This is a genomic window from Bombella dulcis (genome assembly GCF_026385505.1).
Taxonomy (GTDB): Bacteria; Pseudomonadota; Alphaproteobacteria; order Acetobacterales; family Acetobacteraceae; genus Bombella; species Bombella dulcis.
This window is the reverse complement of record NZ_JANIDV010000004.1, coordinates 56,204-113,874: the sequence shown is the minus strand read 5'-3', so window position 1 is coordinate 113,874 and position 57,671 is coordinate 56,204. Positions and strand designations below refer to the sequence as shown.

Here is a 57,671-nt window from a genome sequence, read left to right as displayed (position 1 = left end):
CATGGAAGGAAATGTCCTGATCCGCCACCAGCCGCCCCATGATCATGCTCTCATCCTGCTGGGGAAAAAGCTCCTTGGGCAGAGTGGTAAAGAGCCAGCCTGCCAGAACCAGACTGAGCGGCAGGGAAAGCAGCACAGGCACCGGATGGCGCATCACGGCATGGAGTGACCGCATGTAACCCGCCGCCAGGTGCTGGAAGCCCCGGTCCAGCCTGTCACCGCACCAGCTCAGGCCACGCCGGAGAGGGCCTGAGCCGGACTGGGGCAGGCGTTCCTTCGTGGAGAAAAGCAGGGTACTGAGCATGGGGGTCAGGCTGAGGGACAGCATCATGGAGACACAGAGTGCCAGAATGATCGTCATGGCGAATTCATGGAAGAACAGGCCGGAGATGCCTTCCATGAGCAGGATGGGCACGAAGACCACGATCAGGGACAGCGTGATGGAAATGACGGTGAAGATGACTTCCCCTGTCCCGTCTATGGCGGCCTGTCGGGCGGGTTTGCCCATTTCCCGGTGGCGGGTGATGTTTTCCAGCACGACAATGGCGTCATCCACGACAAAGCCGGTCACGATGGTCAGGGCCATGAGCGACATGATGTCGAGCTGGTACCCCAGCAGCTGCATCAGGGCAAAGGTGGTGACGATGGAGGTGGGAACGACAACAGCCGGGATGAGGACGGAGACGGCATCCCTGAGGAAAAGCAGTACGACCAGCACGACCAGCATGACGGCCAGAATGAGGGTCCGCTGTGTATCGGCAAGAGAGGCCCGTATGGTGACGGAACGATCCAGCTGGAGGTCCAGCTGCGTGTTGCCCGGCAGGGCTGCCCGCAGGGTGGGCAGGCGGGCCTTCAGCTCATCGGTTGTCTGGATGACGTTGGCCCCGCTCTGGGGGTAGACGGTACAGATGATGTCCGGTTCGCCGTTGACGTAACCGGCCTGACGGAGGTCTTCGGCACTGTCCACCACGTCTGCCACGTCGGAGAGGCGGACAGGCTGGCCGTTGCGGTAGGCGACAACGAGTGACCGATAGGCACTGGCCTCGGTGGCCTGATCGTTGGTGGCCAGAATGAGGCGCGTGCCCTGAAGCTCGATGAAGCCCTTGGGCGTATGGGCGTTGGCGGAGGTCAGGGCCGCCCGGATGTCCTCGAAGCCGATGCCATAGCGGAAAAGACGCAGCGGGTTGATTTCCACCCGCACGGCAGGAAGGGCACTGCCATGAATGTCCACATTGCCCACGCCTTCCACCTGACTGAGACCGGGCATGATGACATTGTTGGCGAAATCATAGAGCTGCTGGGGGGTGCGTGTGGAGGAGGTGAGCGTCAGGACCATGATGGGTGGCCCGTTCGCATTGGCCTTCATGTAGCTGGGGTCGCTGCGCAAGGTTGTGGGCAGGTCCTGTCGGGCCGCCCGCAGGGAGGACTGGACGTCTCTTGCGGCACTGTCGATGTTCCGTGAGAGATCGAACTGGAGAAGAATCCGGGTCTGGTTCACGGTGGACTGGGAGGTGATCTCCCTTATTCCGGCAATGGCTCCCAGATGGCGTTCAAGCGGTTCGGCAATCGTGCTGGCGATTTCGGAAGGGGAGCCGCCCGGCTGGTTGGCAATGACCATGACAACCGGGAAATCGACATTCGGCAGGTCAGAGACGGGGAGATTCAGATAACCGATACAGCCGGCCAGAAACATGGCCAGCGTCATGAGGCCCGTGCCAACAGGCCGTGTGACGAAGAGACGTATCAGCGTCACTGTGTATCAGCAGGAAGACCATTCCCGCTGAAGCGTCTGCCGATGAGGCCCTTCACCGCCAGGCTGCACTGGTTCATGAAAAGATAGATGACCGGCGTGGTGAAGAGGGTGAGAAGCTGGGAGAGCATCAGCCCGAAGACGATGGCGACCCCCAGGGGACGGCGCAGTTCGGCCCCCGTGCCTTCACTGAGCAGCAGCGGCAGTGCCCCGAAGAGGGCGGCAAGGGTCGTCATGAGGATCGGACGGAACCGCAGCAGGGCGGCCTGACGGATGGCCTCAAGCGGGGGAAGGCCATCCTGACGCTCTGCCTGGAGGGCAAAGTCGATCATCATGATGGCGTTTTTCTTCACAATGCCGATCAGCAGCACGATTCCGATGATGCCCATGATGTCCAGCGGCATGCCGAACCCGTACAGCCCCAGCAGTGCCCCGATGGCTGCGGAGGGCAGGGTGGAGAGGATGGTCACCGGGTGAATGAAGCTCTCATACAGGACACCCAGTACGATATAGACAGCCACGAGAGCCGCCACGACCAGCCCCACCTCATTTCTCAGGGAGTTCTGGAAGGCGGCGGCCGTCCCCTGGAAGGCCGTCTGGAATGTGGCGGGCAGACCGATCTTCTCACGGATATGCTCGATGGCTGTCGTGGCTTCACCCAGAGCGTGATGCGGGGCTACGTTGAAGGAAATGGTCGTGGCGGGGAACTGGCCATAATGGGTGATGAGCAGTGGCGAGACGATGCGGGTCAGGTTTGTGACCTGAAGAAGGGGGACAAGCCCTGATGTGGGCTGGCGGCTGGGGCCGCTCGTGCTGCCACCGGCCTCGGAGGAAATGCCGGGGAGGTAAAGCTGGGACAGGCTGCTTTCATGCGTCTGGAAGCGGGGGTCGGTCTCCAGAATGACACGGTACTGGTTGGACTGCGTATAGATGGTGGAGACCTGCCGCTGGCCGAAACTGTCATAAAGCAGGTTGTCGACTGTCTGCGGCGTGATGGAATAGCGGGCACCGTTCGTGCGGTCCAGCGTGAGCATGGCCGTCAGCCCGTCCGCCTGAAGGTCGGAGGTGATGCCGCTCAGTGAGGGTTCATGTTTCACGGCATCGAGGAAGCGGGGTACCCAGAGGGCGAAATCACCATAATCGGGTGTCTCGAGCATGAACTGGTACTGCATGGCCGAGACGGAAGATTCCAGAGAGAGGTCCTGTACGGGCTGGGTATAGAGATGAACGCCGGGCAGGGTCACGGCCTCTTTCTCCAGCCGTGCCTGGATGGCAGCCAGTGAGCTGGTCCGCTTTTCCTGTGGCCTGAGATTGATGAGGAAGCGGCCGGAATTGAGCGTCATGTTCTGCCCGTCAATGCCGATGAAGGAGGACAGGCTGACGACATCCGGGTCATTGATGAGGCGTGCCCCCAGCTCGGCCTGTTTCTTTTTCATGCCTTCAAAGGAGATGTTGGCGGGCATGACGGAAATGCCCTGGATGACGCCGGTATCCTGCGGCGGGAAGAAGCCTTTGGGGATGGACCATGCCAGTACGCCCGTCAGGACGATGCTGGCCAGTGTGGTCAGCAGGGTCAGGGGCTGGTGGCGGAGGACCACATTCAGGGCACGGTCATAGTGGCTGATGCACCAGTCCATGAGCTGGTTGGTCTTCCGGGCAAATCCGGCCAGACGGCTGGGTTTCTTCCGCGGCTGGCCGTCTCTGTCGGTTCTGCGCTCGGTCAGCATGCGGGCGCACATCATGGGGACGAGCGTGATGGAGACAAGGGCCGAGATGCTGATGGTGATGGCCAGTGTCATAGCGAATTCATGGAAGAGACGCCCCACCACGTCACTCATGAAGAGCAGGGGAATGAGCACGGCAATCAGCGACACGGTCAGGGAGATGATGGTGAAGCCGATTTCCTTTGCCCCCTTCAGGGCCGCGCTGTAGCGATCCTCTCCGGCCTCCACGAAACGGGAAATGTTCTCGATGACCACGATCGCATCATCCACCACGAAGCCGGAGGCGATGGTCAGGGACATGAGGGACAGATTGTCCAGCGAGAAACCCAGCATGTACATGGCCGACAGGGTGCCGATCAGCGACAGGGGAACGGACAGGCCGGGGATGATGGTGGCCGGGACGTTGCAGAGGAAGACGAAAATGACCCCCACCACGAGCAGCATGGCCAGGACCAGCTCGAACCCCACATCCTTGACGGAAGCCCGGATGGTGGTTGTCCGGTCCGTCAGCGGAATGATGTCGATGCCCGGTGGCAGGTCCTGCTTCAGGCGGGGCAGGATGGCCCGTACGTTGTCCGCCACGGCAATGACATTGGCCCCCGGCTGACGCTGGATGTTGAGGATCAGGGCCGGTGTTTTGTTGGCCCATGCGGCAAGCTGGCTGTTCTCCGCCCCTTCCACGACACGTCCGACATCCCGCAGGCGGATCGGCCCGTTATTCTGGTAGGCGATGACCTGATTCATCAGCTGTCCGACGGACTGTATCTGCCCGTCAATCCGCAGGGAGGTGGCGTGCTGGGGGCCATCGAATGTTCCGGTCGGGGAATTGACGTTCACCGTGCCGATGATGGTCCGTACCGTATCCAGTGCAATGCCGTAGGATGTCAGCTTGGGCACGTTGATCTGCACCCGGTAGGCCTTGCGGTTGCCGCCGGAGAGCGTGACCAGCCCGACGCCGGAAATCTGGCTGATCTTCTGTTCCAGCCGCGTGTTGACGTAATCCTCCACCTCCGGCAGCGGCATGATGCGGGAGGTGATTCCCAGTGTCATGACGGGCGTGTCAGCCGGGTTGACCTTGGCGTAGATCGGTGGTGCCGGAAGATCGTTGGGCAGAAGGGAGCCGACATTGTTGATGGCTGCCTGCACTTCCTGCTCGGCAATGTCCATCTTCATGTTCAGCTTGAAACGCAGCGTGATGACGGAGGCCCCGCCGGAGGACTGGGATGTCATCTGGTCCAGCCCGGCCATCTGGCCCAGCTGTGTCTCCAGCGGGGCCGTGATGGAGGTGCTCATCACGTCCGGGCTGGCACCGGGATAGAAGGTGGAAACCGTGATGGTGGGGTATTCCACTTCCGGCAGGGCGGACAGGGGGAGGAAGAGATAGCCCAGCACGCCAGCCAGCATGATGGCCAGCATGAGCAGGCTGGTGGCAACGGGGCGTTCGATGAAGAGACGTGAGGGATTCACAGGCTCATGGTTCCGGTCAGCGTGCGGGCAGGAGGCGGGGGTGGAGAGTGTTGACCTTCATCAGTGGTGACGTGCCGGGGCGTCGGCCCCGCCCAGTGTGGAGCCGGGACCGGCCGCAATGACGATCTTGCTGCCGGGGCGGAGATGGTTGATGCCGTCCGTGACGACCCTGTCCCCTTCCTGGATGCCGGAATTGATGACGGTATAGTGGTCGTCATTATGGCCGACCTCCACGGGGCGGATGGCGACGGTCATGTCCTTCTGCACGACATAGACGAAGGCACCGTCAGGGCCTGTCTGTATGGCACTGCCGGGGACGACAAGCGCATTCTTCAGGGTCTGGACCAGCAGGCGGGCATTGACGAACTCGTTGGGGAAGAGGCGTTCATTCTCATTGGGGAAAATGCCACGCAGGCGCACGGTTCCCGTGGCGGTGTCGATCTGGCTGTCCAGCGCATTGACCGTTCCTGAGGCGAGCTTGCGGGTGTTGTCGCTGCTCCATGCTTCCACAGTCAGGTGGGGATGGGTGTTCAGCTGTTCCTGCACTTCAGGCAGGTTGTTCTGGGGCAGGGTGAAGATGACGGAGATGGGCTGCATCTGTGTCAGTGTCGTCAGGCCGCCGGACTGGCCGACAGTGACGTAGTTGCCGACGTCCAGCGCACGGATGCCGACCCTGCCATCCACCGGGGCGATGATGTGGCAGTACATGAGGTTCAGCTCCGCATTGAGGACATTGGCCTCATCAAAGGCGACCTGTCCTTCCAGCTGCTTGACGGTGAATTCCTGGTCCCGGGCCGTCATGGCGGAGGTGGAGTTCTGTTTTATCAGTTTCTGGTAACGGGCATTGTCCACCCGGGCCTTGGCCAGCTGGGCACGGTCCGCATCCAGCGTTCCCTGATACTGGTGCAGCGTGGCGACGTAGGGGCGGGGGTCGATCAGTTCCAGCTCGTCACCACGGTGGACATGCTGTCCTTCCTGATAATAGACGGCCAGGATATGCCCGCTGACACGGGGGGTGATGGTCACGTTGGTGACAGGTACAACCGTACCGAGTAGCTGCAGGACGACAGGCATGTCCGCCCGGTGGGCAGCCTCGACGGCCACGGCCTGTGGCACCTCGCCATGACTGCGGGTGATCGGTCTGTCACCGTTGTATGAGTGCAGGATGAAAAAGAGGCCGACCAGTAGCAGGATACCCCCGACGAACCACCATTTCTTCCCCTTTCTGGCAGGACCGGTTTCCATAGATGGGGCAGCACTCATGTGGTATGGTACTCCTGTGGTAGGGACGGTGAAAGTCTATATATAATACGAACACATTGCTAGGAAGCTCGGGGCATGGTAGAGGGAGTAGAGCAGAATTGCAGCTTAATATTCTGTATTTTTTGTAAAAATATATTTTTCTCTCCCCTCAGAAGAGGCTTAACTCCCCCCTTGAAGAGCGCGCATGTGGGGTGCATATTCCTTGGGCGGTACTCGTTCGTACAAGGTACGGAGTGGCCCGCGGGTAGGCTAACGTATAATGTACTGAGACGTTGATGGGAGAGATGGACATGGTTGATACAACTTCTATGAAAGCTGGAGGGTTTGTGCAGGAAGCCAAAGGCCGGGTCAAGGATGCTGTTGGTGCGATCTCCGGTGATGCGGCCATGCAGGCGGGTGGCAAGATCGACCAGTTTGGTGGCCGTGCGAAGCATGAATTCGCTGATCTCTATGACGCCCATGAGAGTCGTTTGGAGGCCGTGACAGCATTCATTCAGGAGCGTCCGCTTGTCTCGTTGGGGATTGTCGCCCTCGTTGGGCTGGTAATTGGTCGTCTCTTCTTCAGAAAGCGCGGTTAGGGAATGGGACGGGAGGCCAGAGAGGGATCATGCAGTGGTATTACGAGCGTGATGGTCAGCCGATCGGACCGGTGTCGCAAGCCGAGGTGATTCGGCTGATTGTTCGTCGTCGTATTTGCCCGCAGACTCTCGTCTGGCATCCGGGTCTCGGAGCGGAGTGGTGTCCTGCCGATAGGGCGGGATTGGTGCCTCCTTCCGCTGGTGTGAAGATATTGTTCACGAGGGGAGACCGGTGCGAGGGCATCTCTGACACCCTGAAGGAGCCGGGTAGCGTGTCGTCCGTCTGGGCGTGGCTCATGCTGTTGCCGGGGCTTGTTGATCTTCTCCTGCTCATGGCGGGGCAGCGGACACACTGGGCTGTCACACCGGGCCGCCCCGTGACGGGCCTCTGTATTTACGCCATCCTTTTCCTCACCCTGATAAAAGACCGGCAGACGCTGGATCGTGCAGGGGTGAAACCTCCTTCCTTCTGGTGGTGGCTGTTCCTGCCGGGGTATTTCTGGTGCCGCCGCAAGGTGCTGCGCCGGGGTGGCGGGCTGTTCGCTGCCTGCCTGATTCTGGGGTTTCTGGAGGCTGCCGTTCTGCTCTCCAATCCGCCGCCGGGTTTTGAGCCGCTGCTCATGAGCCAGAAGCAGACGGAGCGGCCTGCGGCCACGGCCCCGCAGAAGACACCGGAAACCGCACATGAGGGGCAGCAGGGAGCCGGAAAAGAAGATCAGCCTTCTGATGCGCCGTCTTCATCGGATGAACAGATACAGCTCTGATGGATGAAGCAGAATGCGGACCTGCCTGTCTTTCCCGGCATGGCAGGTGCATTTTTCTCTCTTGACTCATTTTATTTTTAAAAAGGGGCTTTTCTTTCGACTCGGAGTGATTCAGAATCGGCACGAATAAATGATGTGCCGTCTGAGGCGAGCGGAAGAGGAACCCCATGCCCGATTACAGCCTCGAAGAACAGTATGACGGGCTTGTAGCCGGTGTGGACGAGGTTGGTCGTGGCCCTCTGGCGGGGCCGGTCGTGGCTGCGGCGGTGGTGTTCCGTGTGCTGCCGTCTCCCCTCCTGTCCGGGATGCTGGATGATTCCAAGAAACTGACAGTCCGGCGACGTGAGAAAGCCTATGACGCCCTGCTGGCTGATGAGACGGTCTGTGCGGCTCTGGGGGCGGCTTCGGTTCCTGAAATTGACCGGCTGAATATCGGGCAGGCCTGTCATCTGGCGATGCAGAGGGCCATGTACCGTCTGGCTGAAGAGCTGGGGGAATGGCCGGTTGCTGCCCTGATTGATGGCAACCGTGCCCCGAAGCTGCCCTGCAGGGTGGAAACGGTCATCAAGGGGGATGGAAAAAGTCTGTCCATTGCGGCGGCGTCCATTCTGGCCAAGGTCGTGCGGGACAGGCTGATGACCCGTCTTGCCGTGCGGTATGGTGATTATGGCTGGGAGCGGAATGCTGGCTATGGCACGGCACATCATCTGACAGGCCTGAAAGAAGAGGGAATAACCCTCCATCACAGGCGCAGTTTCGCACCTGTGAAGCAGATGATCGCAGCAAAGGTTCACGCAGCATGAAGGCGGATATGCCCCTGAACAGGATTTTACGTGGGGAATGTGTGGAGGTGATGAGAACCCTCCCTGATGCAAGCGTGAACTGCGTGTTTGCAGACCCGCCCTACAATCTCCAGCTGCGGGGAGAGCTGCGCCGTCCTGATGAGAGCGTGGTGGATGGCGTGGATGATGACTGGGACAAGTTTACCGGTTATGAGGCCTATGACCAGTTTACCCGTGCCTGGCTGGGAGAGGCCCGCCGTCTGCTGCACAAGGATGGTACCATCTGGGTGATCGGGTCCTATCACAATATTTTCCGTCTCGGGACGATCATGCAGGACCTCGGCTTCTGGATACTCAATGACATCATCTGGCGGAAATCGAACCCGATGCCGAATTTCCGGGGACGCCGCTTTACGAATGCCCATGAGACGCTGATCTGGGCGGCCCGTGGCCCGGAAAGCAGATACCGTTTCAACTATCAGGCGATGAAGGCTCTGAATGAGGACCTTCAGATGCGCTCAGACTGGTATCTGCCGCTCTGCACGGGCAATGAGCGTCTGAAGAATGAACACGGGCTGAAGCTGCACCCAACGCAGAAGCCGGAGAGCCTGCTGCATCGCACCCTGCTGGCCTCGACCATTGCGGATGATGTGGTGCTGGACCCTTTCTGCGGGACAGGGACGACGCCTGCCGTGGCCAAGAAGCTGGGGCGGCGTTATCTCGCCATTGAGCGTCATCCCGATTACATCAGGGCAGCAGAGGCCCGTCTGGAGCGGGTGGAAGTCCTTTCGGCGGAGCAGCTGGAAATCACCCCGGCCAAGAGGGAGCTTCCCCGTATTCCTTTCGGTTCCTTCGTGGAGAATGGCAGCCTGCCAGCGGGTACCGTCGTGTATGACCGCCATCGACGCCTGAAGGCCCGTGTCTCGCCGGATGGAACACTTGTTTCCGGTCAGCATCGGGGGTCCATTCACAAGCTGGGTGCGCTGCTCACCAATGCGGCCTCCTGCAATGGCTGGACATTCTGGCATTTTGAGCGGGATGGTGAGTTCCTGCCCATTGACACGCTGCGGCAGGAGACGCACGAACTGCGCCGGACGGCCTGAGGACAGCTTTTTCAGAGGAAAGAGGGACGTATGTATCTGTTCGAGAAATATACCGGGCTGGTCATTGCTGCCATCGCCGTCGTGTTTGCCATCCTGTTTCACGTCATCATTATGCGCCCCCAGCAGCGGTCCGCTTTTGTCTGTTTCTGCTGGGACCTGCTGATTTTTCTTCTCTGTTTTGCAGGTATTTCGATCATCTATTACAGCGCACTGCCGATCATGGCAGCAGGCTGAAACGGTCGGGCCTGACAGTAAAAAGCCCTTCCCTGGCAAGGCCGGGGAAGGGCTTTTTCATGGAAGACCAGCGGGCCGTCAGGGCTGGGCAGGCTGATGTGCTGACCGGCGATGGGCTGCCCGGTGAACCACGGCGCGGCCCGTGTGGACGGGGTGATTGCCCTGCCGCTGGGATGCAGGCCCATTGAAGCCGAGGAAGCCAACGGAGGGAATGGGATGACCACGATCTTCCACGACGGGAGGGGCCTTGGCCGTGAGGGCTGCCCGACCGTTGATGGAAATATGCCCGCCTGATGCGTCTTCATGCTCGACATTGGTGACAAGCCTGCCGTCAGGATTATAGGTCCGCAGGGACAGAAGCTGGAACATGATGTCATTGCGGCCGAGATCAATGGCGAGGTCCAGAGGTGTCTGGTCCAGTATGTTGCGGGCATTGATGTCCGCACCCCGGCTCAATGCCTCTTTCGCACCAAGGAGAGACCCGCGGTTGATGGCATCGAAGAGGGCGGCTGTTGGGTTCACGTCCATGCGGGCATGGCTGTTGTCGCCATTGTCGCTGTCCGCACCGGGCAGGGCTGAAGGCGGGGCGGCACGGCGGGCATCCTTGCGGGCCTCGGCCTGTTTCTGTGCGTCCATGGCATCCTGCTCGGCCTCGGCCTCGTTGGCAGACTGTGCCTGTGCCCTGTGGGGCAGAGCCGCAACGGAAAGAGCTGAAAGACCGATGGCAAAAGCGAGACGGGGCAGGAATGAACTCAATGGACGCATGATCGGGAACAGTGCCTTCTCTTCTACCAGCTGTGGGGACGGAGCCGAGGATGTCATCATCTCAGGCATTGGCAGGGCCTGTCAATTTCCCAGAGGCACAGGCCACACCACAGGATTGTTGCTGTTCTACCGTCCTTCACGCCACCAGCCAAGGCCCATCAGTGCAAGAATGAGGACAAGAGCGATCCATCCCGGCAGAAATGCCGTGCTTGTGCTGTCAGTGGCAAGAGGTGCCTGATGGAGCGGCAGCCCGGCCCAGCCTGCCCCGTGCAGAGCATGGCCTTCCGCTACCTGTCTTATGTCCGGAGTTCCACCTGCACCAAGCCAGAAGATGCCACCACCTGATCTGGCAACCAGCGGGGCCAGTCTGGTGGCGGTGCTGCGGAGGTCCTGATTTTCCAGTGGGCTGGTGTCAGGCAGGGAGACGGTCGTGTTCAGCCCGCCCTGCTGGATGGTCCATATCTGGCCGGTCTGTTCCGGGAGGACGGGCAGGGTCATGCTTCCTGACCAGAGGCCCTGATGGTCCGGGCTGGGTGAAAGCGGGAGGGGCGTATGGTGGCCATCCGGGCCGATGATGTCAGCCTGCACGTCATGCAGCGGTGTCAGGCTGGTCCGGGTGACGGTCAGGCGGCCCTGTTCGATGCGGGCATCCAGCTGGTTTTCTTCCAGTTCCGGCTCTTTCATCAGCCAGTGGGAGAGGCGGCGGAGCAGTTCGGCCTGTGGGCCGCCGCCTTTTTCGCCACGGGACCAGAGCCATATCTGGTCAGACAGCAGCATGGCTACACGGCCCTGACCTCTCTGGTCCAGCACCAGCAGGGGGGACCCGGAGGGCGTGGCCAGCAGGGTGCGTCCCTGTGTCTGGTCGGTGCGCAGTGCCCTGTACCACGGCCCCCATTCCCTTCCCCACGGGCCATGTTCAGGCAGGGCCTGCGTGACGGGATGGGACAGCCCCAGGGCCGTGCGCTTCGGAGCGAATGGCTGCGTCATGATGGCGTTGTCTGCCGGAATATGGGCCGGCAGGACAGACCCCACAGGTGTATCCTGAAGGGTGCCTGTCTGCGTCATTTCCGGCCCGCCGACCACGAGCAGTCCGCCCCCCTTGCGGACATAGCGGGCGATGTTTTCCAGATAGCTCTCCGGCAGGATGTTCTGGTTGCGGAAGCCGTCAAGAATGATGAGATCGAAACTGTTGATTTTCTGGGAAAACAGTTCGTGTGTGGGGAAAGGGATCAGGGCGAGGTCGGAAAGTGGCGTGTCATCTTCCGTATCCGGGGAGCGCAGGATGGTGAAGTGAACCAGATCAACGGATGGATCAGCCTTCAGCAGGGTACGCCAGACACGGGCACCCTGGTTGGGCACGCCAGAGACCAGCAGAACCCGCAGCCTGTCCCGCACCCCCTGAAGTCGGATGATCGTGCTGTTGTTCCGCAGGGAGGCTTCGCCCGGCAGGGGGGAGGCTGTCAGTTCTTTCAGGGTGATCCCGGCATGGGTGACGGGTACGTCCAGTTCCACGGGCTGGCCACTGTGTGTGTGGGCCAGGACGTTCGTCTGGCCATCAGGGCGATGCTCCAGAATCTCCACCGGCTGTCCGTTGGACGTTCCCAGATCATCAACCTGCACGCGGATATGGGCTGTCTGTCCTATGATGACATAGGGTGGAGCATTGAGGACCCGCAGACGCCGGTCCGTTTCTTCCCCTCTGGCGGAAAGCAGGAGGTGCAGGGGAATGATACGGCCTGTCGCATCCTGGAGGGAGGGCGGGAGCTGGTCGGGAATGTTGTGGTCCATGCCATCCGTGAGCAGGAAGATACCGGTCGGACTGTTCAGCGAGAGGGCGGCATGGTCCATCGCCTCGAAGAGGCGTGTTCCCTGTCCGTGTCCGCCTGATACGTCCAGCTGATGCAGTGTCAGGCCGTGCAGCCTCTGGCCTTGCTGAAGCAGCTGGCTACGGGCCTGCTGGATGAGTTTCTGCCGCTCTCTGATGGTCATGGAAGGCGACATGTCCACCACGAGGAGGGCATCCTGCGGCTGGGTCTGCATGTGGGGGTGTGTCTGCCGGGGGTTGGCCAGCCAGAACAGCCCCAGAAGGATGGCTCCTGTCCGCCAGAGAACACCCCGGCTGCCACGTACAACCCCATAAAGGCCGGGTAGCAGGCAGATGACCGCCAGTGTCACGAGCAGCCAGAGCGGCAGGAACGGTGCCCAGATGATGGAAGGAAGTGACCCTGTCATGGTGCCTCGCTTTCATCAGTTCCGTCAGGGCTGCTGTCATCCCCATTTTTGAGGCGTTTCAGCATTTCCGGGTAATGACGCTGGTCATTCTTGTAGTTGCCTGTCAGGGCATAGATGATGGTGTTGAAGCCGAAACGGTAGGCCAGGGTACGCTGGTTTTCACCATCCGGGATGACGGCAAAAGGGTGCTCTCCGCTCTGGTCCACGGCCCAGGCATGTGCCCAGTCGGCATTGCCGATGATGACGGGACTGACATCCTCACTCTCGTCGCTGCCCTGTCGGGCCACATAGACAGGCTGGCCTGCGATGCGGCCGGGAAATTCATGCAGGAGATAGAAGGTATGGGACAGGGTATGCTGGTCATTCAGGGTCGTGAGAGGGGGAAAGGGCAGTCCTTCCGTTGCGGCCCTGAGGGCTGCCCGGGTGGCGTGGCCATCCGTGCCATCCATGTCGCTTCCAGCTCCCATCTCATCAATCAGGATCATGCCATTATGCTGGATGTAGGTTTTCAGGGCTGCCCGTCCGGCATCATCCAGATGGGTGCCAGGCGTGACGGGCCAGTAGAGCAGGGGATAGAACGCCAGATCATCCTGCCCCGGTACGACCCCCACGGGGCTGTCCAGATGCGTGGTGCTGCGCTGGTTGAGAAAACGGGTCAGTCCTTCCAGCCCCTGCTGGACAGCATCATCCGTGGCACTGTCACCGGTCTGAATGTGAGCCAGCCGGATGGCCAGAGCTGCTGGCGGCACGGCCTGCGGGGCTGATGCCGTCTGGTCCGCCGTGGCGGCGTGCAGGGAGGCCGTGCCCAGCAGCCCGAGGCACAGAACAAGGGCCGCCCGCCGGGCAATGCGGAACAGGCCGGAACGGGCCAGTGACAGGAAGACATCCAGCAGGATAAGCCCCAGTGCCAGCAGCATGAGGGCTGGCCATAGCGGGCGTTCCGGTACGGCCTGGCCAGCCGGTCTGATCTGGCCGAGAGCCACCTCATCAGCCAGAGGGGGCTGGTGGTCTGCCAGATTGAGCGGATAACGCTGTGCGGCTCCCCCATAGAGTCCGGTGGGATGGAGTGCGTCGACGGACTCCTCAGAAGCTTTGAGAATGGGACGGACGGCAGGAGAGGGGGCAATGAGTGTCCTATCGCTGTTCAGGATACGCCACGGGGCAAGACTATCAGACGACGTGCGGGCCGTATCGTTCCTGTTCTGCATGACGGGCGTGCGGGTGATGAGACGTTCCATCATCTGGGGGAACAGGCCGGACAGGGCCAGGCTGGACCAGTCTGCCGTTGGCGTGATGTGGAAAAGAACGATCAGGCCTCTGCCTTCCTGACGGACCGTCACGAGTGGTGTCCCGTCCGTCAGTGTGGCCCAGACATGGTGGGACAGGTCATCCGTGGGCTGTGCCAGGAGCTGACGGGAGATGGTGGCATCGTCCGGGATGGTCAGTCCGGCAAAGGGGGTATTTGCCGGGAAAGGAGCCAGTTTCTGGGGATTGCCCCACGACATCGGCCCTCCCAGCTGTCTCATGCCGGAGAGAAGCGGCACGGGCAGGAGGGCGGCGTCATCGCCTTTCATGTCCTGCTGGCTCTGACGGGCCAGTTCAGGGCCGGCAAAACGGATCAGGATGCCACCCTTGCGGACCCAGCCCAGCATGTCTCCCAGTGAGGAACCGGACAGGCTGCCATCCGTGGCGATGATGATGTCCGGGTGGCGGGGGAGCAGGCTGTCCAGAGTGCCTTCCTGGTAGGGGGTGGTGGCCTGCATGGCCCGGGCCAGATAGAAGCTGCTGCCTGTCAGGGGGGTATCGTCGCCACTGGTGCGCAGCAGGCCAACCCGGTGCTGTCCTGTCCTGCCGGGCAGGAGGATCATGCCTGCCGGACCGGGAACGGAGGGAAGGCTGAAAGCATCAAGGGAGTCCGGGTCTGGCAGAAGGTCTTTCAGGGCATGTCGTGTTCCGGTGGGAAGTGGCGCACTGGTCTGAGGGAGGAAGTGGCCGTTCTTTTCCAGTGTCATGCCGGACAGTCGGAGTGTCTGTTCCGGGCAGTTGGGGAGTGTTTCTGCCTGAGCTGTCAGCTGACGGTCCTGCCGGATGGCAAGGCGGATGAGGTCGCAGCGGGGCCAGCGTATGTCATCGATGCGGCGGGCGGAGCGCAGGGCCGTCCGCAGGGCATCATCGTCTGTCTGGGCCAGGCCGTCAGACAGGCTGACAATGGTGGTATCATGCAGGTCTGGCGTCAGTTCCTGAATCTGGCGGGCAAGAGCCTGCCGGTCGCCCGGCCACGGGCGGGGGGACAGGCCGGAAAGAAACTGTTGCAGGGCTACACGGTCGGATGGCTGGAAGGGGTGCGGCATGTGGCCATCTGAATCTGGTGCATTCAGCAGCAGGGTGACATGACCGCCGGAGCGGAGAGTGGCCTCTCCGAGGGCAAGAGCATTCTGCTGCCGTTCTGCCCAGTGGGGTATGGCGGCCCAGTCATCATCCAGAATGAGGATCAGTTTTTGTGGTGCCTGAGTGTCCTGTCGAGGAATGTAGAGCGGACGGCTGAAAGCCAGGATGAGCAGGGACAGGGCCACCATGCGCAGAAGGAGCAGCCAGAGGGGTGTACGGGCTGCATTCTGTCGGACAGGTGCGAGCGTACGGAGCAGGATGAGGGAAGGGAAACGCTGCTGCCGTGGCTGTGGCGGAATGGCCCGGACCAGCCACCATAAGGCGGGCAGGACAAGCAGGAACAGTAGCAGATAAGGGGAAAGAAGGGTCATGTCCGCCCCCGCAGGAAGTGGTGGCAGTCTGCCAGAACAGGCAGGGCAGGCTGGTCCGTGACGTGGAAGCGGAAGAAAGGCTTCTGTCCCCGTCCGGCGGTTCGCAGCTGGCTGAAATGGGCGGTCAGCCGTGCCTGATAGGCGGCATGCAGGCTTTCCGTGGCAGGGAGTGTCAGGTCAGGCTCGTTCTCGCAGCTGGTGAACTGGACAGACCCGCTGAAAGGCAGGTGATGTTCCTGCGGGTCCAGCACGGCAAGCAGGGCGGTGCGGCCGGGATGGGTGGTCAGGCGGGCAAGGTAATGCTGCATTATGCCGTCATCCCAGAGGAAGTCGCTGACCAGCAGCAGGGCGGCGTGGGGCGGGACACCTGCAAAACTGGGTAGGGTGGTGTCCGGCGGGAGCCGCGTGAGGGCATGGGCCAGCCGGGGCAGGGCCTGATGACCCGAGAAACGGAGCCGGGAGCCGGGGAGACCGACCGTCTCTCCCCCCAGCAGGGCGGCCTGCCCAAGGGCGAGGGCGTCGCTCAGGGCCGTGTCATATTTGCTGGGCAGGGATTCAGAAGACTGCCAGCGCATGGAGGCGGACGGGTCCACCCAGATGAAGAGTGACCGGGGTGTGTTCTGTTCCTGTTCCCGGACCCAGAGCAGGTCCGGTTCGGGTGAACGGGCGGACTGTTTCCAGTCGATCAGGGAGGCCGGTTCTGTGGGTTGATGGGGGCGGAACTGCCAGAATTCATGCCCGTCTCCTGCCCGCCGGTTGCCGTGCGGCCCGCTGCGCAGCTGCCGTGCCAGCCCACGGGCTGACAGGATGAGTTCCGGCAGGGGGACAGGCCGGGGGGTGGCACCGTGTTCCCTGCGGGGGCTGAAGAGCCGCTGGAGAAAGGAAGGTAATCTGGCCATGTCCGTTTTCTGAAACCGCCGTGATGAAGCAGGGCCTAGCCGAGACGTTTCAGCTGCCCGGCGATGAGCTGTTTGGCATCCACGCCCTGAGTCTGGGCCGCAAAGCTGATTCCGAGACGATGGGCCAGAACAGGTTCTGCCAGCACACGGACATCCTCCAGCGATGGTGAAAGCCGCCCATGCAGCATGGCCCGTGCCCGGCTGGCAATCATCAGGGCCTGGGCGGCACGGGGGCCGGGGCCGTAATCCAGTGACGTGCGGACTTCGTCACTGGCGGTTTCATCCTGCGGGCGCAGGCCCCGGACGATGTTCAGGATTGTCTCAATGACCGTTTCCCCCACGGGGAGCGTGCGGACGAGCTTCTGGGTCGTGAGAAGATCGGCGGTGGAGAAGAGGCGTTCGGGTTTCCGTTTCGTGGCACCGGTTGTCTGGAGCAGCATCCGCCGTTCGGCATTCCGGGCGGGGAAGTCCAGTGGAATGCGCATCATGAACCGGTCCAGCTGGGCTTCTGGCAGGGGGTAGGTGCCCTCCTGTTCGATGGGGTTCTGGGTAGCGAGAACATGGAAGGGCCTTGGCAGTGCCCATGTTTTCCCTCCCTGTGTGACATGTCCTTCCGCCATGGCCTGAAGCAGGGCGGACTGGGTGCGGGGGCTGGCACGGTTGATCTCATCGGCGAGAACAAGCTGGCCGAAGAGCGGGCCGTGGAGAAAACGGAAATGCCTCTTCCCCTGTTCATCCTGTTCCAGAATTTCAGCCCCGGTGATGTCGGAGGGCATGAGATCGGGCGTAAACTGGATTCGGCTGTCCTCAAGCCCCAGAACATGGGCGCAGGTATTCACCAGCAGCGTCTTGCCCAGACCGGGCGCACCGAGCAGCAGCGCATGGCCACCCCCCAACAGGGTCGTGAGGACGTTCTCGATGACCGTCTCCTGACCGAGGACGATCTGGCCGATCTCCTGCGTGAGTGTTTTCAGCCGGGGAGCCAGCCCGTCAAAGGTGAGGACGGTTTCGTCATGATGAAGAGCCTCACCCTGAAGGGAAGCTGAGCCGGATGCGGAAGGGTTCTGGGTCATTACAGGTTCTGAAACAGAGGATTAGGGGCTTTTAACAGGCCGGGATCATCCCCAACTCTGGGGCAGGCAGGTAAGCTACCATGTAAAACCCTCCTTGAAAAAGGGAGTGTTGCAGGAAAGTGGCCCGCCAGTATGTGGCTCAGGTCCGGCAGATGAAGGACCGGATGGTTATGTGTGATGAGGCAGCAGGGAGGCGATCATGAGCATCAAGCCTTATGAAAGACCGGTACCCCCTCTTGAAGGGCCGGATGAGGCCGTGATGTCGGAGGATGAGCTGGTCATCCATCTGCCTTTCCATATCCGGCGGGACGGGACGTGGCTGTACCGGGGGACGCCCATCCGGCGCAAGGCCATGCTCTGCCTGTTCGCCTCCTGTCTCGACCGGGACCATCAGGGTCGGTACTGGCTGCGGACACCGACTGAAGCAGGCGTCATTCAGGTGGATGATGTCCCTTTTCTGGCCGTGGAGCTGGATTTCCGGGGCTGTTCGGAAAAGACGCAGACACTCTGCCTGCGGACCAATCTGGATGAGGTGCTCTGTGTGGATGAGGAACATCCTCTGCTGTGTGACTGGGACCGCCCGGCTGACGGGGCCACCGTGCCTTATATTCACATGAGGGTCGGGGCCGGAGGGCAGCCTATTCTGGCTCGTATCAGCCGTGCCGTGCTGTTCGAGCTGGCGGCATTGGCCGTGCCGGGCTGTGTGGGTGGTGAGCCATGTCTGGGTGTCTGGAGCCGTGGAACGTTTTTTCCCCTGTCCCGTCTGCCGGACGATACCGTGGGCGATATTGAGGAACCCTGTGCGTGACGGCCCTGAATCCGGCTCCTGAAATCCTTCTGGAAGCCCTGTCCGACGTGCCCGGTCATGCCGGGCTGGGCCGTATCTGGCAGGCCCTGCCGCAGGCCAGACTGGTAGGGGGCTGCGTGCGGGACCTGCTCTGTGGCCGTGAGGTGCATGACCTCGATCTGGCCAGTCCTTTTCCACCAGAGGAAGCGCAGCAGCGGCTCGAACGGATCGGGGCCAGGGTGATTCCTACCGGTCTTGAGCATGGCACCGTCACGGCGGTGATCGACCATCATCCCTATGAAATCACGACCCTGCGGCGTGATGTCAGCACTGATGGCCGTCATGCCGTTGTGGCCTGGACGGATGACTGGCAGGAAGATGCCCAGAGGCGGGATTTTACGATCAATGCCATGTCGCTGGATCAGGAGGGGCGGCTTTCCGATTATTTTGGAGGGCTGGATGATCTCCGGGCAGGGCGTGTCCGGTTTGTCGGGCACGCGGTACGGCGTATCGAGGAAGACGCCCTGCGGTGTCTGCGTTTTTTCCGGTTCTTTGCCCGCTATGGTCGGGGTGAACCGGATGGGGAAGCCTGTCAGGCCATCACCCGGCTGAAAGACCTGATGACCCGTCTTTCGGTCGAACGTGTGGCGATGGAACTGCTGAAAATCCTGTCAGGCCCACAGCTTCTGCGGACGCTGGAGCTGATGGAGGAAACGGGCAGTCTTGCCGTCCTTCTGCCTCATCATGCACCTCTGTCTGATCTGGGGCGTCTTCTGGCCTGTGATGATCCATCCGAACCCCTGCACAGGCTGGCGGTGCTGTACCCGCCCGGTGGTGTGGACGGGCAGGGACTGGCTGAGGTCGGTGTCCATCTGAAACTGTCCAATGAGGGCCGGGCCATGCTGGCCGCTCTGGCAAAGCCTGAGCCGGAACTGGCAGCCACGCTGGATGATGATGGTCTGAGGCGGGTTCTCTTCCAGCAGGACCGGTCCATTCTGCTGCTGCGGAGCTGGCTGGTGCAGGCGAAAGAGCTGGGGCGGCCTGATGCCGGGTGGGATGAACTGCGGCAGAGGCTGGAGGCTCTGGAGCAGCCCATATTTCCTCTGGCCGGACGGGACCTGATTGCGCTGGGTGTAAAGCCGGGGCCGGACATGGGGCAATGGCTGAAGCGGGCGCAGCACTGGTGGCTGGAGCAGGGATGCCGCCCGGATGCCGGAGCGTGCCGGGCGTGGCTGGCCGGGCAGCTTTCACCCCGGTAGGGAGCCTGCTAGAAGGCCTGCATGGCACAGCAGACAGACAGGCAGCCCGCCGACGGGGCAGCGCATGACACGGCCTTCTCCCTGATGCGGCGGCTCTGGCGGGAAGACATTGCCCCTGACCGGCTCCGTCTTCTGGTCATCATTGTGCTGACGGTTGTCATGGCCCTGCTGACGGCGGCCTATCCGCTCGTCATCAAGCGGGCAATCGACATGTTTACGGCGCATGATCCCCGCATCCTGTATCAGATTCCCCTGCTGGTGGTGGTGGTCACGGGGGCCAAGGCTCTGGCGCAGTACGGGCAGAATGTCTGTGTGCAGGCACTGGTTCTTCAGGTCGTGCGGCGTCTTCAGGAGCGCATGTTTACCCATGCGCTGAAGGCGGATGTGGCCCGGATCGAGAAGGAAGCCCCCGCCCGCTGGGCAGCCCGCTTCACGACTGATGCCCTCGCCATGCGGGAAGCCCTGACACGTTCGGTCAATGCGCTGGGGGATGTCATCACCATCATCGGGCTGGTGGCCTCCATGATCTGGACGGACTGGGAGCTGAGCCTGATTGCCGTCGTGCTGTATCCGCTGGCCATCATTCCCGTGCAGAAGCTGGGGCGGCGGGTGCGCCGGGCTTCCGGCGGGATGCAGGAGCAGGTTGGCGAGGCTTCGGCCCTGCTGACGGAAAGTTTCTCCCTCTCCCGGCAGATACGCATTTACCGGATGGAAGCGCATGAGCATCAGCGCATCGGTGCGGCTCTGGACAGGCTGCGTGACATGTTCTTTCGCATCGCCAGCAACCGTGCCCGTCTGGACCCGATGCTGGAGGTCATCGGTGGTGTGGCGATTGCCTTCGTGCTGGGCTTTGCTGGCTGGCGGGCAGCGATGGGCGGGGCTACATTGGGGGATTTCACGGCCTTCATTGCGGCCCTGTTTGCGGCGTCCCGTCCTCTAAGGGCTTTGGGGTCGCTGAATACTTCCATGCAGGAAGGTCTGGCCGGGCTGGGGCGCATCTTTGCCGTGACTGATGAGCCTGCAACCGTAAAGGACTATCCAGATGCCTGTCCTCTGCCGGACGGGCTGGGGCATCTCGTTTTCAGGAATGTGTCCTATCGCTTTGACGATGGCTGTTATGCGCTGAAAAACATTTCACTGGATGTGAAGCCGGGGCAGAGCGTGGCCCTTGTCGGGCCGAGCGGGGCGGGGAAATCCACCATGCTGGCCCTGATCCCCCGTCTGTTTGATGTGACGGAAGGGGCGATCACGTTGGAGGGGGTAGATGTGCGCTCCCTTACGCTGGCCAGCCTGCGGGATCATCTGGCCTATGTCAGTCAGGAAACCGCCCTGTTTGACATGAGCGTGCGGGAGAACATCCAGCTTGGCCGTCCTTCTGCAACACGGGAAGAGGTGGATGCGCTCTGCCGGATGGCGGCACTGGATTTCGTGCATGATCTGCCAGAGGGGCTGGAGACAGTCATCGGCCCCGGTGGGCAGAGGCTCTCCGGCGGGCAGAGGCAGCGCATCATGCTGGCCCGTGCCCTGCTGCGCAATCCCCGTCTGCTGCTGCTGGATGAAGCCACCAGTGCGCTGGATTCAGAGAATGAAGCCCGTGTGCAGGAGGCTCTGGCCCAGCTCCGGCAGGGGCGGACAACGCTCATCGTGGCCCATCGACTTTCCACCGTGCAGAGTGCGGATCACATCGTGGTGCTGGATCAGGGCCGGATTGTCGAGACAGGTACCCATACCCAGCTCATGGCCAAGGCCGGGCTTTACGCCCGACTGGTGAAGGCTCAGGCTCTGGGAGAGTAGTTAAGGCAGCGGCTTCAGGATGCACGGTACTTCTGATGAGAGTTCACCATTCTGGTAGAAGTCTTTCCAGAAAATGTTGTAATATCTTTGTTCAGGGAAAGTGAATTCATCATCTTTTTTATCGACCTCTTTATAGTGATTGGAATAGAAGTTATATTCAAAATTCTCAGGGACAGAAGCATTATATTTTTCTAGGAAATTCTCCTTTTTTCGTGGGCGTTTTTTTGCGTATGTTCATACGGCTTTCCGATATCCTATGATTGTTCAGTAGAAAATTTACTCCTCTCTCAGCCAGAAAAACGGCGATCTCTATACCCGGTAATTCCGGTTCTGGAATAAGGCAGTAGGGTAAAAAAGAAGGGGAGTTCTTTCTGAAGCTCTTTTGAGATTTCAAGAAACCTAGAGAATTTCCATAACATCCGTTCAATACAGAAGGAGACTAAGGGAGCATTTTCTGGTTCTTCGGTGTTCAGGAGGTCGAACATGTATAAGTGAAAGTATATTTTATCATAGCCACAGTCTAAAGGCTCTTCCCTGATTTCACTTACTATTGATTCCAGATCAATGGCAGAATAGTAAATGCGATCAACACATTCCTTGAACACTTTGTTTCCAGCTTTCTTCCCCTTCTTTCGGAAGGGTGGCTTGTTGAGTGAGATAGGACCTAGTCTTCAGATACGGCCCGATAGATGGTGAGAATGTCCGGCAGGAGCCGTTCATAGACGTCTTTCTTGAAGCCCAGATTATATTTGCCGCTCAGCACATCCTCCGGCGGTACCCAACGCCATGTGGTGAACTCGATTTCTTCAAACGTATCCAGTCTGATGTCGCTGTCCTGACCGGTGAAGCGGAAGAGGAACCACTGCTGCTTCTGTCCCCGATATTTGCCGTGGAGGGCCTTGCCGATGAGGTGGTCCGGCAGGTCGTAAAGAAACCATCCATCGCGCCTGCCGATCATGGTGGCGTTATTGGTGCCGATTTCCTCTTTCATTTCCCGCCAGACGGCCTGTTCAGGCTCTTCGCCCTCATCGATGCCACCCTGCGGAAACTGCCAGATATCGCCCGACAGATCTGCACGGCGGGCCATGAAGATGTCGCCTTTCCTGTTGAAGAGAACGATGCCGACATTGGGGCGATAGGACAGTGTTTCACGCAGGGTCATGGTCTTACTTTTTCGTTTTTGCTGCGGCGTCATCCTTGCTTTCACTGGGGATGGCGTCATGGGGGAGCGGCGGATGGGCGAGCAGGGCGGCCTCATGAGCTGCATCAGCTCCGCCAGCCTGTGCATTGATGAAGTGCAGGGCCTGCTGGAGCTGGAAGTCGGTTTCCGGCTTCATGGGGTCAAAGTTCGGCCATTTGGCCGGGGGTAGCCGTTCCACGGTTTTGGCGAAGGCGGGCAGGTCTGTCCGTGGGGCTTCCTTGGGCAGCTTGCCATCCGTGTTGGTGATGGTGTGGGCGAGGTCGGCCTCATGATAGGTGAAGAGGCTGTCATCATCCCGGCTGGCTAGAACGGGCACGTCCGGCGTGATGCCCAGCCCCTGGATGGACCGGCCTGACGGCGTGTAATAACGGGCAGTTGTCAGCCGGATGGCACCCTGATCGGCAATGGGGATGATGGTCTGGACAGACCCTTTGCCGAAGGTACGGTCACCCATGATGATGGCCCGGCGATGGTCTTTCAGCGCACCGGCCACGATCTCACTGGCGGAGGCTGAGCCGGCGTTGGTCAGGACGACAATGGGCAGGCCATGGGTGATGTCCTTGCCAACACCATCCCAGTGCTGGTTGCCTTCCGGATGACGGCCACGGATGGAGACGATTTCTCCTTCCTTGATGAAATCACGGGCTACGGCAATGGCCTGATCCAGCTTCCCACCGGGGTCGGAGCGGAGATCAAGGACAAGACCGTTCAGGGTCTTGCCGGGTGTTCTGGCGACGGACTGGACCAGCTTGCCGTAGGCCTTGCGCATTTCCTTCTCAAGGGAATCATCAAATTCACTGAGGCGGATATAGCCCGTCTGCCCATAGAGGGCCGAGCGGACGATCTGCACATGGATGATCTCCCGCGTGAGGGTGAGAGTCTGCTGCTTGCCTGTCTTGGGGCGCAGGATGGTCAGGGTGATCTGCGTTCCCGGCTTGCCCCGCATCTTGCGGACGGCCTGATCCAGCGTGAGGTCGGCAATGCTCTTGTTGTCCACCATGGTGATGACATCGCCGGACTGGATGCCCGCACGGGCTGCCGGTGTGCCATCAATGGGGGAGACGACCCGGACATGGCCAGCCTCGCCCTGCACCTGCAGCCCTAGCCCGCCGAACTGGCCGGACATTTCATCCTGCATGTCCTTGAGCTGCTGGGCATCCATGAAGGAGGAATGAGGGTCCAGATTGCTGATCATCCCGTCAATGGCGTTGCGGATGAGCTTCTTGTTGGGCAGGGGAGAGACATATTCCGAGTGGGCAATGTCCATCACCGTGCCAAGCAGGGTCAGCATACGGACGGTTTCAGCATTGTTGCTGTCGCTGCCGGCCGGTGTGCTGTTACTGTCCTTGTGTGCGGCTTCCTGCGCCCGGGCGGGGGGAATGAGTGCCGGGTGGCTGGTCATGAAGGCACCAGAGGCAACACCCATTGCTGAACAGGCAAGACCCAGCATAAGGCCAGTGCGGAAGTTCATGGTCGGTCTATTCCTTAACTTGAAGAAGCAGGCAGTCTGCCAGTAGTTGTCTGTTAATGATCGGCATGACAGGGCATCAGACCCTGAAAAGATGATGGAATCAGCTTACAGTGTTTTCAGCATGGGTGAAACTCCCAGGGAAATTATGGTTCCTTCATGAAGCTGTCCTGACAGGGATCAGAAGAAGCGGGCCGGGTCCATGAGTGTCGTCCCCTGACGGAGCTGCACGAAGAGGAGCGGGTCCCGTTCCGGCATATGCCCGATCAGGCCACCCTGCCGGACAGGCTGGCCGCTCCGGAGCTGGATCGTGCCCAGCCCTGCCAGAACGAGCCGCTGCTTCTGGCCACAGTCCAGAATCACCATGGGGCCGAAGGAGCGGAACGCCCCGCTGAAGAGAAGGCGTCCCGTACAGGGAGCCGTCACGGGGGCGGAGGGGGCTGTCTGGTAGGTCAGTCCCGTGGCGGGGCCGGCCTCGGTGGGCTGTGCCCAGCGTGTGACGATGCGCCCCTGCACCGGTGCCCGTGCTGAACCCCGTGTCAGCCCCCTGCCGGGATTGAAACTGCGGTCCTGCTGGTCCACTTCCTGTTCCCTGTGGCGTTGATGGAGCCTGTGGAAGTGGGCCTTCTGCTCCCGCAGGCGGCGGCGTGTTTCGGCCTCCTGCTTTGCCAGAACGGTGATGATGGCTGTCAGGGCCTCCGTACTCTGGCGGGCCTGTGTCAGAAGGGCCTGCTGCTTCAGGAGAGCCTGCCGGGCCTGTTCCGAATCCCTGGCCGCCTGTTCGGCACGGCTTTCGGCCTCGCTCTGCCGGGTCTGTAAACGGGTTTCCTGTGCGGTGATGGTGAGGCTCTGGTCTGCCAGCCGGTTCTGTTCCCTGTGGAGGCGGGCCTGCTGCTGGAGAATCTGCTGCATGGCCTGCTGGTTCTGCTGATGGCGCAGGGCGAGCAGGGCCACGGGCACCGCAGGGCTGATTTCTGGACTGTCTGGCGGCATCAGCAGGGCCAGTTCGGGGAAGGCATCAAGTTGTTGGAGGGCGGGCAGGCGGGCCGTTTCATCCAGAAGGATGGTCTTTTCTTCTGCTTTCAGCCGCTCACTCCCGGTGCTGAGCTGTTCCAGCTGGGTGGAGACTTTCGTGAGGTGTTTTTCAACAAGGTCATGCTGCCGGGTCAGCTGGGCCTGTCTCTGCCGCAGACGGGTCAGCTGGCGGGCACTGAGATGGGCCTGTGCTTCTGCCTGACGGGTTTCTTCTTCTTTCTGCTGGAGCAGGCGGGCTTTCTGGGCAAGGAGCTGCTGGAGATTCAGCCGTGCGGCACGGGCCTTGCGGATGCCTGCCTCCGTGGTGGGGATGGGTGTGTCAGACCCCCAGAGCGTGTCAGGCCTGTTCCGGGATGCTGCTGCATGGCTGGCCTGGGCCTGCCCACAGGCAAGGGACGCCATCAGGAGGCAGGGCACGAGCCTGAGACTGGAACAGAGGGTGATGGATCGCTTCAGGACCATGATCCTGCCTGGGAATCCCTTTCTGGATGGCAAGGCGTGGGGCTTGAAAAACACATCTGACGGCATGAGATCAGTCAGACGGAAGAGCCTTTCCGCCTTTTGTGACGAAGAACGGATTGTCTGTCCAGCCGGGGCTGGAATGTCTTTCATCTCAGGAAAGGAAAACGGAGTGGATATGAAAGAACAGACGCCACGGAGCTGTGGCTGTGGCCCTCTGAGCGAAGCGCAGAAACATGTCCTGCATGGTCATGGGACAGAGCCGCCGGGTTCCAGCCCTCTGAATGATGAGAAACGTCCCGGTCATTATGACTGTGCCGCCTGCGGGCAAAGGCTGTTCAGTGCAGCAGCGAAATATGAGAGCGGGTCGGGCTGGCCCTCTTTCTTCCGGGCCGTGCCGGGTGCTGTGGGTGAGCGTGAGGACCGCAGCCTTGGCATGGTGAGGGTGGAGATTCACTGTGCGGGCTGTCATGGCCATCTGGGCCATGTCTTTCCCGATGGGCCGCCACCGACCGGTCTGCGGTACTGCACCAATGGTCTGGCCCTGCATTTTGTGCCGGATGAAGAGGAAGCCTGATACGGACAAGGGAGAGGCCCCATCATGAGGTGGAGACTCTCCCTTCTGTTCACGGTTTTTCCCGGATGTCAGTCCCGCTCGACGTGATAGTGGCGGGAGAGTTCCCGCTCGATCTCAAGGGCATGTTCCGTATCGCGGGCCTCGATCATCACGACAAGCTCGGCTGTCTGCACGGAGGGAGCCGCAAAGAGGCGGTGATGGGAGACTTCAATGATGTTGCCGCCATAGCTGCCAATCTTCTCGGAGATGGCGGCCAGCAGGCCGGGGCGGTCAGGAATCTGGAAGATCAGACGGAGAATGCGTCCGTCCCGCAGCAGGGAGCGGAGAATGACATGGGCAAGGATGCGGGCATTGATGTTGCCGCCAGAGATGGGGAAGCCCACCTTCCTGCCTTTGAAGACATCATGATTGGCCAGAATGGCGGCCAGCGGGGTTGCCCCGGCCCCTTCACCCACCTGACGGGCTTTTTCGGCCAGTGTCGTGATAGCCCCTTCAACCTGAAGCTCATTGACAACAAAGATGCCATCAAGGTTTTTCCCGATGACATCGAGGCAGTGATGGCCCGGCTGTACGACGGCAATGCCTTCGGCAATGGTTGACCCACCAGGGACGGAACGAAGCGGCTTGGGATAGGCTCCCAGTGGGGAGTAGTTCTCCACCTGTACGCCGTAGAGCTTCGTTTTCGGGCTGAGTTCCTTCAGTACGGTGACGAAACCGGCCATCAGCCCACCACCGCCGATTGGCACCACGATGGCATCCAGATCGGGCGCATCCTCGATCATCTCGAGGGCGCAGGTACCCTGTCCGGCAATGACGGCGGGGTCATTGAACGGGTGGATGAGAGTCTGGCCTTCTTCCTGACGGATTTTTTCTGCCGTCTGTACGGCTTCGTCAAAATTCTCACCAGCCAGAACGACCTGTGCACCCCAGCTCCGGGTAGCAGCGACTTTGGTGGCAGGGGTGAAGCGGGGCATCACGATGGTGGCCTTCATGCCCAGCAGGCTGGCCTGCCGTCCTACGCCCTGGGCATGATTGCCTGCTGATACGGTGATGACGCCGTGTCTGCGTTCTTCAGGCGTGAGCATGGCCATGCGGTTGGCCGCTCCACGCTCCTTGAAGGAGCCGATGGCCTGAAGATTCTCCAGCTTGATGATAATTTCTGCTTCCGTCAGCCGGGATAGGGCCACATTGCTGATCGTGGGGGTACGGGCAATGGTGGCGGCAATGCGCTTCTGGGCGTCTTTGACGTCGTTGAAGGTCAGGCTGGTTTTGGAAGCAGAGTCCGGCATTATCTGTAGATCACTTTCAGAACTTCATAGGTACGGTCCCCGCCCGGTGCCGGGACGGAAACACTGTCCCCAGCTTCCTTCCCGATGAGGGCTTTGGCAAGGGGGGAAGAGATGGAAATACGGTGCTGCTTGATGTCAGCTTCGTGAGCACCGACGATCTGGTAGGTGCTTTCCTTGTCAGTTTCTTCATCCACCAGCTCGACCGTGGCCCCGAACTGGATGCGGTTGCCGGAAAGGGTCGTGGGGTCGATCACTTCGGCCGTGGAGATCAGGCTCTCCAGCTCCAGCACACGCCCTTCAATGAAGGACTGGCGTTCCCGTGCGGCATGGTACTCGGCGTTTTCGGACAGGTCCCCGTGAGAACGGGCCTCGGCAATGGCCCGGATGACGGCGGGGCGTTCCTCTGATTTGAGCTGACGCAGCTCATCCTCAAGGCGTTTCAATCCTTGGGCGGTCATGGGGCTTTTCTGCATGGAGGGCATCCTCACGCTGGTAATGGAGATGAACGGCATACCGCCCCGCCTCCTTCCGCACGGGGCGGAAAAAGGCGGGGCGGCATACGCTGTGGCGGACAGGATAGACAGCACACTGCGTGTGCTGCAAGCCTTCTCTTGCGATCAGAAAGAACCGTGGAAATAGGATTGCAGCGGGGCCACATCCGGTTCCTTCTGCTTCAGGACAGAAATGGCGTAGGTGACGGCCCGGGCACCGGCGATGGTCGTGTAATGGGGCACGTTCATCGTCAGGGCGGAGCGGCGGATGTCAAAGCTGTCCCGTGCGGACTGTCCCCCTTGGGCCGTGTTTATGACCATCTGCACTTCGTTGGAGCGGATGGCGTCCACACAGTGCGGGCGGCCTTCCAGCACCTTGTTGACACGGGTGACGGGGATGTTGGCTTCTTTCAGCCGTTCCGCCGTGCCACGGGTGGCAAGGATGGTGAAGCCCATTTCCACCAGCTTGCGGGCCAGAGGCTGCACATGGGCCTTGTCGCTTTCCCGCACGGAGAGGAAGACGGTACCTTCCCGCGGGAGCTTCACACCTGCTGCCAGCTGGGACTTGGCAAAGGCCATCTCGAAATTGGCATCCAGCCCCATCACTTCACCGGTGGAGCGCATTTCCGGCCCGAGGATCGTATCGACACCAGAGAAGCGGTTGAAGGGGAAGACAGCTTCCTTGACGGCCACATGTGGGGCTACTGAACGGCCTTCCAGCGGGAAGTCGGACAGTCTGGCCCCGGCCATGATGCGGGCACCGATCTTGGCGACGGGCACGCCCGTGGCCTTGGCCACAAAGGGCACGGTACGGGAGGCACGGGGATTGACCTCCAGAACGAACACTTCGTCATCCTTGATGGCGAACTGCACGTTCATCAGGCCACGGATGCCCAGCTCACGGGCCATGGCTTCGGTCTGGGCCTTCAGTTCCGTCACCAGAGCCGGGGAGAGCGTGTAGGGCGGCAGGGAGCAGGCGGAATCACCGGAATGGATGCCGGCTTCCTCAATATGCTCCATCACCCCGGCGACATAGACATTTTCACCATCGGCGATGCAGTCCACGTCAGCTTCAATGGCTTCGTTCAGATAGTGGTCAAGCAGGACAGGCCCGGTTGCCACGTCTTCACCAGCGGCACGCAGGACGGTGTTGAGGTAGTTGGACAGACCGGCCCTGTCATAGACGATCTCCATGGCACGGCCACCCAGCACATAGGACGGACGGGCCACGACCGGATAGCCGACCTCTTCGGCAATCTTCAGGGCTTCATCCGGCGTGCGGGCAATGCCGTTGCGGGGCTGGCGGAGGCCCAGCTTGCGCAGCATGGCCTGGAAGCGTTCCCGGTCCTCGGCCCGGTCGATGGCATCAGCCGGGGTGCCGAGCAGGGTAATGCCTGCTTCTTCCAGCGCACGGGAGAGCTTCAGCGGGGTCTGGCCACCATACTGCACGATGCAGCCCAGAACGGTACCGTTCGTCATCTCCTTCTTGACGAGGCTGATGACGTCTTCGGCGGTCAGCGGCTCGAAATAGAGACGGTCGGAGGTGTCATAGTCGGTGGACACCGTTTCCGGGTTGCAGTTGACCATGATGGTCTCGAAACCGGCTTCACGCAGGGCGTAAGCGGCATGGACGCAGCAATAGTCGAACTCGATGCCCTGACCGATACGGTTGGGGCCACCGCCAAGAATGACGACCTTCTTCTTGTCTGTCGGGCGGCTCTCACAGTCCGGGGTGCCGAAGCCCCCTTCATAGGTGGAGTAGAGGTACGGCGTGTCGGAGGAGAATTCAGCCGCACAGGTGTCGATCCGGCGATAGACCGGCAGCACGCCCAGCTTCGTGCGCAGGGCGACAACGTCCTTCACGCTCCTGCCGCTCAGGCGGGCAAGCTGCTGGTCGGAGAAACCCTGTGCCTTGATCTGCCGCAGGCTGATGGCGTTATCCGGCAGGCCGTTCGTTTCAATGTCACGTTCTGTCGCAATGATGGCGTCCAGCTGGCGCAGGAACCACGGTTCGAAATGGCAGGCTTCCTGAATGTCTTCCAGTGAGAGACCAGCCCGGAAGGCCTGTGCGGCCATGAGGATACGCTCCGGCCGTGGCTCGGAGAGGGCGGCACGGTAGGCATCCGGGGAGCCGTCACCGGGGGCTTCCACAGGGTCCAGACCCGTCAGGCCGGTCTCCATGGAGCGCAGGCCCTTCTGGAGGGATTCGGCGAAGCTGCGGCCCACGGCCATTGCTTCCCCGACGGACTTCATGGAGGTGGAGAGCAGGGCCGGCGTGCTGGGGAACTTCTCGAAAGTGAAGCGGGGAATCTTCGTGACGACGTAGTCGATTGTCGGCTCGAAGCTGGCCGGGATGGTGCCGGTGATGTCGTTTGTCAGTTCATCCAGCGTGTAGCCCACGGCCAGCTTGGCAGCGATCTTGGCGATCGGGAAGCCGGTGGCCTTGGAGGCCAGAGCGGAGGAGCGGGACACACGGGGGTTCATCTCGATGACGACCATGCGGCCATCTTTCGGATTCACGCCGAACTGCACGTTGGAGCCACCCGTCTCCACGCCGATGGCCCGCAGGCAGGCGATGGAGACATCACGCATCCGCTGGTATTCTTTGTCCGTCAGCGTCATGGCCGGGGCCACGGTGATGGAATCCCCGGTGTGGACGCCCATCGGGTCGATATTTTCAATGGAGCAGACGATGATGCAGTTGTCCGCCACGTCACGGACCACTTCCATCTCGTACTCTTTCCAGCCGATGACGGATTCTTCGATCAGCACCTCGGTGGTGGGGGAGGCATCCAGACCGCTGGCAACGATCTGGGAAAATTCTTCCCGGTTATAGGCAATGCCGCCTCCAGAGCCGCCCATGGTGAAGGAAGGACGGATGATGGCGGGCAGGCCGATATGGTCCAGAGCCGTGCGGGCCTCATCCAGCGTATGGGCGATGGCACTGCGGGGGCTTTCCACCCCGATGGCATCCATCGCTTCACGGAACTTCAGGCGGTCTTCAGCACGGTCGATCACGTCAGCCCGTGCGCCGATCAGCTCCACGCCGTGCTTTGTGAGGAAGCCGGACTTGTCCAGAGCCATGGCGGCATTCAGGGCTGTCTGGCCACCCATCGTCGGCAGGACGGCATCTGGCTTTTCCTTGAGGATGATGCGCTCGACAAATTCCGGCGTGATGGGTTCGATGTAGGTGGCATCGGCCAGACCGGGATCGGTCATGATGGTGGCCGGGTTGGAGTTCAGGAGGATGACCCGGTAGCCTTCCTCCTTCAGGGCCTTGCAGGCCTGTGCGCCGGAATAGTCGAACTCGCAGGCCTGCCCGATGACGATAGGGCCAGCACCGATGATGAGGATGGAGCGGATATCTGTGCGTTTGGGCATGGGTCAGGCTCCTGCCTTGCTGGTTGTGCGGGCCTCGGCGCGGCGGTCCATGACGGCGACAAACCGCTCGAAGAGGTAGAAACTGTCGGTCGGGCCGGGGCTGGCCTCCGGATGGTACTGGACGGAGAAGGCTTCCTTCACGGTGGAGGCCAGCCCTTCATTGGAACCATCAAACAGGCTGACATGGGTCACCTTGACGGTATCGGGCAGGGACTTCTCATCCACGGCGAAACCGTGATTCTGGCTGGTGATTTCCACCCGGCCCGTCGTGAGGTCTTTCACCGGCTGGTTGGCCCCACGATGGCCACGATCCAGCTTGTAGGTCGTGCCGCCCAGTGCCCGGGCCAGAAGCTGGTGGCCGAGGCAGATGCCGAAGACGGGGATGTCGGCATCCATGACGGCCTGAATGGCCGGGACGGCATAGACGGCCGTGGCGGCAGGGTCTGCCGGACCGTTGGAGAGGAAGACGCCTTCCGGCTTCAGGGCGAGGATTTCTTCACCCGTGGCGGTGCCGGGGAGGACATGCACGTCACAGCCAGCGGCAACAAGGCTGCGGAGGATGTTGTCCTTGGCACCATAATCCAGGGCCACGACACGGCGTTTCACGGCCCGTTCAGGACGGGTGTTGTGCCATGTGGTCTTGGCCCATGCACGGGCGGGCTGGGCAACCTCCCTGACGAGGTCCATCCCTTCCAGACCGGGCCATTCTGCGGCTCTTTTGCGCAGGGCGGCGAGATCGAAACGGCCATCCTTCGGGTGGAAGAGAAGGGCATTCTGCGGCCCCTTGTCCCGCAGCAGGCGGGTGATGCCCCGTGTGTCCACGCCGCTGATGCCTGCCCGCTTATGGGCTACCAGCCAGTCCTGAAGCGGCCTGACGGACCGCCAGCTGGCGGGGGCTGTGACATCCTCTTTCACCACGAGGCCGAGAGCGGCCATGGTGGGGGCTTCGTCATCATCCCCGTTGGTGCCGACATTGCCGATATGGGGAAAAGTGAAAGTAATGATCTGCCCGGCGAAGGAGGGGTCCGTCAGTGTTTCCTGATAGCCCGTCATGCCGGTGGAGAAGCAGAGTTCACCCACGGCACCGTCATTGAAGGCTCCGAAGCCACGGCCCCAGAAGTGGGTGCCATCCGCCAGCACGAGGACGGCTGTTGCGCCCTTGGGGGGCATGTCATCGGTAGGGTGGGTCATGGCGGATGTCTCCTCTGACGTCTCGTTCAGGTCGGCCAGGGTGATCCCCGGCACATGAAGCAGGGCAGGCCAATGTTTTGTGGGTATCATGCCAGCCTGCCGCCATTTGCGCACGGCCTCGGTCGTGACCCCGGTAAGCTGGGCGATTTCAGCCGCACCGCCCGCTTTCTTGATGAGTGAATCGACGTTCATTGTCTGCTGCTCCGCCTCATGCCCTGTCTGTTCTGCGCCTGATTGGGCTTCTGTTTTCATAAACCAGCAGGGGGCTGATGGGAAGTTTTTTCCCATATGAGGTGCAGTCTGTGAAGAACAAGTGAAACTGGGAAATTTTTTCCCATGCAGGCACTCTGTCCATGATGACGGCCCTTATCGACAGGAGGGGGCTGGGCTGTTACCTCTTAAGCTCCCACAGTGAGACGATCATAAACTCATAATTGAGAAAGGACCATCATGTCGCTCCGTACCCGTATCATGGATGATCTCAAGGCTGCCATGAAGGCTGGTCAGTCTGACCGTGTGGCGCAGATCCGTGCCATTTCCGCCAAGATCAAGGACCTTGATGTCGCAGCCCGTGCCAAGAGCGGGGAGGTGAGCGAGGATGACATCCTTCTGGCCCTGCGTTCCATGATCAAGACCCGCACGGAGTCCGCCGCCATGTACCATCAGGGCAACCGGCCCGAGCTGGCAGCCAAGGAAGAGGCCGAGATCGAGACCATCCGTGCCTATCTCCCGGCTGAACTCTCCGAGGAAGCCCTGAAGGAGGCCATTGCTGAGGCCGTGAAGGAAACGGGTGCGGAAGGCATGAAGGACATGGGCAAGGTGATGGGTGTCCTGAAAGGCCGCTTCGGGGCAGTACTGGATGCAGGCCGTGCCAGCGGTCTCGTCAAGGCCTATCTTGGCTGAGACATGTTTCAGCCATCGTGATGGATTGTGAGAAACCCCGCCCGGTTCTGCTCCGGGCGGTGTTTTTCATGTCAGTGGTAGGAATGGGAGGCTTCGTTGTTCTTGTGGGCACGGACACAGGCCAGCACGCCACTGACGGAGAGCAGGAAGGCCGCTGCTTCCCAGATGGTGGGCAGACGCTGTTCCCAGAGGAAGCCGTAGATCAGCGAGAAGAGTGTTTCAAACAGGATCATCTGTCCGACCATCGTCAGGGGCAGCAGGTGGGTCATGCGGTTCCAGAAGGCGTTGGCGATGGTGGAGGAAAACAGTCCTACGCCGCAGGAGATGAGGAAGAAACGTGCCCAGCCCGTGGTGGGCAGATGGGCAGGCCAGAAGAAGGCGGCAGGCAGGAGAATGATCAGGGACAGGATACCGGCCATGACGCCCGTCAGCAGGTTCCATTCATCGCTCGTGATGTGATGCAGTTTTTTCAGCCAGTCGGAATTGATGACATTGAACAGCGTCCAGCCCAGCAGGGAACCAATGGCCATCAGCAGGCCGACTGCCTGCAGGAGCGGGCCGGTATGGTGCAGGGCGGAGCCGATAAAGAAATTCTGCCATGAAATGCAGAGGATGCCTGCCGTGCTGAGCAGGATGGACGGGATGAGCTGACGGAACGTGACGACCGCATTATGGCGGCAGATGCCAGCCAGTGTCACCGTGACGGGGATGAAGCCGATGATGAGGGACGGCATGGCCACGCCGCTCAGCTGGATGGCAACACCCATCATGCTGTAATAGCCCACGCTGCCTAGTACGGCGAGCAGCACGAGTGCCCGGAACGCCCTGAAAGAGAGGCGTGGCAGCAGCGTCTTCAGCCGGGGAAGAAGGATGAGCAGGGAGATGACCCCGAAGGTCAGATACCGGAGTGTTGCAAGCTGAAAAGGCGTGAAAGGAGCGACAAGCTCCGGGGCAAGGAAGGTGATGCCCCAGAAGGCTCCCGCCATGGCACCGTAGGCGGTGCCAATGAGAATGGACCGTGTCATGCAGGCTCGTTTTTCTGGTTATTAATTATGTGATGGGAGCCTGTGTTGTCGGTAATGCCTCTCCCGTCAAGAGGGAGGGCGTGTTCAGCCGTGTTTTGCCGGGCCGTGTGCCCGCACGCAGGAGATCACGCCGCTGATGGCCAGAATGATGGCGCAGCCTTCCAGCAGGGTGGGGAAACGCTGTTCCCAGAGAAAGCCATAGAACAGGGAAAAGAGCGTCTCGAACAGGATCATCTGCCCGACCATCGTCAGGGGCAGGAGGCGTGTCATGCTGTTCCAGAAGGCATTGGCCACGACCGAGGCCATCAGGCCGATCCCGCAGGCAATCATGAGGAAATGCGCCCAGCCCGTAGCGGGCAGATGCTGGGGCAGCAGGAAGGCCAGAGGAAGCATCAGCAGGGCCAGCCCGCCGGTGACGAGGCCGGTCAGCAGGTTCCAGTCATTGTTGGACACATGGTCAAGCCGCTTCAGCCAGTTGGCGTTCTTGACGACAAACCCCGTCCAGCTCAGCAGGGCACAGGCGGCCATGACCAGCCCGGCGACCTGAAGAAGCACGCTGCTGTGATGCTGCGGGTGGGCGGCGTTATGGAAGTTCTGCCAGGCAATGCAGATGACCCCTCCGGCACTGAGCAGCATGGAGGGAACGAGCTGGCGGATATGGACGGCTGAATCCTGCCGCAGGGCACCCACGACCGTCACCGTGACGGGAATGAATCCCACGATCAGGGAAGGCATGGCCACACCGCAGAGCTGAACGGCCGTACTGAGCAGGCTGTAATAGATGATGTTGCCCATCAGGCTGAGGCCCAGCAGGCCCCACCATTCAGCAGCTCCCAGATGGGGCAGGAGTTTCTTCAGCCGGGGAGCCAGCAGCAGCAGGGCGATGACCCCGTAGGTGACAAACCGCACGGAGGCCAGCTGCAGGGGAGCAAAGGGGCTGATCAGTTCCGGGGCGAGAAGGGACAGTCCCCATAGGGCACCGGCTGCGGCACCACAGGCGATGCCGATGAATGTGGAACGTGTCATGAAAGGCCCGCTCTCTGCTCTCTGTGATAAGGGGTCCGTCATGTGTTGAGGCTGTGACCGGTTTCGTCAAGGGGGAATGAGGGCGTGTCTTCCTTTTTCCGGGAGGGAGTGCCACAGTGTGGTCATGGCCATAGACACTGTGTTTCTTGATGAGCTGCGCCAGCGGACATCCCTGACCTCCCTGTTCGGGCGGCGCAACAAGCTGGTCCGTTCCGGGCGGAACTGGAAGGCATGCTGTCCCTTTCATGGGGAGAAAACACCATCACTCTATATCTATGATGACCATTATCACTGCTTCGGCTGTGGAGCACATGGTGATGCGATCAGCTATGTCATGCAGAGCGAAGGGTCCGGCTTCCGGGAGGCGGTGGAGCGTCTGGCCAGTGAGGCGGGCATGGAGGTGCCGGCTGATGATCCCCGGCAGGTCGAGAAAGCCCGTGTCCGGCAGACATTATATGATGTCATGGATGAGGTTCAGGCCATCTATCGTCGGCGTCTCTATCAGCCGGAAGGACGTGGCGGGCTGGACTATCTCCAGAAGAGGGGGCTGACGGAAGAGACGCTGGAGCGTTTCGGGCTGGGCTGGTCCGGTGATGGACGCTCCCTCCTGAAGGCCCTGGAAGGGAAGAACATCACGGCGGAGACGCTGGTTCAGGTCGGGCTGATGCGGATGGACGAGGCTGGTCGCCCCAGAGGCGAGCTGTTCTTCAACCGTGTCACTTTTCCCATCCGGGACAGGAAGGGGCGGATCATTTCCTTTGGCGGGCGCGTTTTGGGGGACGGGCAGCCCAAATATCTGAACGGGCCGGAGACGGACATTTTCTCCAAACGGCGGACGCTCTTCAACATCGACCAGGCACGGCAGGCCATCCATAAGGGAGCAAAGGCCGTCGTGGTGGAAGGCTACATGGACGTCATCGCCCTGGTGCAGGCGGGCTTTGGCGGGGCCGTGGCTCCGCTGGGCACGGCTCTCGGTGATGAGCAGCTGGAACTTCTCTGGCGGATGACCGACACGCCCATTATCTGCTTCGATGGTGACGGGGCTGGACAGCGGGCGGCCCTGCGTTCCTGCGAAGTGGCGTTGCCCCTGCTGAAGGTCGGGCGGAACCTGCGTTTCTGCCGTCTGGAGGGAGGGGATGATCCGGATTCCCTCATCCGGCGGGAAGGGATGCAGGGCATGGAGGATCGGCTCTCCAGTGCCCGCCCGATGGAAGAAGAGCTGTTCAGCCTGCTGACGGCGCAGGAGCGTGACCCGACACCGGAACGCCGTGCGGCCCTGCGCAAGAAGCTCTATGAGCTGAGCCAGATGATTCCGGACAGGCTGCTGGCCGGCGAATATCTCAGCACGCTGAACGGAATGTTTTTTGCCCGCTATCGCCGTCCGAAGACAGGCCGGGGCGGGTACGGGCAGGGCGGGGCAGGCATGGCCGCTCCGGTCATTCCCGTTTCCGGGAAGCGGACGGTGGCGGAGGGCAGTGGCGAGAGGCTGAACATCCTGACGGCCATCCTGCTGCAATATCCCGAGATTCTGCCCGGTATTGACCGTGACTATAACGCCCTGTCCCTGCCGGAGCCTCTGTCCTCCATCCGCACGGCCATACTGAGCTGGGCCGATGACTGTACGGAGGCCCTGACGGCTGAAAGCTGTCAGGCCTGGATGGAAGAGCATGGTCTGGCCGGGGCTGTCAGGCAGGTGTGCAGCAGCCCCATGCCCCGGCAGATCAGGATAGAGGAAGGTGAGGACCGCCTCCAGGCCGCCATGAAGCTCTGGTGGCATTTCTATGCACTGGAAAATCTCCGGGCACTTCAGGAAAACGTGGAGGAGGAAATCCGCAGGACCGTGGAGATTCTTTTCCGTTCTTCATCCGAATCGGATGAGGCGACAAAACGGAGCCTGCTGGCGGCCATGCAGACCAGACAGAATGTCCTGTTTGCCCTGAGGCGGGGGGAAAGCCCGGAACTTGAAGAAAAAGGCCCCTGAACTATCCGGTAGTTATAGTATCCGGATGGATTCGTTGCCATAAAGCACGTGATCGCAAGTTTCTCGGGCTGCGGTCCTTGACTTGGAGGACGGGATTAACCAATTCCAAGCTGCCCCACTACTGACTTTCGAGTAAAGTTGACGGAGAGACGCATGGCCACAAAATCAGCCTCTGGATCAGACCGGAATGCACCAGAGCAGGACAGCTCTCTGCTCGACGTGCAGTCCTCGGCCGTCAAGAAGCTGATTGCCAAGGGGCGGTCTGCCGGTCACATCACGTTTGATGAGCTGAATGCCATCCTCCCGCAGGACAAGATGTCTTCCGAGCAGATCGAGGACATCATGGCCACTCTTTCTGAGATGGGAATCCAGGTTGTTGAGAGTCCGGATAAGGAAGAGGAGCCTGGTAGCCACGAAAATTGTGGCAGTGGCGAGGAAGCGTCCGAGGATGATAGTAACGGTGGAAACATTGACGCTGCTGCTAATCGTACGGATGATCCTGTTCGTATGTATTTGCGTGAGATGGGTGCGGTGGAACTTTTATCTCGTGAAGGGGAGATTGCCATTGCCAAACGTATTGAAGCGGGGCGGAGTGAGATGATTGGAGGGCTGTGTCGCAGTCCATTAACTTTTCAGTCTATTTTAGGCTGGTATGCACAGCTTCAAGAGGGGTCGTTACTTTTACGGGAAGTAATAGACCTTGAGGCTAGTCAGAGCGATCCGGAGGCGACTGAAGAAATGGGAGGCCTGGGATCTGAAGATGAGAGCGAGTCGGATGATGAGTCTGAGGAAGGTGGGAGTGAAGGCAGCAGCTTGTCCCTTTCTGCATTAGAGGAGAAATTGCGTCCGGATATTATGTTATTGTTTAGAGCCTTTGAGCCGCTCTATCAGAAGTTGGTGAGGATGCAGAGTCATCGTTTAAGGCTTTTGATGGAGGGGTTTGAGGCATCTGACAAAGATGAGAAAAAATATAATAAATTGAGAAGTGAGTTAGTTGCTCTCGTTGAACGGATGCACTTGCATGATAATCGTATTGAGGAGTTGGTTCAGTCTCTGAAGACGCATGTTAGAAAGCTTAATGCTGTTGAAGGGAAGATGCTGCGGTTAGCTGAGAAATGTAGGATTCCACGTGAAGATTTTATGGATCGTTATAGGCACCATGAGCTAACGCCAAGTTGGATTGAAGATATATGTCAATTGTCTAACAGAAATTGGAAGATGTTAACGAGTAAGCACTTGCCTCTTCTTGAGAAGATGCGGGATGAAGTGGCAAGTTTATCTAAGGAAATAGGGTTGCCGGTGAATGAATTTCGGCTTGTCTATCAGACGATCTCTCGCGGGGAGAGGGACTCTGCGCGCGCCAAGAAGGAAATGATCGAGGCCAACCTGCGGCTGGTGATTTCCATTGCCAAGAAATACACCAATCGTGGTCTCCAGTTCCTCGACCTGATCCAGGAGGGCAATATCGGCCTGATGAAAGCGGTGGACAAGTTTGAATACCGCCGTGGCTACAAGTTCTCCACCTATGCGACATGGTGGATCCGCCAGGCTATTACCCGCTCCATTGCCGACCAGGCCAAGACGATCCGTATTCCTGTCCACATGATCGAGACGATCAACAAGCTGGTGCGGACATCCCGGCAGATGCTGCACGAGATCGGTCGTGAGCCTGCCCCGGAGGAACTGGCCGAGAAGCTGGGGATGCCGCTGGAAAAGGTCCGCAAGGTTCTCAAGATCGCCAAGGAGCCGATTTCCCTTGAGACCCCGATCGGTGATGAGGAAGACAGTCACCTTGGGGACTTCATCGAGGACAAGACCGCCGTCATTCCGCTGGATGCGGCCATCCAGACGAATCTGCGTGAGGCCACGACCCGTGTTCTGGCGTCCCTGACGCCCCGTGAGGAGCGTGTGCTGCGTATGCGCTTCGGCATCGGCATGAACACTGACCACACGCTGGAAGAGGTCGGCCAGCAGTTCAACGTGACCCGTGAGCGTATCCGTCAGATCGAGGCCAAGGCCCTCCGCAAGCTCAAGCATCCGAGCCGCAGCCGCAAGCTGCGCTCCTTCCTGGATGACTGATTCAGTTTGCCGGTAAGGGCCTCAGGCCCTGCCGGTTTTCCTTGCCTTCAGGCTGTTTTTGTGCTTGAAGGTCGTTTTCCCTGCCGTGCGCTATGGCGGCGCAACGGCTATACCCGGCACTGCTCCATTGGGGGAGTGCGTTCAGGCCAGCACTGGGCTGGTCCGGGTTGACCTCATCCGAAGGGAGTTTTCATGCCACTTTATGAGACCGTGCTGATTGCACGTAACGATGTCTCTCAGGCCCAGGTTGAAGCCCTGGTCGAGAGCATCTCCGGGATTCTTGGCGAGCATGGTGGGACCATCCGCAAGCGTGAGTTCTGGGGCCTGCGTACCCTCGCTTACCGCATCAAGAAGAACCGCAAGGGTCATTACGTCCTGCTGGGGATTGAAGCTCCGGTCGAGGCCATGAATGAGATGAGCCGTCAGATGGGCCTGCATGACGATGTCCTGCGTCTGCTGACCCTCCGTGTTGACGAGATTGACGAGACACCGTCCCCGATCCTGTCCCGCAAGGATGACCGTGGTGAGCGTGGGTCCCGTGGTGGTGCTTCCCGCAGCGGCGGGCGTTATGAGAGTGGCCGTGGTGGCCGCCGTCATAATGATTCCTCAGAGACGCGCGATCACAACGCGGCTGCAGCGGAGTAAGAGACCATGTCAGACACAAACACGACACCGGCAGTCAGCCCTGCCTCCCGCCGTCTGGCCGTCGGGGCACGCCGCCCCTTCTATCGCCGTCGGAAATCCTGCCCGTTCTCCGGTGCCAATGCGCCGAAGATCGACTATAAGGATGTGCGCCTCCTGAGCCGCTTCCTGTCCGAGCGTGGCAAGATCGTTCCCAGCCGCATCACGGCAGTGTCGGCCAAAAAGCAGCGTGAACTGGCGCAGGCGATCAAGCGCGCCCGCTTCCTCGCCCTGCTCCCTTACGTTGTAAACTGAGGAGCATGACATGTCCCAGACATCACTGATTCTGCTTCAGCGCGTGGAAAACCTTGGCCAGATGGGCGACATCGTCCGTGTGAAGCCGGGTTATGCCCGCAACTTCCTGCTGCCCAAGGGCAAGGCCCTGCGTGCCACGGCCGCCAACCGCGCCCGTTTCGACAATGAGCGTGCCCAGCTGGAAGCCCTGAACATCCGCAAGCGTGAAGAGGCCGAGCGTCTCTCCGAGCGTATGCATGGCCTGAGCGTGACGCTGATCCGTCAGGCTGGCGACAGCGGCAGCCTCTATGGCTCCGTGACGCCCCGTGACATTGCTGCCGCCGCAACGGCTGCCGGCCTGACAGTGGCCCGCCAGCAGGTTGTGCTGGATGAGCCGATCAAGGTTCTTGGTCTGGTGGAAGCCCGTGTCATCCTGCACCCGGAAGTCTTCATCCAGATCACGGTCAATGTGGCCCGTTCTGAGGAAGAAGCCGAGCGTCAGGCTCGTGGCGAAGTGGTCGGTCAGGAAGGAGAAGAGGATAACATCCTCGGTGAGCTTCATGCCGAGCAGGCCGCTGAAGAAGCTGCTGCTGAGGCAGCGGCTCTGGCTGCTGAAGGCAAAGTGGCCGAAGGCACCGGTCACCAGGGCTGATCCATCCCATCAGGGAGATCACTCGGGGAAACCCGGCAGGCATGTCCTGTCGGGTTTTTTTTGTGTCCTCGGGGCAGGATATCGGAGGAAAGAGATCTGCTTTTTCTTAGCTTTTAGAGGGTTTGTTATATCTGCGAATTGTGTCAGAATTCAGAGAATTAGCTGAAACAGGCGGTTCCTGGTTTTGCGGGCCTGTTTCATTCCGAATCAGAATGGAATAATGCATGAAATCGGTTCTTGACGCTCTGCTCAGGCGGTTTATCTACTTTGGTAGTCTGACCGTTACTTATAGCGATGGCACGGTACAGCAGTATCAGGGAGAGAGGCCGGGGCGTGAGGCTGCCGTCCGTATTCTGACAGCTGCAGCGGAGAGGGCACTGGCCTTCAAGCCTGCTCTCGCCTTTGGTGAGGAGTACATGAATGGCACGGTCGTGCCGGATGGCTGCTCACTGGAAGATGTGCTTTGGGTTGTCATGCCGAATGTTGAACGTGGTGGCCTGCTGAGTGAGGATATCAGCGGCAAGCTGCGTTATGTCAGCCGTGTGCTGCGGCCTCTGAATTCTCTCAGACGCTCCCGCAGCAATGTGGCGCATCATTATGACCTCAATGGCAGCCTGTATGAGCTGTTCCTGGATAAAGACAGGCAGTATTCCTGCGCCTATTTCGAGCATGACGGAATGTCGCTGGATGAGGCCCAGACTGCCAAGAAGCGTCATATCGCTGCCAAGCTGAATCTCGACCGTCCGGGGCTTGAGGTTCTGGATATCGGCTGTGGATGGGGTGGCATGGCCCTGACTCTTGCCCGGGATTATGGTGCCAAGGTAACGGGCATTACCCTGTCGATCGAGCAGCTTCAGGTAGCCCGGGAGCGTGCACGGGAAGAGAAGCTGGATCATCTGGTGTCTTTCGAGCTTCTGGATTACCGGACGCTGAAAAAGCCGTTTGACCGCATCGTGTCCGTCGGCATGTTCGAGCATGTCGGGGTGCGGCAGTATGAGACCTATTTCAACCACCTCAAACGTCTTCTGAAGCCGGAAGGTGTGGCGGTGATCCATTCCATCGGTCGCATGGATGGACCGGGGATGACGAACCCGTGGATATCCAAATATATCTTCCCCGGTGGTTATTCTCCGGCCCTGAGCGAGACACTGGCGGCTCTTGAACAGACGGGACTGTGGCTGACGGACTGTGAGGTCTGGCGTCTGCATTACGCCAAGACGCTGGCACACTGGCGGAAGCGTTTTGATGCCAACAGGGAGAAAATACGTGCCCTGTATGATGACCGCTTCGTGCGGATGTTTGAGCTGTACCTGCTGGCCAGTGAGTTGGCCTTCCGCATTCAGGGCCATATGAACTTCCAGCTTCAGATCACCCGTGACATTGAAGCTGTACCGCTGACCCGTGACTACATGTTTGAGGCTGAAAATGCCCAGCGTGCAAAGGTGTGAGTGGAGTCTCAGGTAAAAAGATATGAATATCAGCAAGGTAGATATGGGTCTGTATAATGGATTCCATATCTATCTTGTTTTTATTGAAAAGTTCTTGTCTGTTCAGGAAATAGAAAACGTAATTAATTCATAATATTATGAATTATATGTTACTGTTTTATGATATTGTAACTATTTTTTGATCATTAGAACACTACCATGGTCCTGCACAAATTTCTGTGCAGACTTGGCAAGTATTCAGGAGTGTAACATGCGTGTTTTACAGCCTCATGAGTTGGGCCTGATTGGTGGGGGCGCCGTTATGTACATCATTCTGTGAAGAAACATAGTTCGGTTAAAGAACATGGTGGTGGAAGGCCCAATATAAGTCTTTTCAATCATTGGGTCGTTGTGTTGTAACTTTCTTTATGGTTCTATCCCCGAATAGTAGGAGCTGTTCGGGGATTTTTTATTGGGATCGTGAGTTTTTGAGATGGCAGCGGGCCAGACTGTCAAATTCGGTAATGGAGAGGGTCTCGGCCCGTCTGGTCGGGTCTATGCCTGTTTCTTCCAGCAGGATGCTCCCCCTGATGGGCTTCAGGGCAGCCCGCAGCATTTTGCGCCGCTGTCCGAAAGCGGCGGCAGTGACCTGTTCCATGGCCCTGAACAGGGCTGGTGAGGGTTGTTCGGGACGGGGAATGATGAGGGCCACGGCGGAGTGGACCTTCGGGGGTGGTGAGAAGGCTCCCGGTGGTAGGGTCAGGGCGATGGAACAGTCGGCACACCACTGTGACAGAACGGCCAGTCGCCCGTAAGCGGACATTCCGGGAGCAGCGCAGACCCGCTCCGCCACTTCTTTCTGGAACATCAGGGCCATGCGGGACCATTGATCTGCCTGTCGCAGCCAGCCGATAAGAAGCGGTGTGGCAACGTTGTAGGGCAGGTTGGCGATGATCTGTCGGGGGGCCGGGCTCAGCTGGGCAGCATCCAGTTTCAGGGCATCCTGCCGGACAATATGGAGCTGCTCCGGGTAATGGGTCTGAAGCTCTTCCAGCAGGGGCCAGGCCCGTCTGTCAATTTCAACAGCCTGTACGCTTCTGGCTCCGGATTGCAGGAGCGCACGGGTCAGGCCACCAGGGCCGGGACCAATCTCGACCACATGAAAGTCTGCCAGATGGCCACCAAGGGCGGCAATCTTCATGCAGAGGGTAGGGTCAAGCAGGAAGTGCTGGCCAAGAGTCTTGAGGGCATCCAGCCCATGTGCCCTGATGCTCTCCCGCAGTGAGGGAAGAGGGGGCAGGTCAGCCCGTGTGGTCATCCGTGGGTGGACAGTACGGTCTTGGCAGCCGGACGTATCTTGATGATGGCATGACGGCGCAGGGACCGCTGAAGCTGCTGGGAGGCCTGCTCGACACGCTCATTCATCAGCTGGTCGGCGATCTGGCCGGGTGTCTGCTGGGCCAGATTGCGCTCGTCACGGGAGCAGACCATGAGCAGGGCGATGCCATCCGGTGCCACCAGAGGGCGGGATACATGCCCGGTAGGAATCTTGTCCACGACCTGCTTCATCTGCGGTGCCAGACGTTCGGCAATCTGGAGGCCCGGATTGCTGGGGCGGCTGTTGCCCAGCGAGGCATTCAGGGCTTCCATTTCGCTACAGCTTCTGATGGTCTGCGACGCATGAATGGCCTTCTGGAGGGAAGCCTTCTGCTGGTCTGTCGGTTCTGCGGGATTCAGGGGGGAGCTGAAGGGGAAGAAGGCCTGCCTCATGTTGAGGAGCGTGCCCATCTGCTTGCCGATGGTCCGGCGGGAATGGACGGTGACAATCTCATAGCCACCCGGAACCTTGATGGGGTTGGAGATGGCGTTTTCCGGCATTTTCTTGACGATGGGAAGGACTTCAGGCTCGATGTTGTCTTCCTGCATCCAGCCACGGGATCCACCCTGAAGGGCTGACTGGTCCTGTGAGAACTGGGCGGCCACGATGGGGAAAGGCGCACCATTGCGCAGCTGGGTGATGATGGTTTTCACGAAGTTCAGCTCAGCCTCATCATGGCGGGGATCGACCACGGGGATGAAGATTTCACTGATGAAATATTGTGGGCGGCTCGCTTCGGCCTGGAGGGCTTGTTCACGTTGCGTGATCTGGAGGGGGGTCACACGGCTGCGGACGCCGAGGTCCTCACGCAGCACCTGCATCCAGCCGATCTGGACACGGAGCTGGTCAATCAGGGTCGTCAGGGAAATGCTATCGGCTTTCAGGCGGTTCCGCAGGGCATTTTCCGGCATGCCATTGCGGGCCTCGATGGTGTGTATGGCCTCGGCAATCTGTTCCGGGTCGACATTGATGTGGCGGCTGAGGATTTCCTGCATTTTCAGCCGTTCGTCAATCAGCTGGTGGATCAGCTGGTTGCGCATGCGGGCCATGATGTCAGGGCTAAGGGGCAGCCCCGTGGAAACGACAAAAAGCCGTGCCCGGTCTTCGACGTCACGCTGGGTCAGTATCTGCCCGTTCACGATCGCAATGATCTGGTTTTCCGTCAGGGCGGACGGTGAATCCGATCCTGTGGAAGCCTGCTGCGTGGTGGTGGCATCAGTTGTTGCCTGAGGTCCGTGATGTTTGGCTACGGCAGTCCCACCAGCCATCAGGGCAGCCCAGGCTGTCAGGGGTAACAAGGCAGAGCGAGAGAGACGTAAGTAGAAGGACATGATCAAGTCAGTTTCCGAACGTACCGAGAGAGTTGAGTGAAATGCTGAAACCGACATTCAGGTTGGGACGCCGCCCACCGATGCGGGTATACTGGCGGAAGATGTAAAGGTTTGCTGTTAGACAGTCATTAGAGTATCCGATTGCCCCACCATTCGCCACAAATTCCTTACGGGAGAGGCTGCGTCTTGTGTAGTAGGCAGCGTGGAAATTCCGCCAGCGGCCCGTGACTCCGCCGCTGATCTCACTTGTTTTGCTGAGATAGGGGTTTCTTAGGACGTGGGGGTTAGCCAGTTCGGTGATACGGGGCGTGTAGTAGTAATAGTAGGAAGTTATGGGTTCATAGACATAACCGGCCATGACACGGAAGAAGGGCAGGCCCGCTGATACGAGGCCTTCGCCATAATCAAAGTTCTTGTTGTAGGGGTTGAAACGTCCCCGTGCCGTCAGGTCGAAATAGCGTGACGGCGTCATCGTGATGCGTCCCACAGGGTCGGAGAATGTGTGATTGACGCCGGAATAGGCCATGTAGGCTGGCCCGCCCTTGTTGGGATGCTGGATGAAGCTCTCGCCGATCAGCATGTCGATGGAATGGCCGTTCCAGCTCCAATTCTGATGGATGCCCACATTGGCCCTCATGCCCCCGTCAAGACGGTCCGTGCCCATGTAGCGGTTGAGCGCAAAGAGGGTCGTGTCGTTGAATTCGTAGGCGAAGCTGTCTTCATTGGGAAGCTGACGGTGCATGGCGTTGCCCGTGTTGGGGGCGGCGATCAGCTGCACGATCGGCTCGAAGACCTGAGACCCATGCCCTCTGGCGAAGGTGCGGAGGAAAGGCCAGTTCATCTTGACGGCCACTGTCGGCTGGAACTGCCCGCTCATATGGGAGCCTGATTCCTCGTACAGGGGCTGCTCATGCATGCGGGTGGAATGATAGAGCATGGAGTCAAAACGGGCGGTCACGACCCACTGCTGGCCCCAGCTGTTGGTCCAGGGGCGGTCCCACTGCATGGCCAGCTCTCCACGCTGGTCATTGGCCCCGTGTTTGCGGAGAATGACGAAATCTGTCGTATGGATGCTCAGCCGTCCACCGAGCCGGTCCGGCTCTCCCTGGAACTCGTAGGTGAAGCGGGGCAAGGAATAGGGAAGGTCCCTGTTGTTGATGATGCCCTGGTTGAGGCCCTGATAGACCTGCGTATCCAGCCGCAGATAGGAGCCGACACCGAAGCCTTCCAGATAGGCGTTGGAGTTGAGCGTGTCATTGCCATAGCCGGGAAGGCTGTAGTCACGCATGTAGTTGGCTGAGGTGGCACGGTTGGCGTTGAAGCCCACCCGCCAGTGTGGCGAGAGATTGAATTCGCCCCGGCTGGCTATGTAGGCCTGCGCACCATGCTCCTTGCCGCCATTACCGAGTTCACCGAAGGCGTTGTAGAATGGCTGGTTGCGCAGGGTGTCATCAGCCACGCCGCCTTCAAGGCGGATATAGCCGTTATTGAGGCGGTTCCGGTAGATCGTGGAAAGCTGTGGGCCAGATTTCGTAGAAACTAGAGGAGTGAAAGTCGCATCTTGGTGGCCGTCAATCACCCAGTAATAGGGAACGCTGAAAACCGTACCGAGATAGCGGTCGTTCGGTTCAAGGTTGAAGTTCATCAAGCCACTATGGCGTTTCGAGCTGGGGTCTGTGACAGGTAGGTAGGGGAAATAGAAGACAGGTATGCCAAGCACACGCAGCCATGCCCGGTCGAATTCCAGATTCTGGTTGTCCTTGTCCTGCGTCATGCCATGCGCCCTGATTTCCCAGAAGGGGGCACGGTCAGGATGCGCCGCACAGACGGGGCAGGCCGTGTAGATGGGATTGGCAAAATCCGTCACACGCCCGTTGCTGCGCCTCATGCCGCTGCTGGATACCTTGGCTTCATTCTGCATGCGGATATACAGGGCGGAGCTGACAGCATCCTTCATGCCGTGGGACAGTTCGACCTGATCGGCATAGGCAATGGTGCCGTCAGGCTGTGTCAGGGCCACATGATGGATGGCCCTGATGATGCCAGCCGCCCGGTCATAGGTGACCGTATCGGCCCGCAGGGTCTGGTTGCCCTGCCAGAGGCGGACATTGCCCTCAAGGACAAGCTGGCCGGTCTTGTCGTAGCTTTCATGGTCAGCCAGATAGGTGACCGGCTCCGAGCTGGTCGTGTCATTCCCCGTGGGCGTGACAGGCTGCGTGTTGGGTGGCAGGGTGCGGATGCGCTGCGGTGCCTTCGTCTTTGTGGGGGCACTTTCCGTATTGGTCTGGCTGGAAGGCTGGGCAGAGGCAGGTATCTGGGCAGAGGCTGGCATGACCTGAAGCAAGGCCCCCAGGGCACTCCCTGCAAGGGCCTGGCTAAGCAGTGACCGGGGCTTTCCAACACGGAATGGAAAGTCATCAGACAGTGGCATCAGCCATCCTCCAAATGCAGCAGCAGGGCTGCGGCAAGACACAAACCGGCACCCGCCGGCCCCCATGCGGCGGGGAACGGGGGCAGAGCTCCAGACTTTCCCAGCTGCTCGGCGACCTTGGAGACCGCAAAGAGAGCAAAGCCGGCGGCAACACCCGTGCCTAACATGCGCATGATTCCGCCACGCCCGGCAGGGCGCATGGAAAAACCGGCAGAGACCAGCGTCATGGTGACGGCAAGCATAGGAAGGGCCAATAGCCCTTGAAAGTGGAGACGATAAGGTATCGTGGAAAAACCGGAATGACGCAACAGTTTAATCACGTCCGGCAGTGCCCAGAAGGAGAGCGTATCGGCTGGCAGGGCACGCAGCTTTAAGGTTTTCGTAGTGAATTCGGAGGGCAGAAGCCGTTCATCCTGCCGGTATGGATGGTGACTGTCAGAAAGGATGAGGACGTCATGGAGTCTCCAGAGTCCATTGGAGAATGTCCCTCTGGCCGCTTCCATCCGGTTGCGGAGGGTCATGTTGCCATTCAGCTGGAAAATGGTGATGGCCTGTCCGTTCAGGGTGCTTCCCTGCTGCTGGAGGGTGCCGACATGGAAGATGGTATCGCCATGATCGGGAGAGCCGTGGCCCCTGTCCCTGATCCAGAGGTCGGAAAAGCGGGTCTCGTCAGGGTGATGCTGGCCCCGCAGCCATGTCTTGTCCAGTTCCACGGCCCGGCCATAGCTGTAGGAAGACAGGGGTGACAGGCCGGCGCTGACGATCACGCCCATCATGGCCGCACAGAAGGAAGGGCTGATGAGGACCTGCCAGGCCGAAATGCCTGCGGCACGGGTCACGACCAGCTCTGACGAACGGGCAAGGCGGGAGAAGCAGATCATGCCGCCCAGCAGGATGGCGAAGGGCAGTATGTAGATCACATAATAGGGGACGTGCAGGGCCGTGATTTCCAGCACACGGGAGAGACCGGCCTCCGGGTGGGCAGCGGCACGGCGGAGCAGGTCGATGAAATCGAAGAGGGAAATCAGCCCGGTCAGGGCCAGCAGGGTCAGGCAGGCTGTCAGGGTGAACCTGCGGCCTGCATAGCGGGCAAGGGTGAAGGAGAAGCCGGAGTGGACCATGTGGCAGGGTGTCCTTACTGCGCCGGGGGCTGGCGGAAGGGCGTGGAGGCTGGTGACAGGCTGTAGGTACGGGCTGCATCCCGCAGGAAAATTCCTCCACCCACGATGATGGGCAGCAGGACTTCCAGCCAGAGAAGTGGCACGAGAGCCGGGTTCCGTTCAGCCAGATTTTTCAGCATCAGGGACAGGATCATCAGCCCGACAACACTGAGGACGGCCATTGTGGGACGGATGATGGTGCCATGCCGGCTGAAACGCCCCCGCAGGACGCAGAGCAGCCCGATCATCCCATAGGAGAGGCAGGCCAGCGGGCCGGTGAGACGTGTCCAGCCCTCGATGAGCAGCTTGTTGTGTGCATGTGCGGGCAGGTCGCCCTGCGGGTGGAAAAGCTGCCTCATGGTCAGCTCGGCCACATCGGGGCTGAGGGTCTGATCGTGCGGAGAGCCGAAATCAAGCGTTTCCAGCCGGAAGAGAAGCGTGCTCAGCTCACCGGTCCGGCGGTTGAGAGTCTGGCGGGAGCCATTGTGAAGGATCAGGCGCAGCACGTCGCCATGCGGTTCCGTCAGCCCGTCTTCAGCAAGGATGGTGACCGGGTTTTCGGGCACCCTGTTATCCTCGATCATGATGCCGCCGAAACTGTCATCGCTGTGGCGTTCCCGGATATAGACGGTCATGTCTCTGGAGACGGGCGTGAAGACGCCTTCCTCCAGCAGGAAGGCGGCTGCCCGGTTGCGGATTTCCAGCTCATAGCGGTGGAAGTGATGGTAGGCGAGTGGTGCCCCCCACAGGCTCAGCCCATAGCCGATGAGCGTGGCGAGACCGGCACAGACCAGCCCGGGGCGGGCCAGTCGCAGGGGAGACAGGCCGGTGGCCTGAAGGATGGTCAGTTCCCGGTCACCTGCCAGACGCTGGTAGAACCACAGGATGACGAGAAAGCATGTGACCGGCAGGATGACACTGACGAAGGAGGGCAGCATCAGCAGGGTCAGGTGCAGGAAGGCCAGCAGGGACAGTCCGTGCTGGACGATCATGCCGATGAAATGCAGGGACTGTGTCAGCCATATCAGGGCCGTGGCTCCTCCTGTCAGGGCTGCCAGTCCGAGGAGTAGATGATGGAGAATGTAGCGGTCCCGCAAGGGGAACATCCTACGGATGCTGGCGAAGAAACGTCCGGCACTGTCCAGTTGCTGTCGGGCCATGTCAGGCCGGGGGCGAGGCCGGGTCTGTCGGGCGGGGAGCGGCGGCCCGCTTCAGCCGGTCCTTCAGGGCACGGCCCAGTCCTTCCGCTGGCAGGGGAGCCACGGCAATGGCGGTCAGGCCGTGGCGGGCGGCAGCCTGATCCAGCTGGCGGAGGCTGGCAAAGAGGCGGCGTGCGGCTTCTTCCACGCTGCCACCGGGACTGAGATCGAGGGTGAGTGCTGGAGCCGCTCCCTGCACCTCTCGTCCGCCAAAAGTCAGGAAGGCTTCGTGAGGATGGACATGGGTGGCATCAAGGCGCACGGGCAGGGACGGTGCATAATGGGAGGTCAGCTGTCCCGGCGCAGTGGGACGAAGATCATCCGTTCCATCATGCTCTGCCACGGTGATGGGGCCGCAGACTTCCTGCAACTCTTCCAGCGTGACGCCGCCGGGGCGGCGGAGAATGGGATGGGGGCCTGTCAGGTCCAGAACGGTGCTTTCCAGCCCGACAGGGCAGGGGCCGGTATCCAGCACGGCATCAATCCGGCCTTCAAGTTCGTCCAGCACATGACGGGCGGTGGAGGGACTGACCCGGCCGGACCGGTTGGCGGAAGGGGCAGCGATGGGCTGGCCTGTCAGGCGGAGCAGGTCTTCCACCGCCCGGCCTCTGGGGACACGCACGGCCAGCGTGTCCAGCCCGGCCGTGACGGCCTGACAGAGGCGGCTTTCCGCATGGCGGGGCAGGATGAGTGTCAGCGGGCCGGGCCAGAAACGCCGGGCCAGACGCCGGGCCATGTCATGCAGGGGGATGGCCATGTCGGCTTCCGCAAAGGCAGCCTCGGCTGATGCGAAATGGCTGATGAGCGGGTTGAAGGAAGGCCGCCCCTTGGCCTGAAAGATGTGTTTCACGGTCCGCTGTGACGTGGCCAGTCCCCCCAGCCCGTAGACCGTTTCTGTCCCGAAGGCGACCAGTCCCCCCTGCTGGAGCAGACGGGCGGCCCGCCGGATTCCGTCATGGTCCTGATCAAGCCGTTCTGTACGATGATGTGGGGCAGGGTGGGGCATGGTGTGCTGGTACCGGAATGATGATGGAGACAGGTGAAACGGGGGCGGCCTCAGCCGTTGGGATAGCCCGTGCAGAAGAAGGGAGGATTGAGCCAGCCTTTCTTGCCGTAACGGAGCGTCTGGCCATGCTCGTCCATGAGATGACCGCCTGCGGCTTCCAGAATGGCCTGCGGGGCTGCCGTGTCCCATTCCATGGTCGGTCCGAAACGGGGGTAGAAATCGGCCTTCCCTTCGGCAATGAGGATGATCTTTGCGGCTGACCCCATGCGGGTGACGGACTGGACATGACGGCCATCCAGCCATCTCTGGAGCAGTTCTTCGGATGTGTGGTGGGAGGAGGTCATGACCCGCAGGCCCTCCTTACCCGGCGGGGCCGTCCTGATGGGGTGGCGTTGGGGGCCGATCAGCTGGAAGGCACCCTGTCCGATCCCGCCACCATAGAGTCCCTGCCGGGCGGGCAGGGCCACGGCCCCCAGAACGGGCCTGTTCTGGCGGACCAGACCGATATTGATGGTGAAGTCATCACCGCCCGCTGCAAAACTCCGTGTGCCGTCCAGCGGGTCGATCAGCCAGTAACTGCTCCCGGCAGGGACATGGATGCCGGCGGCATGTTCCTCTTCCGCAATGGCGGGAATGTCCGGGCAGGCATCCCGCAGGCGGGTGAGGATGTGCGCTTCCGATGCCCTGTCCGCCTCCGTGACCGGAGAGGAGTCGGCCTTGATCTCTGTCTGGAAACCCCGGTCGCGGATCTCCCGCACGATCTCGGCGGCTTCGGCGACAATGTCCAGAGCGAGTGTCAGCAGATCACGGTCTTGCGGGGGCGTATCGGGGGAAGCATTCATGGTGGCAGGTTACCGTATTATGGACCGTTCGTCACTTCTCCTCTTCTCTGTTATGGTGGGGGGACTGAGAAGGGGTGTGTTTACACCGTAATGGTCATGTGAGGCTGGTCTGATGGTCTTCATTAGGTCATAAGGCGGGACATTCCCCTCATGATGAGGGCAGGCGATTCATGAAGGTGCCGGATGGTGCGGATGCCTGCTCCCGAGATGAAACAGGTTTGTTATGATTGACATTTCTTTCTCTACAGAAGTTCGTCCGCAGGGGGGAACAGGCCTTTCCGCCATACTGTTCTGTCATGGGGAATCCTTTGCTCAGGGAGCCGTGTTTCGCAGGCATGACGAGGCTCTGGGGGGTGCCCTGTCCCGTGCCGTGGCCCTGCGGGACTTCACGGGCAAGGCCGGGCAGGCCGTCAGCCTGATCGCTCCGGCGAAGGATGTGGCGCAGTTCCATCTTCTGGGCTGTGCCCCGGCGGCTGATGAGCCGCAGAGTGCCGGAACGGCTGCCCGTCTGGCCGGTGGTGAGGCCGTGAAGCTGCTGAAGGCCAGCAGCATTGAAGCCTCCGCAGCTGTCCTGCTGCTTGAGGCCGGACAGGCCCCGCTGGCAGCGGAGATTGCGCTGGGTGCCCGTCTGGGAGGGTACCGTTTCGACCGTTACAGGACCATCACCGGCAAGGCTCCGGCCCTGAAGGCCTTGTGCGTTGCCCTTCCGGAAGACGGTCAGGCAGAGGCAGCCCGGACAGGCTGGAAGGAACTGGAAGGGCTGGGGGAGAGTGTCTTCCTGACACGGGACCTCGTGAATGAGCCTGCCAATGTCCTTTTCCCTGAAGAATTCACCCGGCGGATCAGGGAGCTTGAATCTCTGGGGCTGGAAATTGAGGTGATGGACCGTGCCCGGATGGAAGAGCTGGGTTTTGGTGCCCTTCTTGGCGTGGCGCAGGGCAGCGAGAAGCTGCCTTTCACGGTCATCATGCGCCATAAAGGTGATGCCGGGTCCGACAGGGCACCGCTGGCCTTCATCGGCAAGGGTGTGACCTTTGATTCCGGGGGCATTTCCATCAAGCCTGCTGCGGGCATGGATGAGATGAAGATGGACATGGGCGGTGCCGCGGCCGTTGTCGGCGTGATGAGCGCACTGGCCCGCCGCCAGGCTCCGGTCAATGCCGTGGGTGTTGTTGGTCTGGTGGAGAACATGGTGTCCGGTGCGGCCCAGCGTCCGGGTGACATCGTGAAAAGCCATAGCGGCCAGACCATCGAGGTCCTGAACACCGATGCGGAAGGGCGTCTCGTGCTGGCTGATCTGCTGTCCTACACACGGCAGACCTTCAGCCCTGCCCTGATGGTCAATCTGGCCACATTGACGGGGGCCATCGTCGTGGCACTGGGCAGCAACTATGCCGGACTGTTCAGCAATGATGACCAGCTTGCCGGTGCGCTTGCCAGGGCCGGGGAGGAAACGGGTGAAGCCCTGTGGCGCATGCCGATGGGAGCCGCCTATAACCGCCGCATTGATTCCGACATTGCCGACATGAAGAATATTGGTGGGCGTCCGGGCAGCTCCATTCTGGCGGCAGAGTTCCTCAAGCGGTTCGTGGGTGATACGCCGTGGGCTCATCTGGATATTGCCGGTACGGCCTGGGTCGAAAAGGCCACATCCATCACACCCAAGGGGGCCAGTGGTTTCGGCGTGCGCCTGCTGGACCAGTTTGTCCGGCTTTATCAGGCCCGTCACTGAACTCCGTCACCGGGCAGTGAGGAATGGACCGGCCCTGTCAGGGCCGGTCCGGCAGGTACCGTCATGGAAGAGGCATGTCATGCAGGAGCAGGCTGACGGACAGGTCAGAATGGCGACCCATCCGCCACGAGAGATTCAGGTGGGGTTCTATCATCTCACACGGACCTCTCTTGAAGAGGCCCTGCCTGCCCTTCTGGAGAAGACTCTGGAGAGTGGGGAGCGTGCCATCGTCCGCTGCCGGGATGCCGGGCAGGTGACGGGGCTGGATGACGCCCTGTGGGCAACACGGGCTGACATATGGCTCCCTCATGGCAGCCGGGCGATGGGGCAGGCGGCCCGCCAGCCCGTCTGGCTGACGGACTGTGATGAATGCCCCAACGGGGCAGCCTTCCTGTTCCGCATCAATGGAGCATGGGATGGGGAACTGAACGGCTTCAGGCGGATATTTGACCTGTTTGACGGTCGTGATGAAGCCGTAGTCCAGCAGGCCCGCCTGCGCTGGAAAGACATGAAACAGGCCGGATACGGCATGGCGTACTGGAAACAGGAAGCCAGAGGCTGGAAAAGGGCAGGGTAAGGCCAGACATGTCATTCCATGATCCTTTCATGGCCTGCCTGATGGTGTTGCTGGCCGTGCTGCTCTGTGGTGAGCGGTCTGTCCGCGTGTTCGTCAGTGGTCTGTGGCGTTCCGTTCCGCTGGATGTCTGGCGGCAGGGGGGCTGCCACATGGCGGGCATGGTTCTGGCCCTGCTGACCCTGGCGGTCGTCCCACATGCCGGGGCAGCGGCCTGTCTGATGGCCGTGTCGCTTGTTCTGCTGGGGGGCGGACGGGTCTTCCAGCCTGTCTGGGGTGTGCCCGCTCTGGTCGGGTATGGTCTTTTCCCGGCGGAAGCCGGTGGTCTCGGTGTGATGGCAGTCTGTTTCTGGGCCGCAGGCAGGGCGGTGGGGGAACGTGAAGCGGCACGGTCCGTTGCCCTCATCCTGATGCTCGGGCTGGGCCATGAGATGGCAGCCCGTCATCCCCTTGACTGGATGCTGGGGGTGGCCGGACTGGTCGGGTTGTGCCTGATGGCTGGCATGTGGGCGGACCGGCTTTTTCTGTATCGCTACTGCCGCCTCGTTCGGCCCGTGCTGTTGCTGGGTGTCATGGAGGTTTCCCGTCAGCAGGGGATGGAGCTGGGTGTGGAGGGGGCTTTCTTCGCCCTGCTTCTGGACCTTGCCGGCCAGTGCCTTGCCGTGGTCTGGCCCCGGGCGTCCCTGCTGATGCTTCCGGCACCGCCCCTGCCGGGATTCGTCGTGGGCTGGGTCGGGCTTCATGCTTCGCTTGGCCTGAGCAGCAGCACGGAGGGATGGACTGTCATGGGCTGCCTGCTTGGTGTGGCGATCATGGGGCTTTCACTGGGGGATGGCGTTCTGGTGCTCAGTCAGGCGGCTCCGGCCCTGCGGGATGGCCTGCGGAGGCACTGGGCCTGGGGCCTGTGCCTGGCCGTGATCCTGCCTCCCGCCTGCGGCATGGCGGCGGACTGGCTGACAGGGTATGGGGCGGGCTGGGCCAGCTGGCTCTATCGCCTGCCCGGTGGTGATGGCAGCATGATGGCCCTGCCTCTGTTCTGGGGCGTGATGCTGCCTGTCTGGCTGTGCCTGTCCCGGCGCAGGCGTGGCAGCTCCGAGGGCGGCCTGTTTCTGGAAGAAGAAGGAGAGACCGGGCTGGCGGGGCTTCAGTCTTACATGCAGGCGGCACCGGTCTGCCCTCACAGCCTGAAACGGCTGCTGATGCGGGGGAAGAGGCAGGCCCGGAGCGTGCGGCTTTCCGCTACGGAACTTCTGTCACTTCTGCCCGCGCAGGAACTCGGTGCCGTGTTCTGGCTAGTCTTTCTGGGATGTGTTCTGGTCGTGATGGGGCTGGCGCAATGACGGGATCATTTCTGGCTGCCGTGTTTCATGTCGTGCTGGAGCTTGTCCTTCAGTGTGGTGCTGTCCTTCTTCTGCTCCCCGTGATGTTCTGGCTGGAGGAGGACGTGCCAGCCCTGCTGGTCGGGCGGGCCGTGGCTCCATTGAGAGAACGCTACAGGCGGTTCGGGACGTTCTGGCGGCTGATTTTGCGCCACGGTCTGCCTCTGGAGGACGGGCTGATGCTGGCTCTCGGTTTTCTGGCGATGCTGTGCCTTGCGGGATTGTCCATTGTCAGGGCGGATGTGGGAACCGTGATGGGGGCATGGCTGGCGGATCCGCTCCTGATGGGAGGGGTTCTGCTGGCTGGGGCCTTCTGGGCGGTGCCGGGGCGTTTCTGGGCGGAGCGTGGGCGGTGCTGTGCCGCCCTGTGCCTGACGGAATGTTTTCTTGTGCTGGCGGCTCCGGGTGTCACGGGGTTGCAGGGGGTGCAACGCCTTCTGCTGGCGGCTCCGGGGTCCAGCCTTGCGGGCACGTCCCTCTGCTGTGCCGTGGCACTGGCCCTGACGGCAGCCCTGCCGGACCCCCAGTCTCTGGCAGAGGACATGGTGGCCCGTGGGCAGCCTGCCAGCCGTACGGCCCGGGATCAGCGGCAGGTGATCGTGGCGATCTATCAGGTTGGCTGGGCCTTGCTTCTGGGTGATCTTCTGCTGCCTGTCCTGTTCGGTCTGGAGGGACCGGCAGGCGTGAGCGGGCTTGTGGTCCGGTTTGGGGGGGGAAGTCTTCTGGTATCCCTGGGGCGGCTGACGGGGATGCGCCGGAATGGACGTTTCGTGGCCCTTCTGCTCGGGCTGGCCGGGTTGATGGCCCTTGCCGGGAGGTTCGCCGTATGATGACCGGTTTTGCCTGTGCGCTCGTGCTGGTGCTGCTGACGCTGGGGCGGGATGGCCGCTGGCTGCCGCTCTACGGGCTACTCTGTGCAGCCATTGCAGGGACCTCCGGGATGGGGGTGCTGGCTGCGTTCTGCGCCCTGCTGCTCCCCGTGTTCAATCTTCTGCTCTGGGGGATTGTCCGGCATTTTGCGGTCGGGCAGGGCGCATCCTTTGCAGGAGGGCGAGGGCTGATGCCTGTGGTGATGACCCTGCTGCTTCAGTTCGTTCTGGCCTTCTTCGGGTCAGGGCTGGGGCTGGTGCCCACGTTCGGCATCGGGCTGGTTCTGGCCGGTCTCTGTTCGGCAGCCTGCGGGGTGGCTCTAGCCCAGTTCTGTGGGCTGATCATGGCCGTGGACGGGCTGATGGTCATGGCGGCCATCCTGCCGTCCTGGGGGCTGTTCGTGACGGCAGCGGCTCTCTGGGCCGTCATGGTGTTTCTGGCACTGGTGCTGCTGCCCAGACTGGCCTGGCTGCATGTGGGTGATGAATGATGGCTCTGGCGGCGGTTTCATTTGCGTCTGGTCTGTTTGCGTCTCCCGTGCTGTTCGGGCTGTTCTGCTGGCCTTTTCTGGTGGTCTGGGTTCTCTGGGCGTCACGGCGGCCAGCCCAGGCCCGACATATGGCCCGGCTGGGGCTGGGGCTGAGCCTTCTGGCCCTGCTGGGCTGTTCTTCCGGCATGACATGGGGGCAGGCACTCTGTCTGGGCATGGAAGCCTGCGTGCCCGCCCTGCTTTTTGCCCTCTGGCGGGGGGCTGATTCTTTCCGGGAGAAGGCGTCTTTCGGGGAAGGCATGGAAGCCTATCTGCCTTTCCTCGTGACGGGATGCATCTTCATGGGGCTCCTGCTGCGGCCCCCTCTGGCGGTACTGTTCTTTGATGGTGCGGGGACCGTGCTGCTGGCCTGGTGGGACGGACGGGCAACACGGCGGGCCATGCCTGCCTGGGACATGGTGCGCCTGCGGCTGAGTGGCGTGATCCTGGCCGGGCTTGGTCTTACGGTCATGCAGGGCGGTGGCGTTTTTGCCAGCACTGAGAGTGCGGTACAGGTCGGGCAGGTCCTGGCCCTGATGGGGCTGTGCATGATGGCGGGACTGGGCAGCGTCATGTCCAGTCGGGCCGAGCTGGCCCTTCTGGATGTCGGGCTGCGGTTTGTTTCGCTCTTCCTCATGCCTCTGCTGGCGGTAACACCCTTCACGCAGCTTCTGATGGTCATTGCCGGGCTGCTGGCCCTGGGCAGTCTGCTCCTGAGGCGGGCAGGGTCCCTGCCGCTGCTTCCCTGGCTGACAGGGCTGGGGCTGCTGGCCGCAGGGACAGGGCAGATGCCGTGCCTGCTGCTGCTTTATGTGGCGGCCCTGTTGGCGACGGCCCTGCGTCTGGGATGTCACGGGCTGCTGCCGGTAGGGCAGACGGCCCTGCCAGCCGGGCTTGCGCTGCTGCC

At 60.8% G+C, this 57,671-nt stretch carries 46 protein-coding genes (2 of these 46 running past the window's edge); 22 read left to right on the top strand and 24 right to left on the bottom strand.

The window, feature by feature from the left end; genetic code table 11:
• The 3 genes in view from NQF87_RS06965 to NQF87_RS06955 are tightly spaced (at most 60 nt apart) and all read right to left on the bottom strand, a layout consistent with a single transcriptional unit that may run on beyond the window.
• Positions 1-1,753 carry the 5' portion of an efflux RND transporter permease subunit gene (locus NQF87_RS06965; RefSeq protein WP_266127703.1) on the bottom strand. It extends 1,511 nt beyond the left edge of the window, so the window shows 1,753 of its 3,264 coding nt (coding positions 1-1,753); it begins with the start codon at positions 1,751-1,753; its stop codon lies beyond the left edge, outside the window.
• Positions 1,750-4,941, bottom strand: coding sequence for an efflux RND transporter permease subunit (locus NQF87_RS06960; RefSeq protein WP_266127702.1), 3,192 nt, complete (start codon positions 4,939-4,941; stop codon positions 1,750-1,752). Before NQF87_RS06960 ends, NQF87_RS06965 begins: the two co-directional genes overlap by 4 nt.
• Before the next feature lie 60 nt (positions 4,942-5,001).
• Positions 5,002-6,204, bottom strand: coding sequence for an efflux RND transporter periplasmic adaptor subunit (locus NQF87_RS06955; RefSeq protein ID WP_266127701.1), 1,203 nt, complete (start codon positions 6,202-6,204; stop codon positions 5,002-5,004).
• A 290-nt stretch (positions 6,205-6,494) separates the two neighbouring features.
• Here NQF87_RS06955 and NQF87_RS06950 point away from each other — a divergent pair, with 290 nt between their 5' ends.
• The 5 genes from NQF87_RS06950 (at position 6,495) to NQF87_RS06930 (ending at position 9,665) form a co-directional block, all read left to right on the top strand.
• Positions 6,495-6,782: a CsbD family protein gene (locus tag NQF87_RS06950; RefSeq protein WP_266127700.1), complete on the top strand. Its 288-nt coding sequence runs from the start codon at positions 6,495-6,497 to the stop codon at positions 6,780-6,782.
• A gap of 29 nt (positions 6,783-6,811) precedes the next feature.
• Positions 6,812-7,546, top strand: a complete 735-nt coding sequence (locus tag NQF87_RS06945; RefSeq protein WP_266127699.1) for a DUF4339 domain-containing protein — start codon at positions 6,812-6,814, stop codon at positions 7,544-7,546.
• 167 nt (positions 7,547-7,713) lie between these two features.
• Positions 7,714-8,349, top strand: a complete 636-nt coding sequence (locus tag NQF87_RS06940) for a ribonuclease HII (RefSeq protein WP_266127698.1) — start codon at positions 7,714-7,716, stop codon at positions 8,347-8,349.
• Positions 8,346-9,431: a site-specific DNA-methyltransferase gene (locus NQF87_RS06935; protein WP_266127697.1), complete on the top strand. Its 1,086-nt coding sequence runs from the start codon at positions 8,346-8,348 to the stop codon at positions 9,429-9,431. The genes NQF87_RS06940 and NQF87_RS06935 overlap by 4 nt, the downstream gene beginning before the upstream one ends.
• Positions 9,432-9,461: 30 nt before the next feature.
• Positions 9,462-9,665 (top strand): hypothetical protein, encoded by a 204-nt coding sequence (locus NQF87_RS06930; protein ID WP_266127696.1) that lies wholly within the window; start codon positions 9,462-9,464, stop codon positions 9,663-9,665.
• Positions 9,666-9,743: 78 nt separating this feature from the next.
• Here the strand turns inward: NQF87_RS06930 and NQF87_RS06925 are convergent, their stop codons facing one another.
• From NQF87_RS06925 to NQF87_RS06905, 5 genes are read right to left on the bottom strand one after another with little or no spacing between them, the layout of a single operon-like run.
• Positions 9,744-10,499, bottom strand: a complete 756-nt coding sequence (locus NQF87_RS06925; protein ID WP_266127695.1) for an ankyrin repeat domain-containing protein — start codon at positions 10,497-10,499, stop codon at positions 9,744-9,746.
• A gap of 57 nt (positions 10,500-10,556) precedes the next feature.
• Entirely contained in the window at positions 10,557-12,662 is a 2,106-nt protein-coding gene (locus NQF87_RS06920) for a glutamine amidotransferase (RefSeq protein ID WP_266127694.1), read from the bottom strand.
• A complete protein-coding gene (locus tag NQF87_RS06915) occupies positions 12,659-15,421 on the bottom strand; it encodes a DUF4159 domain-containing protein (protein ID WP_266127693.1) in 2,763 nt (920 codons plus the stop codon). Before NQF87_RS06915 ends, NQF87_RS06920 begins: the two co-directional genes overlap by 4 nt.
• Positions 15,418-16,320, bottom strand: coding sequence for a DUF58 domain-containing protein (locus NQF87_RS06910; protein WP_266127692.1), 903 nt, complete (start codon positions 16,318-16,320; stop codon positions 15,418-15,420). Before NQF87_RS06910 ends, NQF87_RS06915 begins: the two co-directional genes overlap by 4 nt.
• Positions 16,321-16,355: 35 nt before the next feature.
• On the bottom strand, positions 16,356-17,393 hold the full coding sequence (locus tag NQF87_RS06905; protein ID WP_266127691.1) for an AAA family ATPase: 1,038 nt from the start codon (positions 17,391-17,393) through the stop codon (positions 16,356-16,358).
• Positions 17,394-17,652: 259 nt separating this feature from the next.
• On the opposite strand from NQF87_RS06905, the gene NQF87_RS06900 reads away from it, so the two are divergent.
• Genes NQF87_RS06900 through NQF87_RS06890 form a run of 3 tightly spaced genes read left to right on the top strand, consistent with a single transcriptional unit; the run spans position 17,653 to position 21,233 of the window.
• Entirely contained in the window at positions 17,653-18,201 is a 549-nt protein-coding gene (locus NQF87_RS06900; protein WP_266127779.1) for a DUF1285 domain-containing protein, read from the top strand.
• Positions 18,198-19,439, top strand: coding sequence for a CCA tRNA nucleotidyltransferase (locus NQF87_RS06895; protein WP_323670718.1), 1,242 nt, complete (start codon positions 18,198-18,200; stop codon positions 19,437-19,439). The genes NQF87_RS06900 and NQF87_RS06895 overlap by 4 nt, the downstream gene beginning before the upstream one ends.
• Before the next feature lie 21 nt (positions 19,440-19,460).
• Positions 19,461-21,233 carry an ABC transporter ATP-binding protein gene (locus NQF87_RS06890; protein ID WP_266127690.1) on the top strand — a complete coding sequence of 591 codons (1,773 nt, stop codon included), beginning with the start codon at positions 19,461-19,463 and terminating at the stop codon, positions 21,231-21,233.
• 664 nt (positions 21,234-21,897) lie between these two features.
• On the opposite strand, the gene NQF87_RS06885 is transcribed toward NQF87_RS06890, so the two are convergent.
• The 3 genes from NQF87_RS06885 to NQF87_RS06875 form a co-directional block, all read right to left on the bottom strand.
• Entirely contained in the window at positions 21,898-22,395 is a 498-nt protein-coding gene (locus NQF87_RS06885; protein ID WP_266127689.1) for an RNA pyrophosphohydrolase, read from the bottom strand.
• Between the two features lie 4 nt (positions 22,396-22,399).
• Positions 22,400-23,905 (bottom strand): S41 family peptidase, encoded by a 1,506-nt coding sequence (locus tag NQF87_RS06880; protein ID WP_266127688.1) that lies wholly within the window; start codon positions 23,903-23,905, stop codon positions 22,400-22,402.
• Positions 23,906-24,082: 177 nt separating this feature from the next.
• The gene (locus tag NQF87_RS06875; RefSeq protein ID WP_266127687.1) at positions 24,083-25,399 is read right to left on the bottom strand and encodes a murein hydrolase activator EnvC family protein; all 1,317 of its coding nucleotides are present in this window, start codon (positions 25,397-25,399) and stop codon (positions 24,083-24,085) included.
• 175 nt (positions 25,400-25,574) lie between these two features.
• On the opposite strand from NQF87_RS06875, the gene msrB reads away from it, so the two are divergent.
• Complete coding sequence (gene msrB / locus NQF87_RS06870; protein WP_266127686.1) at positions 25,575-25,973, top strand: peptide-methionine (R)-S-oxide reductase MsrB; 399 nt, start codon at positions 25,575-25,577, stop codon at positions 25,971-25,973.
• Positions 25,974-26,041: 68 nt separating this feature from the next.
• Here msrB and NQF87_RS06865 read toward each other — a convergent pair whose 3' ends face one another.
• The 4 genes from NQF87_RS06865 to carA all read right to left on the bottom strand — a co-directional run bounded on the left by NQF87_RS06865 (position 26,042) and on the right by carA (position 32,517).
• Positions 26,042-27,262 carry a threonine ammonia-lyase gene (locus NQF87_RS06865; protein ID WP_266127685.1) on the bottom strand — a complete coding sequence of 407 codons (1,221 nt, stop codon included), beginning with the start codon at positions 27,260-27,262 and terminating at the stop codon, positions 26,042-26,044.
• Entirely contained in the window at positions 27,262-27,735 is a 474-nt protein-coding gene (gene greA, locus NQF87_RS06860; protein ID WP_266127777.1) for a transcription elongation factor GreA, read from the bottom strand. The genes NQF87_RS06865 and greA overlap by 1 nt, the downstream gene beginning before the upstream one ends.
• Positions 27,736-27,879: 144 nt before the next feature.
• The gene (gene carB / locus NQF87_RS06855; RefSeq protein ID WP_266127684.1) at positions 27,880-31,134 is read right to left on the bottom strand and encodes a carbamoyl-phosphate synthase large subunit; all 3,255 of its coding nucleotides are present in this window, start codon (positions 31,132-31,134) and stop codon (positions 27,880-27,882) included.
• 3 nt (positions 31,135-31,137) lie between these two features.
• Positions 31,138-32,517 carry a glutamine-hydrolyzing carbamoyl-phosphate synthase small subunit gene (gene carA, locus NQF87_RS06850; protein WP_266127683.1) on the bottom strand — a complete coding sequence of 460 codons (1,380 nt, stop codon included), beginning with the start codon at positions 32,515-32,517 and terminating at the stop codon, positions 31,138-31,140.
• A gap of 258 nt (positions 32,518-32,775) precedes the next feature.
• Between carA and NQF87_RS06845 the strand changes: the two genes are divergently transcribed.
• Positions 32,776-33,228 (top strand): GatB/YqeY domain-containing protein, encoded by a 453-nt coding sequence (locus tag NQF87_RS06845; RefSeq protein ID WP_266127682.1) that lies wholly within the window; start codon positions 32,776-32,778, stop codon positions 33,226-33,228.
• A gap of 71 nt (positions 33,229-33,299) precedes the next feature.
• On the opposite strand, the gene NQF87_RS06840 is transcribed toward NQF87_RS06845, so the two are convergent.
• Positions 33,300-34,253: a DMT family transporter gene (locus NQF87_RS06840; RefSeq protein WP_266127681.1), complete on the bottom strand. Its 954-nt coding sequence runs from the start codon at positions 34,251-34,253 to the stop codon at positions 33,300-33,302.
• An 84-nt stretch (positions 34,254-34,337) separates the two neighbouring features.
• Positions 34,338-35,279 (bottom strand): DMT family transporter, encoded by a 942-nt coding sequence (locus NQF87_RS06835; protein WP_266127680.1) that lies wholly within the window; start codon positions 35,277-35,279, stop codon positions 34,338-34,340.
• A gap of 124 nt (positions 35,280-35,403) precedes the next feature.
• On the opposite strand from NQF87_RS06835, the gene dnaG reads away from it, so the two are divergent.
• The 6 genes from dnaG (at position 35,404) to NQF87_RS06805 (ending at position 42,354) form a co-directional block, all read left to right on the top strand.
• Complete coding sequence (dnaG, locus tag NQF87_RS06830) at positions 35,404-37,260, top strand: DNA primase (protein ID WP_266127679.1); 1,857 nt, start codon at positions 35,404-35,406, stop codon at positions 37,258-37,260.
• Between the two features lie 153 nt (positions 37,261-37,413).
• A complete protein-coding gene (rpoD, locus tag NQF87_RS06825) occupies positions 37,414-39,339 on the top strand; it encodes an RNA polymerase sigma factor RpoD (protein WP_266127678.1) in 1,926 nt (641 codons plus the stop codon).
• A 192-nt stretch (positions 39,340-39,531) separates the two neighbouring features.
• A complete protein-coding gene (gene rpsF, locus NQF87_RS06820) occupies positions 39,532-39,984 on the top strand; it encodes a 30S ribosomal protein S6 (protein ID WP_266127677.1) in 453 nt (150 codons plus the stop codon).
• Between the two features lie 6 nt (positions 39,985-39,990).
• Complete coding sequence (gene rpsR, locus NQF87_RS06815) at positions 39,991-40,275, top strand: 30S ribosomal protein S18 (RefSeq protein WP_077396275.1); 285 nt, start codon at positions 39,991-39,993, stop codon at positions 40,273-40,275.
• A gap of 10 nt (positions 40,276-40,285) precedes the next feature.
• Complete coding sequence (rplI, locus tag NQF87_RS06810; RefSeq protein ID WP_266127676.1) at positions 40,286-40,906, top strand: 50S ribosomal protein L9; 621 nt, start codon at positions 40,286-40,288, stop codon at positions 40,904-40,906.
• A 224-nt stretch (positions 40,907-41,130) separates the two neighbouring features.
• Positions 41,131-42,354 (top strand): class I SAM-dependent methyltransferase, encoded by a 1,224-nt coding sequence (locus tag NQF87_RS06805; protein ID WP_266127675.1) that lies wholly within the window; start codon positions 41,131-41,133, stop codon positions 42,352-42,354.
• A gap of 448 nt (positions 42,355-42,802) precedes the next feature.
• On the opposite strand, the gene rsmA is transcribed toward NQF87_RS06805, so the two are convergent.
• Genes rsmA through NQF87_RS06770 form a run of 7 tightly spaced genes read right to left on the bottom strand, consistent with a single transcriptional unit; the run spans position 42,803 to position 51,680 of the window.
• The gene (gene rsmA, locus NQF87_RS06800; protein ID WP_266127674.1) at positions 42,803-43,651 is read right to left on the bottom strand and encodes a 16S rRNA (adenine(1518)-N(6)/adenine(1519)-N(6))-dimethyltransferase RsmA; all 849 of its coding nucleotides are present in this window, start codon (positions 43,649-43,651) and stop codon (positions 42,803-42,805) included.
• Positions 43,648-45,042, bottom strand: coding sequence for a peptidylprolyl isomerase (locus NQF87_RS06795; RefSeq protein WP_266127673.1), 1,395 nt, complete (start codon positions 45,040-45,042; stop codon positions 43,648-43,650). The genes rsmA and NQF87_RS06795 overlap by 4 nt, the downstream gene beginning before the upstream one ends.
• 7 nt (positions 45,043-45,049) lie before the next feature.
• Entirely contained in the window at positions 45,050-47,473 is a 2,424-nt protein-coding gene (locus NQF87_RS06790; RefSeq protein ID WP_266127672.1) for an LPS-assembly protein LptD, read from the bottom strand.
• On the bottom strand, positions 47,473-48,594 hold the full coding sequence (gene lptG / locus NQF87_RS06785) for an LPS export ABC transporter permease LptG (protein WP_266127671.1): 1,122 nt from the start codon (positions 48,592-48,594) through the stop codon (positions 47,473-47,475). Before lptG ends, NQF87_RS06790 begins: the two co-directional genes overlap by 1 nt.
• A 14-nt stretch (positions 48,595-48,608) precedes the next feature.
• Positions 48,609-49,793, bottom strand: a complete 1,185-nt coding sequence (locus NQF87_RS06780; protein WP_266127670.1) for an LptF/LptG family permease — start codon at positions 49,791-49,793, stop codon at positions 48,609-48,611.
• Between the two features lies 1 nt (position 49,794).
• Positions 49,795-50,838 (bottom strand): L-threonylcarbamoyladenylate synthase, encoded by a 1,044-nt coding sequence (locus NQF87_RS06775; protein WP_266127669.1) that lies wholly within the window; start codon positions 50,836-50,838, stop codon positions 49,795-49,797.
• 50 nt (positions 50,839-50,888) lie between these two features.
• The gene (locus NQF87_RS06770; protein ID WP_266127668.1) at positions 50,889-51,680 is read right to left on the bottom strand and encodes a 3'(2'),5'-bisphosphate nucleotidase CysQ family protein; all 792 of its coding nucleotides are present in this window, start codon (positions 51,678-51,680) and stop codon (positions 50,889-50,891) included.
• Between the two features lie 223 nt (positions 51,681-51,903).
• On the opposite strand from NQF87_RS06770, the gene NQF87_RS06765 reads away from it, so the two are divergent.
• The 6 genes from NQF87_RS06765 to NQF87_RS06740 all read left to right on the top strand — a co-directional run.
• Complete coding sequence (locus NQF87_RS06765) at positions 51,904-53,412, top strand: leucyl aminopeptidase (RefSeq protein WP_266127667.1); 1,509 nt, start codon at positions 51,904-51,906, stop codon at positions 53,410-53,412.
• A 79-nt stretch (positions 53,413-53,491) separates the two neighbouring features.
• Positions 53,492-53,989 (top strand): DNA polymerase III subunit chi, encoded by a 498-nt coding sequence (locus NQF87_RS06760; RefSeq protein ID WP_266127666.1) that lies wholly within the window; start codon positions 53,492-53,494, stop codon positions 53,987-53,989.
• Between the two features lie 8 nt (positions 53,990-53,997).
• Positions 53,998-55,326, top strand: coding sequence for a hypothetical protein (locus tag NQF87_RS06755; RefSeq protein WP_266127665.1), 1,329 nt, complete (start codon positions 53,998-54,000; stop codon positions 55,324-55,326).
• Positions 55,323-56,195 (top strand): hypothetical protein, encoded by an 873-nt coding sequence (locus NQF87_RS06750; RefSeq protein ID WP_266127664.1) that lies wholly within the window; start codon positions 55,323-55,325, stop codon positions 56,193-56,195. Before NQF87_RS06755 ends, NQF87_RS06750 begins: the two co-directional genes overlap by 4 nt.
• Positions 56,192-56,725, top strand: a complete 534-nt coding sequence (locus tag NQF87_RS06745; RefSeq protein WP_266127663.1) for a hypothetical protein — start codon at positions 56,192-56,194, stop codon at positions 56,723-56,725. The genes NQF87_RS06750 and NQF87_RS06745 overlap by 4 nt, the downstream gene beginning before the upstream one ends.
• On the top strand, positions 56,722-57,671 hold the 5' portion of the coding sequence (locus tag NQF87_RS06740; RefSeq protein ID WP_266127662.1) for a hypothetical protein. 268 nt of this gene lie beyond the right edge of the window; 950 of the gene's 1,218 nt are visible here — the first part of the coding sequence; the start codon lies at positions 56,722-56,724; its stop codon lies off the right edge, out of view. The genes NQF87_RS06745 and NQF87_RS06740 overlap by 4 nt, the downstream gene beginning before the upstream one ends.

Coding starts and splice junctions, on each gene's coding strand:
- NQF87_RS06955 (WP_266127701.1), bottom strand. CDS start 6,204: ATGAGTGCTGCCCCATCTATGGAAACCGGTCCTGCCAGAAAGGGGAAG.
- NQF87_RS06950 (WP_266127700.1), top strand. CDS start 6,495: ATGGTTGATACAACTTCTATGAAAGCTGGAGGGTTTGTGCAGGAAGCC.
- NQF87_RS06945 (WP_266127699.1), top strand. CDS start 6,812: ATGCAGTGGTATTACGAGCGTGATGGTCAGCCGATCGGACCGGTGTCG.
- NQF87_RS06940 (WP_266127698.1), top strand. CDS start 7,714: ATGCCCGATTACAGCCTCGAAGAACAGTATGACGGGCTTGTAGCCGGT.
- NQF87_RS06935 (WP_266127697.1), top strand. CDS start 8,346: ATGAAGGCGGATATGCCCCTGAACAGGATTTTACGTGGGGAATGTGTG.
- NQF87_RS06930 (WP_266127696.1), top strand. CDS start 9,462: ATGTATCTGTTCGAGAAATATACCGGGCTGGTCATTGCTGCCATCGCC.
- NQF87_RS06925 (WP_266127695.1), bottom strand. CDS start 10,499: ATGCCTGAGATGATGACATCCTCGGCTCCGTCCCCACAGCTGGTAGAA.
- NQF87_RS06920 (WP_266127694.1), bottom strand. CDS start 12,662: ATGACAGGGTCACTTCCTTCCATCATCTGGGCACCGTTCCTGCCGCTC.
- NQF87_RS06915 (WP_266127693.1), bottom strand. CDS start 15,421: ATGACCCTTCTTTCCCCTTATCTGCTACTGTTCCTGCTTGTCCTGCCC.
- NQF87_RS06910 (WP_266127692.1), bottom strand. CDS start 16,320: ATGGCCAGATTACCTTCCTTTCTCCAGCGGCTCTTCAGCCCCCGCAGG.
- NQF87_RS06905 (WP_266127691.1), bottom strand. CDS start 17,393: ATGACCCAGAACCCTTCCGCATCCGGCTCAGCTTCCCTTCAGGGTGAG.
- NQF87_RS06900 (WP_266127779.1), top strand. CDS start 17,653: ATGTCGGAGGATGAGCTGGTCATCCATCTGCCTTTCCATATCCGGCGG.
- NQF87_RS06890 (WP_266127690.1), top strand. CDS start 19,461: ATGGCACAGCAGACAGACAGGCAGCCCGCCGACGGGGCAGCGCATGAC.
- NQF87_RS06885 (WP_266127689.1), bottom strand. CDS start 22,395: ATGACCCTGCGTGAAACACTGTCCTATCGCCCCAATGTCGGCATCGTT.
- NQF87_RS06880 (WP_266127688.1), bottom strand. CDS start 23,905: ATGAACTTCCGCACTGGCCTTATGCTGGGTCTTGCCTGTTCAGCAATG.
- NQF87_RS06875 (WP_266127687.1), bottom strand. CDS start 25,399: ATGGTCCTGAAGCGATCCATCACCCTCTGTTCCAGTCTCAGGCTCGTG.
- msrB (WP_266127686.1), top strand. CDS start 25,575: ATGAAAGAACAGACGCCACGGAGCTGTGGCTGTGGCCCTCTGAGCGAA.
- NQF87_RS06865 (WP_266127685.1), bottom strand. CDS start 27,262: ATGCCGGACTCTGCTTCCAAAACCAGCCTGACCTTCAACGACGTCAAA.
- greA (WP_266127777.1), bottom strand. CDS start 27,735: ATGCAGAAAAGCCCCATGACCGCCCAAGGATTGAAACGCCTTGAGGAT.
- carB (WP_266127684.1), bottom strand. CDS start 31,134: ATGCCCAAACGCACAGATATCCGCTCCATCCTCATCATCGGTGCTGGC.
- carA (WP_266127683.1), bottom strand. CDS start 32,517: ATGAACGTCGATTCACTCATCAAGAAAGCGGGCGGTGCGGCTGAAATC.
- NQF87_RS06845 (WP_266127682.1), top strand. CDS start 32,776: ATGTCGCTCCGTACCCGTATCATGGATGATCTCAAGGCTGCCATGAAG.
- NQF87_RS06840 (WP_266127681.1), bottom strand. CDS start 34,253: ATGACACGGTCCATTCTCATTGGCACCGCCTACGGTGCCATGGCGGGA.
- NQF87_RS06835 (WP_266127680.1), bottom strand. CDS start 35,279: ATGACACGTTCCACATTCATCGGCATCGCCTGTGGTGCCGCAGCCGGT.
- dnaG (WP_266127679.1), top strand. CDS start 35,404: ATGGCCATAGACACTGTGTTTCTTGATGAGCTGCGCCAGCGGACATCC.
- rpoD (WP_266127678.1), top strand. CDS start 37,414: ATGGCCACAAAATCAGCCTCTGGATCAGACCGGAATGCACCAGAGCAG.
- rpsF (WP_266127677.1), top strand. CDS start 39,532: ATGCCACTTTATGAGACCGTGCTGATTGCACGTAACGATGTCTCTCAG.
- rpsR (WP_077396275.1), top strand. CDS start 39,991: ATGTCAGACACAAACACGACACCGGCAGTCAGCCCTGCCTCCCGCCGT.
- rplI (WP_266127676.1), top strand. CDS start 40,286: ATGTCCCAGACATCACTGATTCTGCTTCAGCGCGTGGAAAACCTTGGC.
- NQF87_RS06805 (WP_266127675.1), top strand. CDS start 41,131: ATGAAATCGGTTCTTGACGCTCTGCTCAGGCGGTTTATCTACTTTGGT.
- rsmA (WP_266127674.1), bottom strand. CDS start 43,651: ATGACCACACGGGCTGACCTGCCCCCTCTTCCCTCACTGCGGGAGAGC.
- NQF87_RS06795 (WP_266127673.1), bottom strand. CDS start 45,042: ATGTCCTTCTACTTACGTCTCTCTCGCTCTGCCTTGTTACCCCTGACA.
- NQF87_RS06790 (WP_266127672.1), bottom strand. CDS start 47,473: ATGCCACTGTCTGATGACTTTCCATTCCGTGTTGGAAAGCCCCGGTCA.
- lptG (WP_266127671.1), bottom strand. CDS start 48,594: ATGGTCCACTCCGGCTTCTCCTTCACCCTTGCCCGCTATGCAGGCCGC.
- NQF87_RS06780 (WP_266127670.1), bottom strand. CDS start 49,793: ATGGCCCGACAGCAACTGGACAGTGCCGGACGTTTCTTCGCCAGCATC.
- NQF87_RS06775 (WP_266127669.1), bottom strand. CDS start 50,838: ATGCCCCACCCTGCCCCACATCATCGTACAGAACGGCTTGATCAGGAC.
- NQF87_RS06770 (WP_266127668.1), bottom strand. CDS start 51,680: ATGAATGCTTCCCCCGATACGCCCCCGCAAGACCGTGATCTGCTGACA.
- NQF87_RS06765 (WP_266127667.1), top strand. CDS start 51,904: ATGATTGACATTTCTTTCTCTACAGAAGTTCGTCCGCAGGGGGGAACA.
- NQF87_RS06760 (WP_266127666.1), top strand. CDS start 53,492: ATGCAGGAGCAGGCTGACGGACAGGTCAGAATGGCGACCCATCCGCCA.
- NQF87_RS06755 (WP_266127665.1), top strand. CDS start 53,998: ATGTCATTCCATGATCCTTTCATGGCCTGCCTGATGGTGTTGCTGGCC.
- NQF87_RS06750 (WP_266127664.1), top strand. CDS start 55,323: ATGACGGGATCATTTCTGGCTGCCGTGTTTCATGTCGTGCTGGAGCTT.
- NQF87_RS06745 (WP_266127663.1), top strand. CDS start 56,192: ATGATGACCGGTTTTGCCTGTGCGCTCGTGCTGGTGCTGCTGACGCTG.